Raw genomic sequence first — 57,671 nt, 5'->3', positions numbered from 1 at the left:
CGTATCCTCAATGAATGCTGGTCAAATTTCTGCTACTGATAAGAAAACGGAGCAAGGAAGCCCGGTTATTCAAATTAATGCAGCTGCTACACATGGGAATAGCGGTGGACCAGTAATCAATGAAAAAGGAGAAATCATTGGCTTACTAACCTTTAGAGGCGATACCGTAAATGGTCAAGAGGTTCAAGGCTTCAACTTTTCAGTGCCAGTTAATACTGTAAAAGAATTTACAAACCAAGCAGGAGCAAAGAATACATCAAGCAGCACAGATAAACTTTATAAGGAAGGGCTGGAGCTTTATTGGGGTGGCTATTATGATAATGCTCTAGAAAAATTTGAAGCAGTCCAAAGACTCTATCCAAACCATTCCGAAATCAAAAAGTTCATCACGAATTCCGAACAACGAGCTGGTGACAGCAAAACTTTATGGTCAGATTATAAAACCATCTTCTATATCGCAGATGGTGTTGCCGCCTTACTAATAATTCTGCTCTTAGTATTCACCTTTGCCTTTAAACCGAAAAATAGACCTGCACCTGCTGCAGCAACGCAGATACCACCAGCAGCACCACCGCCACAGGTACCGGAAAACACCATTCAGGACCTAAACAACGATGGAATAATTGACGTCCAAGATATCATACTTGCACTCCAAGAACAGCAAAAGAAACAGCAGAAAAAAGATGAAGAAAATGATAGTTAAAAGTCATCTAAAAAAATGTATGTATAAATGTATGTATAAATGAAGGAAAATGAATAAATGGTGACAGGCACCAAGGGAATCCCTTGGTGTTTTATTTTAGTTACAAATATGGATTAAACGTATAAAAAGTAATAGGAGTTAATATCTATTAATAAATGTTAACTTTAGGGGAGGAATGTCTTCTGAGAGGGATATTACGATTGGTTGGTTTCCTCATTTTTATTTTTGGGGTATTTTTAATTTTTACTGATCAAGTATTTTTTGGGGTTTTATCGATTATATTAGCTTTTTTAGTTTTCCCTAACCGAAGTAATAGCAAAAGCCACCACTATCATCATTACGACAACGACTATAGCAACGATCATGCCTACAGCTCAGACAGCGACTCCGGGGGCGGAGACTCGGGCGGTGGCGGCGGCGGTGACTAATAGAAAAACATCCTCAACTGGAGGATGTTTTTAATTTAACTCATAGGTAGAACTCCCTCTTAATGCTTGGTGTAGGTCATTCTTTTGCTTTTTAAAGGTTGTTTTCACAAAGTATATGTGAATAATGTAAGAATCATATTATAATGGTAATAAATTCATTTTTTCCTATAGCCAGAACCCACAAAGGTTGTGTTTCGAATGATTTGGTTATACCTTATTCTTTCCTATTTTATAGGTAGTATCATGTTTGGCTTTCTTATCACGAAAATCATTTATCGGAAGGATATTCGTGTTCAAGGGAGCGGTAATGTCGGTGCAAGAAACGCCGGCCGCCTTCATGGCAAAACGGCTTTTGTACTGATTTTTCTCGGGGATGCACTTAAAGGTGTCCTAGTTATCTTAGCTGCCCGTTATTTGCAATTCTCAGAAACTATTCAACTAGTAGGGCTTGCCCTGGCCATTTTGGGGCATATCAAGCCGGTTACCCTTAAATTTAAGGGTGGAAAAGGGATTTCTACCTTTATTGGTGGAATTATTACCTTTGAACCGCTACTTGTTCCAGTAATTATCCTAGGTTTTTGCGTCCTTTATCCTTTTTTTAAAAGCTTCACTTTAGCAGGATTAGCGACTTTTCTTTTTATCCCAGTGGTACTTTTTATAAAAAATAATGATTGGCTAAGTTGCCTGATAGCATTAGGTATTATCGCTATGCTTTACGCAGCACATGCAGAAAATCTCAAGGAAAGGCTGAAACCTAATGAGTAAGCACGAATTCTTTTTCAAAATTGCCACCACTCCTGATGAATTCGAACAAATTCATCGCTTAAACTATCAAACCTTTTCAGAGGAAATTCCACAGCACCAAAAAAATGAGGAACAAAAGTTAGTGGATGCATTCCATGCTGAAAATACATATATCATTTGTATTAAAGAAAACGAAGTGATTGGTATGGGTGCGATTCGCGATAATCGACCATTTTCACTTGATCGAAAAATCGGTCCCGTTGAGCAATCATTGTCATTTCCAGTTAACTCTCCGTGCGAAGTTAGACTATTATCTGTCAAAAAGGAATATCGAAATGGACGGGTATTTTTAGGGCTCGCGCAGTTTCTAATAAAATATTGCCTAAAAAAAGGGTACGATATTGCTTTTATCTCCGGAACAGTCCGCCAATTAAAGCTTTACGGTCAATTAGGATTCCAGCCTTTTGCTCAATTAACGGGGAGTGATGAAGCACTCTTTCAGCCTATGTACTTGACGAAGAAAACGTTTGATGAGTCGATAGCAGGCAGAATCTTACCACCGACCATTCCCTTTTTACCAGGACCGGTTCAAATCTCGAATAACGTAATGGCAGCATTAAGCAAAACCCCGATTTCTCATCGGTCGGACCTTTATAAAGAAAAGCTTGAAAAAGCAAAGAATATTCTTGGTCGTTTGGTTAATAGTAAATATGTTCATATTTTCCTAGGCTCTGGAACACTTGCCAATGATGTTGTGGCAGGACAGCTTTCCTTAGAAACTGGACGGGGGCTAATTTTAGCTAATGGAGAATTTGGCAGCCGTTTAGTAGAACAGGCTAGTAGATTGGGACTGAAGTTCGATGTACTTCAAAAGGATTGGGGACAGGCTTTCACGCGTGAGGAAATTATTGCTGAATTATCGGAGGATACGAGTTGGATTTGGGCGGTTCACAGTGAAACTTCCTCTGGGATGCTCAACGATTTGGGTTTGTTGAAGGAAATATCGAGACAATATGAACTCAAGCTTTGCCTGGATTGCATTAGCTCTTTAGGGGCAATGGAAGTAGACTTAGAGGGAGTATTTTTGGCAACAGGTGTTAGTGGAAAGGCCATCCGCGCTCTGACAGGCCTTTCGTTCGTTTTCCACCACCATGAGGTTCAGCCATCATTAACACTTCCGAAATATCTCGATTTAGGAACCTACATGGCAAAGAAAAGCATCCCGTTTTCGCAGTCATCTAACCTCCTAGAGGCACTACTGGCAGCATTAGAAGATATTAAGATCGAAACCTTTGAAAAAGTGGTGGCAACACATTCTTTCTTAAACAATCTGCTTAAACAATTTGGCTTTACCATCATCAGTGAAGAGGACAGCTCACCGATTATTCTCACGATTGAGATACCAAGTTCTATTTCTTCCGTTGTTGTTGGAGATATTCTATACAACCACGGCTACCAGCTGCACTACGAAAGTGATTATCTACAGCGAGGAAACTGGATTCAGATTGCCTGCATTGACCACTATGCAACCTCAGATTTGGAAAAAATGGCTCACCTTCTGAATAGAGTAATAACCTATGAACAAAGTGCCTTACAACAAGCATAAGGGAATGGTCAAGAGGACCAGATTGAGTCACTGCCAGAATGTAATCCTTGCAGTGACTTTTTTATTTTTGAGTGTCCGCACCAACAATTCGTATAGAATCATTTCCTACAAACGTTTTTACTTCAACATGTAAACGATAACCCTCCATCACTTTTAATCCAATACTCGTTACTTTTGCACACATGGATTTTCCTCCTTTCTAGAAATCATCAAAACTTTACCATTGTCGAGTAAAAATAAATCCGCTAGTGGGGTTTTTATGTATTCTTCATAATGCTTGGACGCAGGAGAAGGAAAATAGGAAAGCAGATGTTTGGTGTCAACAAGGGTGCTAATTTCGCCATACACATAAGCGTGGTAACTGCTCCATGGATAATCCTCTAACCCATCTACTAGACCGGCCTTTAGCGGATTCAGATGAATATATTTACTGACATCGAATTCATAATCAAGGGAATCTAATAATTCGGCTCCATATCGCTTTTCAAATACGTGGCCGCTGTAGTTGTACTTTTTATTGAAATATTTGGCGTATTTTGTATTGAGATGACTCATAAGAATGGTTGGAGAGGTGTCTGAAGTTTGAATCTGGAGGTGTGTGTGGTTGGTCATTAAACAGAAGCTGTGAAGCGTAAATGGAAAGCGCCCCATTGTTTCTTTTAAAAAGCTAAGGTATTTCATTCGATCTTCGTCATCGTAAAAAAGCGTAGATTTACGATTTCCTCTGCTTGTAATATGATACTTTGCACCTGGAAACCAAGAGCGGCGTTTTCGACCCATAGCGGTCACTCCTAATTAATTGGATTTTGATTGATGAAAAATTGGTGAGTTGAAAAGCGGAGAGAATAGATTACATTAAATTATACCATTCGACACCATCCTCCAAATTCCTCCCTCAAAACCACCCAAACAAAAACTTTATGACTGTCCGCTCCAGGTGGACAGTGTTCACGAGTGGTGACAGGCACCAGAAGGTTATGATATTCTTGAATAGAACTGAGTACTCCAGATTTGCCAAAAACAAAACGGAGGTTTTATTTTGAAGAAACTATTGATTGTATTGTCTGCGAGTATGTTATTTTTACTTGGGGGATGTTCTTTCCTTAATGATGCACAGGATACGATTACTTATATTAATGAAGCAACTGATTATTTGTCTGCAGCGACTGATTTTGCAAGTGATGCTCCTGCTCTTGCGCAGCAAGCGGTTAGTGACATTCAGGCAGCTGAGGATCTCCAGACCATGCTTCAACAAATGCAGGAAACCGCTCAAGCCTTTAGTGAAATTCAAGCACCCGATATTGCGGCTGAGCTTCATCAGCAAATCATCGAGCAAAACAGCCTCATTGTAGCTGAAATTGAAACATACTTGACCAATTTTAAAGATGGACTGCTTGATCCAGCTATTCTTGAAAATACGGAGCTGTTTCAATCTGTTCAAGATATAACCAGCATCATTGACCAAATTCAACAGCTTGGTGGTGAATAGTTCGACTCCACACTAAGGAGGTAGGGCTACATGAAAAAATATCTAATCTTTTCGTTCATTTTATTTTTCCTCTTACCAACAGGCTGCAGTGTTAAAGGTGAATATGATATTAAAGGAACGGTTATGGAAGTTGAGAGCAGCAGTATTTTAGTTGAAGATGAAAAATTGGGATTAATCTGGCTCTCACTGCCTGATGGAACCGATGGCCGGGACTTCGAAAAAGGTCAAAGTGTTACGGTTTGGACAGATGGAAAAGTTCGAGAGTCCTATCCCTTACAAGGCACGGCTTTAAATATTGAGATCATCAAATAGAAAACAGGCTGACTCTTTCAGCCTGTTTTCTTTTGCAATCATAATGCCTCGTATTTACAGTTCACCATTATAAAACTGTAAATATCCTAGTTTCCAAGAAATAAAAGCACTGAGACAGACGGCACCAATCATGAGAATGAAAAAGAGCCAATCGATACGCGATACCGTAATTTCACGGTAGAATATTCGATTTTTTTCTCCAGTGAAGCCTTTTGATTCCATCGCGAGTGCGGTTCTCTCTGCTTTACGTATTGCACCGGCAAGAAGTGGAATAACGTATCGTTTCAACTGCTTTACTTTTTCAGGTAGGGTTCGTGCCCGCGCTACGCCCCTGACTCGATGCGCATTTTGCAGGGTCTGAAACTCCTCCTTGATTAACGGCAGGAAGCGGTATCCGGCCATGATTCCGTAGGCGAGCTTTGGCGGAAGTTTACACTGCTGCATTAGGCTAAGCAGAAAGTCGGTTGGCTTTGTCGTTAACGTAAACATAATGGATAACGTGGCAAAGCTTAACACTCGTAAACCAAGTGAAGCTCCTCTCTGAAAGCCTTCTGCTGTCAACGTCAAGAACCCCCATTGCCAAATCACCGAATCGCCTGCCTGCAGCCGTGGGAACAGCATAGTTGTCCATACATATATGAACGCGATAAATAAAAACGGAGCGAATAACAACAGCCATTTTTTAAAAGAAACGCGGCCGAATATGAAGGTGACCGTTATTGACCAGAGGATAGTCACCAGCGGTGTAATCGGATCGAAAAACACTGATAATATCAAGATAGAAATGACGATAGCAAATGCTTTTATACTGGGATTCACCTCATGTAGCAACATGAATCTCTCTCCTTACGATTTCATTTTGCAGCTGTTTCCTAAAAGGCAGCTTTAGCCTTGCTCTGCCTACGACTTCTTGGTTTTCCCACAAGCTCTCAGGTTTCCCTGAGAAAATCAACTCTCCATCATCTAATACATGTACGGTATCAGCATATTGGTCAACCAGCTCCATATCATGGGTGATCATAAAAACGGCACCATTCTTTTCATCAAGGACCCTCATGATTTCATATGCGGTGTTGGCATCCTGCCCAAATGTCGGTTCATCCAGGATAAGCAGCTCTTGTTCATGAACGAGCATGGTTGCCACACTCAGTCGCCTCTTCTGCCCCTGACTAAGGGAAAAAGGATGGGCATTTGCATGTTTTTCCAGTCCTATTTTTTCAAGGATGGCAAGAGCAGATGCCCGATGCTCCAACCCGAAGGCAATTTCCTCATAAACACTGTCAGTGATAAACTGATGCTCAGGATTTTGAAAAACGTATCCCAGAAGCTGAAATAAATCCTTCTCCTTCCACTTGGAGAGCGGAACATCGAGAAAATGAATCTCACCTTGAGAAAGTGGAACCAGTCCGGCCAAACATTTTGATAACGTCGTTTTCCCCGACCCATTGGCGCCAACCAGTACTGTCAGTTCTCCTTTATGAATCGTCAGACTAACATTTTTCAAATGTCCCCGAGCATACAGACCATTGACTTCGAGGATGGGTTCGCTATTGGGCATGATTTTGATTTCTTTTTTTAAAAAAGCAGCCGGATCCTGCAGCCCTGACAGTAGTTCATGATTTCGGAGCGGAAGTCGCTCCCCTTTATACACGCCAGATTTCTTTGCTGTTAATGCTGCCTCGACTACCTTTGGCAGCCAAATGCCTTCCTTTTTTAAAAAAGGAGCAAATTCTCCAAAACATTGTTCAGGCGTGCCATCGAAAAGGATCGTCGCGCTAGAATCTAGGACAAGGCAGCGGTCAATCAGCTCCACCCAATCGTCAAGCTTATGTTCAACGACGATCAGCGTAAACGGGCGCTCTTTCTTTAAACGAGCGATGGTATCTACCAGGTCTGAGCTTGACAGCGGGTCTAGGTTAGCCGTCGGTTCATCAAGAATGATAACCTCAGGCTGGAGAACCAAGACACAAGCAATCGCCAGCTTCTGCTTTTGCCCTCCAGATAGAGTATGAATGGTAGTCTTTTTTTCAGCCTGCAGGCCCACCAATTCTAATGCACGATCAATCTTTGCTTCCATTTCAGCACGTGGGACATGGAAATTCTCCAAGCCAAACGCTACTTCCTCTTCAACCGTCAGCATACAGAATTGGCTTTCTGGATCTTGAAAGACAATCCCTATTTTTTGGTTGAGCTCACCGGGTTTAAAATCATCAAGCTTTTTTCCCTCAAACGAGAGGTCCCCCTTCAATACCCCGTCCACCGCTTCTGGATATAACTTGTTGAGACAGAAAGCAAGCGTACTTTTCCCCGAACCGCTTGGGCCTAGAAGTAACAGTGATTGATTTCTTTCAATCGAAAAGGTTAAGTCTGTAAAAATATCGACCTCTTCATAGCTGAATCCCAGCCCGTCCGCCTTAATCTGAGGTTCAAACGGTGACATTGCGCTTGTGTTCCTTTCCTAATGGAAAACTGTTTAAGGCTCCTGTTTTTGCAAGGCCTTCACTTAGATACTTACCAAGTAACCCTGCCAGCAATGCCCCGCTCACAAGGCGGACAAAGAACATTGCGGTCACATAACCTGGTGAAAGAGCAGCAAATCCGGAGACATAAAAGCCCCAAGCAAAGCTAAATACGGATGAACCCATCCCTGCTGCCATCAATACCCAGGTCGAATAATTTTTCCATTTCGTTGCGGCAAAGACTGCTTCCGCACCTAAACCTTGGATCATCCCAGAGACAATCAACTGTGGTCCAACAGCGTTTCCAAGCATAACCTCCACCGTCGCAGCCACAGTTTCTGAAAGAAAAGCAGCACCCGGCTTGCGGATAATATAAGCTGCAATAATCGAAACAATAAACCAAATTCCAAAAATAATATCATAGCCAATCAAACCAAATAGACCGAATAGAACATTCCCGAGTTGAAGAAACAAAAGATAGACGACAGCAAAAACAACGGCTAGCACGGATAAAACAATAACCTCACGGAGTTTCCATTTTGCGAGCATTTATTTATCCCCCTTTTTTGAAGGGCTGTTCGCAGACATCGCAACAGTCATTACAATATGTGTGGAATCGCTGTCGTGCGCACCTTGGAAGGCATCCTCTAACGTTTTAAACACCTTGTTCGCATCGCCATCAAGTCTTGAGGCATAGTGAACACCTTTTGTAAAAATTCCCTGTTCTTGAGCAAGTTTACACTGGTCAACAATTACATTCATATAGGTTGGAATACCCATTGGGTATAGCGCAAATTGAACAGCAACCTCTTGCTGGATCTGCAGCGATTTTTCCTCATTTAGCCGATCCGAGTTCTCGGAAAGATAAACATCGCCTGCAGAATCTCCCGGACAGCCATTTGAATAGGTAGCTTGCAGCACAACATGATCACCGTTTTTTGATGATTCTAGGAAAATAGCTTTCACAACATCAAAAACATGCTCGGACCTGCCTCTTACACATGTACTTACATCGTCCGACTCCATCCAAACCTTTGAAGTATCCACCTCTTCTAATGCTGATAGAATAATATCTACAAACCTATCAGACATTGGATAAATCGAAAAACGTGCCCCTGTAATTTCACTCGTACCACAAAAATTAGACATCCAAAATTCCCCCTATCGTTATTTGGCAACAAAAAAACTGCATCCCATGGGAATGCAGTCGAATCATATCAAGGTTCACGTAACGATAATCTTCTCCTGCACTTCCCCACGCTAGTATTATCTAGATCGGGTCATAAGGGTCGGAACAAAGTCCTCTCAGCCATAAAGCTCCCCTAGTGCAAAAACCGTATGCAATTTTTATTGTTGGCTTAATACTAAGATAAATTTTCCATCTTGTAAAGGGCGTTGTTTTTTGGTGCCTGTCACCATAGCCTTTGGCTATGGTGACAGGCACCGCTCGTGGACAGTGTCCACCTCAGGCGGACAATTTATATCAAAAAAAGTGGAAAGAGTATTCCTACTCTTTCCACTTTTTTACTTATTTGTTTTTTCCTTTACTTGGATCAACTGTAAAGGTCATTTCAGTTTCGGCCTCGTGATAGAATGCGGAGAAACCATTGTTGAATTGGTCTTTCGCTAGAACAATTACTTTGTAGGTTCCAGGCATTTTAGGCGTCCATGATACTGTGCTGTTTACTCCATAATCTTGTAATAGGGTAATGTCTCCCTTTGCATCTTGGAGTAAGAAACGATATACTGCATTTCTGCTTCCTTCTGAGGCAGCAGTGAATTGATGTACATTCCTAAAGGCATGGTTACCATTTACAACGTAGGATACGCTGACTTTTGTCACTACTTCATCTGTAACCTTCACTTGAGCCTGTATGCTTTCGTTGCCGGAAACGTCTGTTGCAGTCACTAAAATCACTGCACCAGCTAATTGCTTTGATATCTCAATTTTGAAGTCGCCTTCTGCATTGGCTTTAGTATTGCCAATTTCTTCATCATCAACTTTTGCTGTTACAATTGAGCCTGGTTCTGCTTCTCCACTAATAAATAGGTCATTATCGTTAACTCCATTTACAACAGGGACTCCTGGTGGAGTAACGTCAATAACAGTTACTTCAGCAGCTTCACTAACATTTCCTGCAGCATCTGATGCAGTAACAAGAATCTTCGCACCTGCTTTTTGCAAGGCTATTTCAATTGTAAAATTGCCTTCTGCATTTGTAGTAGTTGAGCCAATTTCTTGACCATCAACTTTCGCAGTTACCGTAGCATTTGCTTCTGCTGTTCCGCTAATCACTGTGTCTTTGTCTTTTACCGTATTTAAAACTGGGACTTCTGGTTTACTAGTATCCGTACCAATTAATTCTTTCGTATCTCTTACACGAATACGTGTACCATCAGCAAAAGTACCAGAAAGACCGACTGCTTCAAGTGTATCGCCAACTTTAAGAACAGGGACTGGACCGCTTTGGTTTACAATATAACCATCTGTGAAGACTAAAATGTCGCCAGATCCATCATTGATTACATAAGAATTAACGTCAAAAATGGATACCACTTTACCTTTTACCTTAACAAGCAGACCTTGGTTATCATCGGATGTTGCTTCACCTGTAGGTACTAATTTAGGCTGTAAAGGTTCACCTGTACCAATTTTTATAACATCCTGATTAAAGCTAGTAAACTCAATTTCTTTGTTTCCGTCAAAAGTAATAATGTGTCCGTAGATTCGAACTTTATCACCTGGTTTAATGCTACCTGCCGGCACCTCTTGGAATGCCATAATTCCGCCAGTTTCATCTTGTACATAGAATGCATCGAAGAATACACCGGCACCTGTTGTTACCGTTCCTTCAATAACAGTTTGAGAATCTTCTGCTAACTCACGTGCGTCGCCAATTTTCGTTACTTGTGTTCCGCGTCCTGCTAGCCAGTTAATGGCATTTAGAGAGAACTCGTCATTTCCTTTTGGCTCGTATGATTCATCAATTTGCTTATCATTGAAAATGTTCATACCAGAAACGATAATACGTCCATTTTCTCCAATTTCTTCTGATGCAATTAATGGAATTGCTGAACCGCCAGAAGCATCAGATACAGCGTCATACGTGTAGCCGCTCTTAATATTACCTTGATAAGTGGTTTCATTTCCTTTTGCTAAAATCGTTACCTTACCGCCGTCTGTTAACGGTTGGTTATTAGCTGCGGATAAACTTGTTCCACTATAGTAATCTAAGAATGATACGCGGTCCGTAATATAATTAGAAACTAAGCCTGGGGATACACGGACAGCAAATGGGCTTACCTTTGGATCACTCCAGAAGTTACCTTCCTTACTATCATCAAATACTCCATCATTACCCATTCGAATCGCTGAACCAATTTCCCCTAATAAAGAGTTATTGATTGTAGGGTCCGTGCTATTATTGCTCTTACCTGCAAACAAGACGGAGCCGCCATTTTTTACAAACTTGGCAATGGCTGCACTTTCCTCTGCTGTAAACGCCGTACGATTGTGTGTAATGACTAAAACTTTTACAGTGCTTAATACTGCATCTGTAATGGTTTCTTTGTTTTCAACAACCGTATATCCTTCTTTTTGTAAAAGAATGGTAAAGGCTTTAAGGTTGTCTTTATACGTTCCACCGTCTGAACTTGTGTTTTCATTGTTGTGTTTTGCGTCAATTATTACTTTTATTCCCAGTGGCTCTTTTACATTAACATCCAGGGTAAATTGGTGATTCCCATAATCAGATGAAGCCACAGCGATTAATTTGTGATCGCCTTTTATTGTGTTGTTCCACGTAAAGCTTGCAATTCCAACGCCCTTCGATACGATAGATGAAAGAGTTTGCGTCCCAATAAGGTTCGCATCTTTTACCTCATCGTAGTAAAGGACAACTTTTACATTTTGTACATCCTGTGTACCGTTATTGCTTACACTTGCTTTTAAAGTAGCCGGATTGCCTTCAAAAATGACTTCGCCTTCAACGTCGATTCCGTTAACACGAACGTCAACTGCTTCTTCTTTTGACCAGATTGGAGCAGAATACATTCTTTCACCATCCGCTTGTGTTACACGAACTACAAACCATTGCTGTCCGCCAGCCACATTGTATGATGGTTCCCATGTGAAATCTTTGGTCATTGGAGAATAAGAATCAACAACCACGCCGCCATTAGTGATTAATTCTACTTTTTCAACTCTATCATCTGATTTATAATCAGCTGCTAAGTAGTCATACTCACTCATAGAGCGATTTTCAGCAACTAAGTCGCTTCCTGAAATCTTGAAATTCAAGTTCTTGCTATCAACGGTAGATCCCATATAATAACCATTTGCTAGTACATCTAGCGTAAAGTTTGGATCTTCTACCATGTACACACGCATATTACGCATAGAGTGTAATAGAGATGCTTGTGAAAGATCGTCAGCTACGATTACTGTACGAGCTCTTGTTTGTCCCCATGTTCCTTCATGGTTATCTTCACCATAAGTTGGAGCTACGTGCCAGCCTAAGTCTAGTACAGAGAAGAACTTCTTCTCAGCATTTGCATAAGCATAGTGTCCTGAACCATTACCAACCTCAAGCATGGTGAAAAGCTTGTCCACTTCTTTGTTATAAGGTTTGAAGTTGTTGAAAGCAGCATTTGACATATCAGGGTGGTTAAATTGTCCGACGATATCATCGTAAGTCATAACCCATGCATAGTATTGGTTTAGATCTTGGTATTGCTTGCCGTTAATATTACGATCGATAAAATTCTCTGATCCAAAGATATTTGAATGTCCCCATGTTGTAGAAGTCATTTCAAATGCTGGGAAAACTACATATTCACCATTTTTAGTGTTCTGATCAGCTAGATCCTTCGTTAACTGCCAATCTGAACCACCTGTACGTTCTTGCATGCCATCACGAACAACAGTGTCCTGACCAAGTAAAGTTGGATCGATATCGTGTGAGTGGTCAGAAAAAGCAAACCAGTCATAACCGTATTTTTTACCAGCAGCAACCGCAGCTTCTGGACTACCAGCACCATCATGTGAAATATTCGTATGGTTGTGAGTGGTTCCGCGGAAATGCTGCCCGCCAGTAAAACGAGGAACAGATTCAAAAGTCCATTCTTTCGTACCTTTATTACCTTTAGAGTCAGTTGCTTCTACTTTTACGGTATGATCACCGTTTTTAAGGTCTTGCTCAGGTGTGAATTTCACCTGCTTTTTGCTGATTGTTGCATTTGTTACTTCATTTCCATCGAACCAAACTTTTACAGTTGTTGTGTCTACTTCACTTGGATCTTCCATTACAACTGAAATTTCTGGTCGCGGGCTTTCTACTCTAGTACCATTTGCAGGAGTTTCACTTAAGAATTCTGGTGAAAATGTGTCTGCAATCAAGGTTACTTGATGCGGTGCTTCACTAGTTCCAGATGTCTGTGTCTTATCTCCATTCTTTGCTTCAATATAATATTCGAAGCCATTTGCCGGTACGTTTGCTGCATTAAGAGTAGCCGTATAACGACCTTCAGTTGTTGAAGCCATCGGAAGTGCCGTAAATTCTGTAGCATCTTTTGCACGGTAGTATGCCGTAACAGACTCTGCACCGCTTGCGATTGCAACAAATTCGATGTTTGTAGCTTGGAAAACTTCTATTAATGCCGTGTGGCTCAAGTTTAACATTGGCGTGATGTCTTTAACGTCACGTGGGAAAACTTGATAACCATTCACATGTGATGCATTTGTTGTATATTGTCCAACTATTCCAGTTACAGAATAGCTGTTGCCAATGATGAAATCTGTGTCAGGCTTGATACCAGTAGATCCCATTACGCGGATAGTAGTTGCTTTATTATTTTCGTCTACCATTGTTACGTTGTAATTTGCACCGGTAGCTGCTACTGTTGTTACTTTACCACTTACTTTTACTAAGCTTCCTTCTAGAGGTTCAGCCACTGTAAACGTGTTTAACTCAAGTATCGTAATATATTTCACAGCTGGAATTGAATTTCCTTCGCTGACTTTAACAATTGCGGTGGGCTCAAATTCAGTTAATCCGTTATAAACAATTACTTTACCAGTTACTTTAAGGGCGTCTCCACGCTGAATCGTCAGCTTAGAATCTAAGCTTCCGAAGATATTAATCCCGCCAGTTTCATCCTGGATGTAGTAGTTGTTTTTCTGTGTACCAAGGACACCATTATCAACTGTCACAACACCTTCAATTGTGTAAAAATTGTTTAAGTTTTGCAGAATCCCCTTAGAATCTGTTACTTTTACTTCATTAATAGGTGTAACAACATCTAAAACAGCCTTTTGAATTCCGACAGGAACACTTTCTAACATAATCCCTTTGTCGCTTTTTGTTTTCTGGGTGACGTAAACTTTATCCGGAGCATTGTTAATCGTAATGTTGAAATCTCCCGTTGTACCTGCATTCACTTCAGCTGCATTTAATTTTTGTGTAGCGGCTTCATCGGCATATACATTAATAATGGCTTCCTTAGCAGCGGCACCCGCGCCACCAATTAACGTCCCCTTACCAGCGTTTACCATATAGCTCAGCTTATCAAATACAACATCGGCACTTGCTCCTGCTTTATTAACTTGGATAGCAGCACTTTCATCTAAGTCAGTCTGTGTGGCAGAAATAAATACTGCTGTCAGCACTTTTTCAGACGTGAAGGTAATATCAAAAGAACCATTGTCATCTGCCGTTGCCGTTGCAAGTGCCGTTCCTTTGTTCGCGCTTTCATATACCTTAATAGTGGACTTGCCTTCAACTGCTTCAGGTCCCCCTGTTACCTTTATTGAAGTACCAGTTTGTAGAAATTGAATAGTAAAACCTTTAGGTTGCAAGCTGATTTGTGGAACCATTGGTTTTTCAGGAGTGCTTGAAGTGTTTTTTGGTACTGGTGTTACTGCAACAAAGTCCGTTTTGTTGTCATTGGAATCCCAAGCATTTCCTTTACCTGGTGCAGGTTCTGTGTTGGCGTATGGTCTACGTTGGACACTCTTTGAAGCAGAAGGTGCTGGAGTTGGACCAGTTCCCTCAAATGCGCTAGCAGTAGAACCAAAACCTACATAATCTACATCTATAGATTCATTATTTACTAATTTTATTTTACCTGCACTAGCAGACATAGCAGTTGAGCCTGATGCATCTGGAGCAGGAAGATCAACACCGTTTGCTCCTCCACCTTGTGAAATTAAATAATATCCATAAGCCGGAATCGTACCGGATAGAGATAAACTAGCCCAGTTAGTACCTGCTGCAGAGGCATACTCAACCTTCCAGCCATCTAATGAAATGTCTTGGTCAGTTGGGTTATATAACTCAATAAAGTCCTTATTAAAAGGTGCTCCAACATTACCCCCACCGCCATAAACTTGAGAGATTACTATATGATTTGCCTGTTCGGCATAGGCTTTCCCCATTAAGCCGCTAGGTAAAAAGGTGCTAACTAATAAGAGAAACGCCATGAATGTGCTTATCCAGCGTTTTAAAACTTTCCCCTTGCTATAACTCATCTCTGTTCCACCCTTTTGTTAGTTTTGCTATCTATTTCTACTTTTTAGAAAAATAGTCCCCTCTCTTTCCATAATATGTAGCTCTATTATTCTACAAAATTTTTACTAATATAGGAATAACCAAAATCATAGAATTATACTGATAATTTTCGACTTATGTATACAAAATCAGGAGAAATGTGATTATATATAGGAGGATTTCTTTTTTTACGTTTAAAATTATTTTATAAAAGTATTACTAGGGAGGTTGAAAGGTGATTTCTTTTTTCTACCAAAGTAGACAAGTTTTGAAATTTCATTTTAAATCAAATAGATTACTTAATTATCTTGCTATTTTAGCTATGATGGGTATGTTATTTCCCTCTTTAGCACATGCCCATGCCTATAGCGCAAGTTATACAAGTATAATAATGAATCCTGATAAAACCGAGTTTGTTTTTGCTATTGATACCCTGTCAATTATCGAATTAATAGAGGATATTGATAAAAATAAAAACAAGGAACTCGAGAAGTCGGAAATGAAAGAGAAAAACCATGATTTAGAGGAACTCGTTCACCACCATCTAACTCTAGATTTAAACAATCGGCAGCAAGAACCTATCTTGGAAAAAATGGTCTTGGAAAAAAAGGAAGATAAGATTTTTTTAACCTACTATTTAACTTTTCCCGCTTTCACTGCCGGGGACACCCTTAGCTTTAATGATGGATTGTATGTAAATGACCCTGCTACCAATTACGTTAACTTAATTTCCTTTGAGTTTGCTGGTACGACGGGCCAAGCAATTTTACAAGGAAAAGAGCGGACTTGGACGATTCTTTTGGCTGAAGCTCAAGAAGAGCAATCCCAAGAAGGACAAACCTCACAACCTGAGGAAAATCAGACACAACCTGATTCAACTCAAGAGGTTGACCCTAATGTAAATGCCTCCACTTCATCTTGGTTCTCCTTTTTAAAGCTCGGAATGCTCCATATCTTGACGGGTTACGATCATCTATTATTTCTATTAGCCTTACTTCTTAGAAAGCAGACGTTCAAGCAATATGCAGCGATTATTACGTCCTTTACGATTGCCCATAGTATTACGATAAGTCTCGCTGTTTTAGGCGTGATTACATTGCCGTCGCGCTTCGTTGAGTCTGTAATTGCTTTTAGCATCGTGTATGTGGCACTCGAAAATATTTTCAGAAAAGAAATCCGGCACCGCTGGGGCCTAACCTTCCTATTTGGTTTAATCCATGGTCTTGGATTTGCAAATATCCTAAAAGAAATGAACATCCCAAAAGCTGACTTAGCTCTTGCTTTAGTGAATTTCAATATTGGGATTGAGGTTGTTCAGTTAGCATTGGTATTACTTGTTCTTCCACTACTAACCTATATGTTCAGGCTCAAATCATCAGGATTGATTATTAAAGCGGGGTCAATTATAGTAGCAGCATTAGGGGCCTTCTGGCTCATAGAAAGAATTTCCCCCTAAATAAACACCAAGGATTACCATATGGTAGTCCTTTTTCCTTTATTGAAAATTTTATGCACTTGCTCTACCCTGAAAGCTGTCATATCATGATATAAAATATACAATGATGTATATATGGTGACAGGCACCGCGAAAGTGGCACTGAAAGGGGTCTACCTATGATGGAACAAAATGGGGTTTTTAAGTCTGTTTGCCCATTAGATTGCCCAGACCAATGTGGTTTGCTTTTACATAAAGCAGAGGGAAGGGTTGCAAAGGTGGAGGGTGATCCGGAGCATCCGGTGACGAAGGGGAATATTTGCAATAAGGTTCGGAATATGACTAGCAGGATATATGATGATAATCGCCTAAAATATCCGATGAAGCGGGTAGGCGCAAAGGGCGAAGGAAGATTCGAACGAATCAGCTGGGATGAAGCCATTGAGACCATCACTTCCCGATGGAAAAAACTTATTGAAACAGAGGGTCCAGAAAGTATCCTGCCTTATAGTTTTTATGGGAACATGGGGCTGTTGAATGCAGAGGGAATGGATCGTCGTTTCTTTCACCGCTTGGGAGCATCTCAGCTTGATCGAAGTATTTGTTCCTCTGCAGGATCTGCTGGCTACAGATATACGATGGGTGGCAGTTTCGGGATTGATCCTGAAGATACGATTCATTCCAAGCTCATTATTTTTTGGGGGATTAACGCAGCTAGTACCAACATGCACCAGGTAGCACTGGCTCAAAAAGCCCGAAAACAAAATGGCGCAAAAATTGTAGTGATTGACGTTCATAAAAATCAAACTGGCAGATTAGCAGATTGGTTTATTCCTATTTTACCAGGTACTGATAGTGCGCTTGCTCTTGGAATCATGCATATTTTATTTGCTGAAAATTTGGTCGACTCCTCCTTCTTACAACAATATACCGTTGGTTATGAAGAGTTGCAAGAGCATGTGATTCAATATGACCCCACAACTGTATCAGGAATAACAGGGGTTCCTGTTGAGGATATTTACAAGCTTGCTAGAATGTATGGAAATACCACACCTGCTTTTATTCGCATTGGTAACGGACCACAGCATCATGATAATGGCGGTATGTTTGTCCGCACCGTTTCATGTCTTCCAGCCTTGACTGGTCAATGGCTCATCAAAGGTGGAGGTGCTATAAAGGGGAATTCAGGGTATTTAACGGTTAACACCGTAAAATTGCAGCGTCCTCGGCTATTAAAGAACAAACAGACGAGGGTAATTAACATGAATCAGCTTGGAGATGCTTTGCTCGAGAAAGACCTTCCTGTAAAATCACTATATGTTTATAGCTGTAACCCTGCAGTTGTGGCTCCAGAAGGGGTTAAAGTTAGGAAAGGTCTTGAGCGGGAGGATTTATTCATTGTTGTCCATGATTTATTTTTAACCGAGACCGCCAAATATGCCGATATTGTATTGCCGGCAACATCTTCCTTTGAGAATACAGATGTTTACACCTCTTACTGGCACCATTACATTCAGGTTCAGCAGCCAGTCATCGAGGCCTATGAAGAGTCAAAATCCAATGTCGATGTTTTCCGTTTGCTTGCGAAAGGGATGGGTTTTGAAGAATCAGCATTTGAGGAAACAGAGGAAGAAATGATAGCGGAAGCACTCGATTTTAGGGCTAATCCCTATTTGGATGGACTAGATTATGAAACTTTGGCAGCAAAGCAATATGTTAAAGCAAAGGTTAAACCATTGTTTCCGGGCAAATTGCGGACACCAAGCGGGAAAATTGAGCTATTTTCAAAGCGGATGAAAGCAAATGGATATCCTCCACTGCCGACATATACCCCAATCGTAGTAGACGGGGATCATCCATATCACTTTATCCCAGCACCCAATCATAATTTCTTAAACTCTACCTTTTCAAATAATCAAAAACACATCAGCCTGGAAAAAGAACCACGATTGCACATGAATCGTAAGGATGCCGAGACTTCGGGGATTGTTGACGGGGAGCATGTCCGGGTTTGGAACCAACGCGGAGAATGTATTTTAAAAGTGACAGTAGGCGAAAACGTCCTCCCAGGAGTGGTCGCCACCCAAGGACTCTGGGCAGATTTAGAAGGAACCAAACAACTCGTCAACACCCTAACACCAGACCGCATCGCCGACATGGGCGGCGGGGCAACCTTCTTCTCTGGTCGAGTCAGCGTTGAAAAAATATACAGTGATGTATAAATGGTGACAGGCACCGCCCCTTGGGCGGTGCCTTCTTATTATAGTGAGAGTTCGCCGACGTTTTGTAGTGTGGCTTCTGCTTCTCCTTTGCCTTTTTCCTCTTCTACTGTACCTGTATTTAGTCGGATGATATTTTGAAGGGTTCCTTTTAATTTTCTTTCTCGTACAATTACTTCACCTAGGACATCTAATGTTGCTACCTTAGAGCGTAGCACCTCTTCGTTTACATCACGATCAAGGGTAAGCTGACCATTTACAATAATGGAAACTGGCTGGTTTAGAGCGAGGAATTGATCGTTGGACCATACTTCTTCCCCGTCAATGACGATAAAACTATTTTCGTAGGACAATACTTCTGTCTCCATCAGGCTCAAACGCTCATAGACGAGGTCTTCAACTTCCTCATGGCAAATGATGACGGAAGTAGAGTGTATTTTTTCAATTGCCTTCGCTAGCATATCTCTGGAAACATCACTTTCTATGATTACCGGTTTATTCGTAAACCATTTTTTCTGTTGGAACCGCCGAATGGAACGGCCATTTAAACGCAGCGGCTTTGCCAAGACTTCATACCCAGCAGGAATCACTTCTACGACACAGGTTGTTAATGAAGCTACTTTTTTATATAAATAGGTTTCTTGATTCTCAAATAGCGAGATTTTCCCATTTACTTCTAACTTACTGATTTTTTCATAAAAGAGATCTAGATTTAGGTCCTGCGTAAAGGAAAGCATTCCATTCACCACTAAATATAAAGAATCATCTATCGATTGTAAGAAGGAATTCGTCAATGTGAATTTACCATTTTCAAACCGAGGTGCTGTTCCATCATATGTTTCTACAGCCCCATTGCCTTTTGAAAGCATTTTGCCTGCAATACCAGTGAGATGAGTTGGGCTATATACCTTACCATTCACCATCAAACTTAATTGCCCCGCCTGAACTTGATCTGCCTGAACATTTTTATCAATAATAACGATGCCGTTTACGAGGAGAAAAACTGGCTCGATGATTGATGAAAGATAGTTTTGATCCAGGTGAAAAGTTCCATTAACCAGGTGGTAGCCTGCTGGTATTTCTAAGCTCGACCCGATATTTCCGATATTTAACTTCGTTAACAGATGTGCATTTTCTTTTCCATAAAGCACTAGCCCTACATTTTCAATCCGTTCTACGCCTTTAATACTCTCTTCTGTTGCATTTACCAAGTTTAATAATCCAACATTTCCAATTCGTTGACTCATTACTTTTCCTCCTCCAAAATCTTTCTTAATCGCTTGATCGCAAGATGGAGCTTGTAGCGCACTGTTGACGCGGGAATCTTCAGCTGCTCACCAATCTCCTGACTTGAAAGTCCTAACCAATATCTTTTAAAAATAAGATCACTTAATTCCTGTGGCAAATGAGTGAGTAAGTCAGTAATTTCCAAGTGACTGCTACCGGCCTCCTGAATTGAAAAATCAAAGTCATCCTCCCATTGTGTTAAACGCTGCTCTTTTCTCCGGTCATCAATCAGCCTGTTTTTCATGACCCGAAAGAACCATGCACGCTGCTTATATACTGGTAAACTGAGAAGCTGTGGTTCGTTAAGCGACTTTACCATTGCATCCTGAATCAGATCATGGGCCTCCTGCTCATGCCTTGCAATGGATTTTGCGAAGCGAAACAAATCATCCTTTACCTTTTCATATAAATCACTCACTCCCACATTCACATGGATCACTCGCTTTTACTTTTTTATTTTTAAAATAAAAATCTTTAGTGCTTGAGAATTTCGGTTGTTTTTTGCCGCTTTCAGTAAGATAACGATTTAGGAAAGAAAAGTGTTGGAGAAATTTTAATAAATTTTTTAAATTATTTAAAAAGAGGGTTTTTCTATAGATTAATATAGAAGAAAGATTGTGCCAAGAAAAAAGACAAGTTCCAGATTGGTCCTTGTCTCAAATCGATTACTTACTCTCTAAATCTAAAGGTCGTAACTTTGCTTCAATATCTGCGCGGCGAGGTTCTAGGAATGGCGGGAGTGCAAGCCTTTCCCCTAATGTTTCAACCGGTTCATCCACGTCGAAACCCGGTGTATCCGTCGATAATTCGAAAAGGATATGGTTGGGTTCACGGAAATAAAGGGCCTTGAAGTAATATCGTTCAACCTTCCCTGAATTTATTAGTCCAGATGCCGCAATCCTCTTTACCCAATACTCATATTCCTCCTCATTTGGAACACGAAAGGCGACGTGGTGAACACTGCCTCTTCCAGCACGTTCTCTTGGCAAATCAGGTCTTGTTTCAAGGTGTACCTCCGCACCAGAGCCTCCCTCACCTGTTGCAAAAACTTGAATAGCCGGGAAATCTCCAGCGGGTGATGTATAGGTTCCTACTTGGTTAAAGCCCATAATATCGGTTAACACTTGGACCGTTTTGTCGGGATTGGCAACCGTCAAGGTAACAGGGCCCAAACCGATAATGGCATTTTCAATAGGAACATCACTTTTATCCCAAGGAACGCCCGGACTAACTCCATCTTCTCCATTATCGGCTACCAGAATTAACCGTGTCCCCTCGAAATCCTGAAATGCTAGGGAATCGCGATGGTTTCGTTTCTCTATCTTTCCATGCTGAATACCAAACCTTTTGAATCGTTCCTCCCAATAGTGGAGTGAAGCGGTATCCTTGACTCGAAGTGAGGTTGATGAAATGCTCCCTACACCTGGATAGGTATGCCCCAGCCCAGGTATATCGAAGAAGGTAATTTCGGTGCCAGGACTTCCTTTCGCATCACCATAGAATAAATGATAAGACTCTGTATTATCCTGATTCACCGTTTTCTTGACCAATCTCAGGCCTAAAATCTTTGTATAAAATTGAAAGTTCCTCTCCGCCTTACCGGTTAAGATCGAAACATGATGTAAACCTAACAGCTTCATTTATTGGCCCTCCTACGTGAACTTTACTTTTAATTATCTCGAATTCAAGATAATTATAATCAAACCAGACTCTCCCGTCAACATTCCCGACCCTGCAAACCCTACTGTCCACCCCACGTGGACAAAATGGTTGATTTGTCCACGGGCGGTGCCTGTCACCATTACAGTTTTTCCATTACTGTTTTACCATTACTGGTTATAGTCCCAAACGATTTCCCATTCTTCCTTTTCTTTGACTACGATGACTTCTTGTTCGATGTCAAAGTTTCCGTATTTTCCTTTGTAGGTTTGGGTGACGAGGATTTTGTATACATTTTTCATAGCTGGTCCAGTTTTGGACATTTTCCATTCATCGATTTCTTCAGGTTCACTAACTGTAAAGTCGAACGTTTCAACGCCAAAGTGGTTCATAAATACATGTGCTCGATCTTGGATGTAAGATCCTTTGCTGAATTTTTCCTTCATGGTTGAATGAAACAGGTTCCAGGAAGAGGAAAACTCTCCCTCCTGTTCAAACCGATAAAACTCCTCCACCACAGCAACTGCCTCTTTATCCGGTGAAAACCAAGCACCCTTAATTAACATAAAAACAGACAGGATACAGACAAGCAGTACCATTCCCATCACAAGGCCCGTAACCGGCATAGGTTTTCTAGACATATGTCTCTCCTTCAGAACAGACTCTCCCATACTAAAGACTATGTCCAGCTACGCCCAAATATTAACCAAGTTAACCCTTCAAACAACATTTATGTAGCTTATTGATTACCATTGTCCGCCTGAGGTGGACAGTGTCCACGAGCGGTGACAGGCACCGTCATCGACACCGTCATCAGCACCGCTATCTTCTATCATCTTTCCATTATCTAAATTCGTCCTCTATGTATTCTAGTTCTTCTTGCGGGGTGAGGAGACGGGTGGCTTTGCCGATGTTTCCTTTTTGGTAGGCCCAAATTTGGTTGTGAGCGCTTACTGCGTTGCTAAAGTCTTGCCTTGTCCAGGGTTCTAGGATGTCAAGGAGCATTTGTTTGTGACTACTTTTTTTAAAGTTTTTGGTTTGTATCACTTCATATAGTTTCTGGACTTTATCGGCGGTGATTTCTGAGGCTCCCCATTTTTTGTCTGCTTCTACTTTTTGATGTGTCATGTTGTGAACCTCTTGGATTAGTTCCTCTTCCCTCATGGTTTCATACTCTGCCGTTACTTTGCTTGATACAGGTGCCTCAAAGCCTTTTTCGATTTTTGCTTGTGCCTCTTTCGTTGTAACGGGATCATTTTTCTTTAAGTTGATTTTCAGTCCACTATCATTACTAAAATAAAAATAGACTCCCACCATACAGGCTAGTATCCCAATGATAGAACCTGCCATAGTTAATTTCTTCATGCAGCACTCTCCCGAAACTAAATTTACAAATCTATCTAACTATTTTTACAAAATTCTAATTTCTTTTCATTATACAAAATTTCGCCAATTACATGTACTTTATTGTTTCTGCAAGGCTTATTAAAAAATTGAATTACTACTAGGAGGAGGGATGCGGATGTCAATCATATCAGTAGTTTGTGTTCCAAAAGGGATTGCAATGACCGCAGATAGTAGATTAATAGGCACCTATACACGGGATAATGGAGTGGTTGAGCGCTTTACTTTTTCTGATAATGCCCAAAAGATTTTCCTTATAAGGAATTCAACCGTAGGTGTTTCATTCTGCGGAGATGCCCTAATGGAGGGAAGGACTGTTGCAGATTTTCTGCACGAATTAATGTGTCCCAGTGGAATGTTGGGGCATCTTTTTTTGAAAAAAACAATTTCGTAAATTAACTGATAATATGCAAAAAAAAGCGAAATTCCCCTGCTAAATTTAACTAATCGCGTAAAACGTGATTGTTCTGACAATTTCCTCGGAGTTTTTGATTTAAGCTTGTTCGCTCCGTCCTACATATCCCTATAAGGTAGAGGTACCCGGGAATAAAAGGAAAAGCGCGCTTTTTGAAAGGGACTATCCTTGGAAAGCTTCGAACAGTTAGTCAGTCAATATAAACCAACGATTAAACAAATCATCCATTCCCTTCACATTTACAAAAATAAAGAAGAATTTCACCAGCATGCCCTTATCGCACTATGGGAAGCAAGTAAGCGGTTTGACCCAGCAAAAGGGAACTTTTCCACCAACGCCTATCACTATATAAAGGGCTAATTATTAATGGAATTGACGAAGGCAACCGTGGAATCTGAAAGGACAATTTTACTAAAAGAAGAATTTTGGGATAATGCAGCAACCGATTATACAGACGGTCCGCTGGAAGAAAACATTCTATTATCCTATTGCCAAGACCAAGCACTGACAACCAACCAAAGAAAATGGCTAATGCTAACAGTGCTTGGGAGCTTAAGTATTAAAGAAATTGCCGATAAGGAAAATGTATCTATTTCTGCTGTTAAACTATGGCGTAAAGGAGCGCGCGACAGATTGAAGGGTGTCATAGAGACTCATCGTTAGAAAACACCATAGTTAAAAGGTGCCTTCCATTTTAATAGGAAAGGCACCTTTAAATGAGGGCGACGAACCAGTAGCAATGCAGGAAAAATATCAAGGTATAGAAGCTAGAGGCAAATACAGTGAGTCCCTTTGTAAGGGAGGTGCTTGGTACTTTCTTAAAAAGAATAAACATGTAAAGGCACAGCGAAAATGTCAGTTTAGTGATCAAAAACAATGCCGGATTGGCTTCATATATTCTACTCATTAATGGGTTCATTTCTTGTATAAATGAATTTTCCAATCCAAAGAATGTAATGAAGGCATCAAAAATATTTAAGAGCGATAAATAATGAAAGAGGAAAACCACTAGACTAACACCTCACAATGTTCCTAATAACGAACATATTACTAATTCCTTCTTGAGGATTTGTTTTCCTTCATTATAGAGCGGTAATCGATAGACAATTTCCCCTATAATTCCCTTAATATCCACTTACAAACAGTAAATACTCCTTGTATGTTGCAGTATTGCCTTTGCAATTAGCGTTAACAGCCGAATGAAGTCGAGGAAGATAAAAAAAGCTCGAAAAACGCACATAAAGTTTTTTTGTCGGGAGTGTCGGCCTTAGGTGGAAAGTGTCCACGATCGGTGAACACCTTTTTGGTGTCACTTTGGTGAACACCTTTTTGGTGTCACTTTGGTGACAGGCACCATTTCCCAACATCCCTCACTTATTTCCCACGATCAATAATGCTATACATGACAGGGATGACGAACAGGGTTAATAGTGTGCTGCTTATCATTCCTCCTATGACAGTTATTCCCATCGGCTGGTTGATTTCGGTTCCTTCGCCGATTCCGAGGGCGAGTGGGATGAGTCCTAGGATAGTGGTGAGGGATGTCATAAAGATTGGTCTTGCCCGGTCTTTTACGGATTCTACAATGGCGTCATAAGAGACCATTCCGCCTTCTCTTTTCTGATTGATAAAGTCGACGATGACAATCGCATTATTGACGACAATACCGGCAAGGACAATGACGCCAATAATGACGGTCAGACTAATAGGACTCATTGTGCTAGTCAAGGCGAGTGCTACTCCAATCACCATTAATGGCACGCTAAACATAATTACAAACGGATATTTTAGGGATTCAAATTGTGCAGCCATTACGAGATAGATAAACACCACCGCAAGAATAAGCGCAAGGATCAACTCATCAATGGACGAATCATGCAATTCTTTCTCACCACTAAAAACAATCTCTGACTCCTCAGGAACTTGAAGGGAGTCAATCTCCTGCTCGACCTTCTTTGATATTGCCCCTAAATTAGTGGTTGTTTTGTATTTCAAGGTAAACTGCACCGCACCCTGCTGGTTGATTCTTTGAATATCAACAGGCCCGCTTTTCACTTCAATCTTTGAAACCTCCCCCAAAGTCACATGTCCTCCATTTGGCTTTTTCACAAGGAGACCTTTGAGGTGTTCTAGATTACTTGTAATCTTTCGGTCGTACTGAACAACTATATTGTGAATTTCACCGGCCTGCGAAACCATCTGCGCTGCCCTTGAACCACGGGTCACATCATTCACAATCATCGCAATCTGGGCAGGAACTAACCCATGTCTCAATGCTGCTTCGCGGTCAACACTTATCTGAATTTCATCCACTCTTTCCATCAAATCCGTGGTTAATTCATTCACTTCTTTTAAATTTTTCAACCGATTAAAAATTGTATCGACAGACTGGTTTAGCCTTTCTGGATTCGTATCTCTGACACTAAAAGAAAGGGTGTGCGGACTAGATCCCGTTAAGGACTGCATAATAAAGGATAACTCCGCAGTCGGATTGGCTTCCACGGCCACCTTCACTAACTTATCCATTACATCATCAACAAATTTGAAGGTCGTCCGTTCACGCTTCTCCAATTCCTCCATTTTAATATAAAGCTCACCCTCATTGGCATTTGTTGTTCCTCTGAAGGTCCCTTCTTGAGTGGTGCCAATTAAACTTACAAAGGTATCGACCTCTTGTTCCTTTTTCAATTGGTCCTCAAGGGCAGCAACAACCTTTTCGGTTTCTGTTAATGCGGCTCCATTTTCCAGTTTAATCCGAACACTAAAGAATCCCTCATCTGTGCTCGGCAAAAATTGTGTTCCTACTGTCGTCAAGCCAAAAATGCTAATACCCAGACAGACGGTGGTGATGATGACCACGGCGCCACGGTGCTGAAGCGACCAGCGAACAGCTTTATCTAGTCTTTTTATCCAGCTATTTTTATGCCTCCTGTTCAGAGAACTCCTTTTTGGTGCTTTTAACAACCTGCTCGCAAGCATCGGCACCACTGTCAATGCCACCACCAGTGACGCAAATAAACTAAAGGAAATTGTCAATGCGAATTCGGAAAACATCTCTCCAATCAATCCGGTAATAAAGACCACAGGAATAAAAACGGATACTGTGGTTAAAGTCGAAGCGATGATGGCCGTTCCCACTTCTTTCGTTCCGTCCTTTGCTGCCTCTTTCGGTTCTTTTCCCATCGAGAGATGCCGGTAAATATTTTCAATAACTACAATCGAATTATCGACGAGCATTCCGATTCCGAGGGCTAGCCCGCCCAGTGTCATAATGTTTAAGGTGAACTCTGCAAAATACATAAGAACAAAGGTAACAATAACCGAGTACGGAATCGCAATCCCGATAATAAGCGGGCTTTTTATATTTTTTAAAAATAAGAACAACACCGCCATCGCCAATACCCCGCCAACAAGCAGAGAAGTAGATATATTTCCGATGGCCATCTGGATAAACTCCCCTTGGTCAAAAAGTATTTCAGATTCAATCCCTTTATACTTTTCTTTTTCCAAGAGCTTGTCCAGCTGTTTAAGAAACTCCTTTGATACCGCAGCAGTATTGGAATCAGATTGTTGCAGCACACTGATTAGCACCGATGGTTTTTGATTCATCCTCGTAATCGTATGGTCATCCAGTTTCGTTAATTCTACAGTGCTGATATCTTGAAGCTTTATTTTTTCACCCGTTAATGGATTAACGCTTACGGTAAGGCCCTTAAGGGTTTCAAGAGAATGAATGGAGCTGAGGATTCTGGTAGTAAGCTCCTTCCCTTCTGTTAAAATCGTATCACCCGGCATTGAAATATGATTGGCTTTGATGAGGTCAACCATATCAGATTGACTTAGTTGAAGTCTCTTCAGCTTTTCTTGATCCAGTTCAACTCTTACCTCTTGGGCGGAGGTACCTGAAAGGTTAACACTCGCCACACCAACAACCTTGGTTAGCTCAATTTTCAATTGTTCCGCTAGCTCCCTTAAAGACGTCTCATCCTTTTCGGAATGCAGTGAAAGCTGGATAATCGGAAACATGGCAGGGTCAAACTTAAGGAAACGCGGTTTGCCAACATCATCAGAAAGCGGAGTCATATCAAGGCGCTGAAGAACCTCATTTTGAATTTCATCGATATCCGTCGCCCAGGAAAATTGCATTAAAATAAAATTCGCACCTTCCTGGGAGGTGGAGGTCATGGTTTTAATCCCAGGCAGCGTGGCAAGATTCTCTTCTAAAGGCTTCGTTACCTTCTCAACAACCTCCTCAGGACTAGCACCAGGATATGTCGTAACGACCACTCCTACCGGTGGATTAATCTCCGGAATCAGCTTCATCGGTATATTAAAAAGGGAAACACCTCCCATAATCAAAACAAAAAACATCGTAACAAGAGTAAAAATCGGCCGCCTAATCGAAAAATCACTAATCCACATCCAAACGCCCCCTTACAGCAAGAAAAAAATCATCTACACCTATCATTATTTTCCAACCTTACTAAAATAAACATTTTTCGATGCCCTTTTCGGTGCCTGTCACCACTAATGTACAAATGTCCTCCTGGGGTGGACATTTGGGGGCTGGAGTAGTTTTCGGCACAAAAATATAGAGAAGTGCAGTTTGCACTTCTCTTTGGCTGTGCCTGCTTCAACAGGCAGTTTACAGTTTCCATTTTGGAAAGTCTTTTACTTTTTGTTTTTCATACTCTGTCATTCTAGAATACGAGTGTGACAATTTTGAAAGGATGTACCCCTGAGGGCTAGCGGTTTCGTCCTGATCATTAACCTCTTGCAGTTTAATATTCGTAAACATAATGGCTATTTGAGCTAAACTCTCGATTGTGTCCATCAATTCAGGGTTGTCATTGTAATTTTTCTTGGCAATTGCATAAACAGTATCCAGTCGGCTCCTAATGTGCTTTAGTGTTTCTGCATCAAATTGGTCTTTTTTCATTACATTTCACCCCTTATTAATAAAGCATATGGAACTTTAGCTTATATGGAACTTTATAAAATAAATAAATAAAAATAGGAATAAATTGGATTTACTAGAAAAATGATACTTAGAACAAAAATAGGCATTTTTCTAACTATTTCATTAGAAAAAACCCCTATTTCGCACATTGGTGATTTATAAAAAATATTGGTAACAGACAACGGCCTCCACCTGTTTAAAGCCTTCTTGAATATATAATGCCTGTGCCCGCTCATTCTCCCCGTTCACACTAAGGATCGTTCGTTTATACCCTTTTTCTTTGGCAAACTGTAAAGCAGCCCTCAGCAGAATTCTTCCTATACCCTTCCCCTGGTACTCAGGGATGACTGCAACCGGTCCTATATTCATGATAGGGTCATTTTCATACTCATCATCTGCTCCTCTAATCACTCCTACAGGTTTCCCCTGATGGAAAAGGAGGATCATACCGCCTTCAAGGTAATCATCATCGTTTAACAGCTTTGTCACACCCTCCGTTGTAATTGGAGTTTCACTGCCTTTAAGCGTTGCAAATGCTGCATTTCGTACCTTTGACCAATTCCCCTCATCCTGTCCCCGCTGAAAAGATCTTAGTTCATAACCCTCTGGTAGCTTGAGTTCAGGTACATTTAGGTCCTCCCTCACAAGGAGAAACGCATATCTTTCCAAAGTAAATTTCAATCCCTCAATTATTTCTATCAATAGTCTATTAGTAACTGGAATAAACAGAAAAACCTTATCTAGGTCTGTCGTATGTTTTAAAACTGCCTGTAGCAGCTGCTGATAGCATTGAATGTCATTGATTTCTGAATGAAAGATCCGAAAACGTGCTCTTTTACCACGTTTATGATATTCATCCATAACCAGCGATACAGCTCCTATGATATCCCCCTGTTGATTTGTAAGAATATATGTAGGGGCTTCCTCACTAACCTGAAAATCTCTTAATTCAAAATCATACAAATAAGAGTCATCCAACTCCATCCGATGCTTCTGACAATAAGCAACAAAGTCATGAACCCTCTCTTGTTCTAACGCTACAACATTCATTTTTGGTCCCCCTAGTGGTGCAGCAGTGGTGCCTGTCACCATTTATGCAAATTATACCATTTATACATTCATTTATGTATGAATCCTCCTGTTACCGCCAAAACTGAGGTTAAAAGGGGATTGAATAATATGCGAAGTTTGGTTATTTTCGTTTGGTGTGTGGTCATTTTGATCTTTACTTGTACCGCCAGCTTTCATGATTTAATCCACTTTGGTGTGCTGAGCTTTCGTTTGAATGGACAGCCGGTGTTTTCTGAATTCCTTTCCCCTTTCCCTTCTAACATTAGTAAAAGCTTGCTATTTCAAAAACTTGGGCATATAGCCGCTTTTCAAATTCTTACTGTGCTAGTGTTGATGAAATTTAGATCTATACCAATCATCCTGATTATGACTGCCTCGTTTGCCGCTTTAACCGAATTTCTTCAATTATATTTTAGTCGAGGCGGCAGATTGTTTGATATAGGAATTGATCTTATCGGTATCTTGGCTGCTTTAGGAATGGCAACCATTATCAGAGCAAAACAATCCAAACAAATCAATTTTGATAATTAGGCAGACAGATTGATAGACAAAAGGAATTTTGGCTCAGCACATGTATATGCCAAAAACCTTTTAGTAATTAAGAATAATTCACATTACTGTCCACCTCACATGGACAAAAGCGGCGATTTGTCCACGCATGGTGACAGGCACCATCTTCGTCAGCGCCATCTACTCTACGACGTCAACGATTAAATCATGAATCAGCCATACGGAGGCATCAAACCGTACCACGGTGTAGGTGTTCCTGAAGTTCTTGATTTCTTCTCTTCCTTCTCTTCCATAGTGGATGGAATAAGTCTCTTGGACGGTGACTTCGTAGGTATCTTCTCCTGATTTAACCGGGGTTCCAATTTGGTAATGGATGATTTGCTCTGTGATTTGCCTTTCATACATGTCTATCACATAATCGACTTGCTCCTCGTACAACTGACTTTCAGGATCAAGTAAATGTGAAATATAGACGAATGCTCCATCATTAACTGCCTTTTCAAAGTTCACAAGATACTCTTCCATCAGAAAGATTACAGTATTCTGATCAGCAGCCTCATCTAAACCACTTGAATTGTCCCCTTGAGAAAATGGCCCCCCTTATCCGGTCCCTTCACCCCTAGGAACTTCAATCACAGGAATCTTTGTAGGATCTTCCACCTTTGGTTGATCATTAGAATTGTTAACCGCAGACAAAGGAGGTCCACTGCTACCCTCTGATCCAATCTCATCTTCATTCTTACTGCATCCAGCTAAGAGTAGGAATATTATTATGAGAAAAATGATATGGAAGTAATTTTTCATCGAATCCACCCCAATTTTATCAATAAAAAACCACTCACGGAGGTGTAACGCTCCACCATCATTTATTCTATTCAGTGGACAAAACCAACTATTCTGCATTTTGGAAGAAACAAACATGACCATTACTGTATGCCTCAGGTGGACAGTGTCCACGAGCGGTGACAGGCACCGTAACACAGAAAATATTTTATTTATTCTAACTATGCTGTATTATAGTAATATTAAATTTGAACGTTTTGAGGAGGATATTGTATGAGGTTGTCTGGTGAGGAGTTAGAGGTACTATCGATTCTCGAGGAGAATCATAGGATTTCTGTAAATGATATTGCGTTGATGGTGAATTCGAGTGTGGAGGATGTTACGGCGGTCATTAAGAAGTTAGAGGATGAGAAGATCATTGTGAGTTATCCGGCTTTGATTGATTGGAGTAAGGTGGCTGGCAAGGAAAACATTGTTGCGATGATTGATGTTAAGGTGACACCTAAACGAGGGGTTGGTTTCGATGAAGTAGCGGAAAGAATTTACCGCTTTCCTGAGGTGACCTCTCTCTATCTTATGTCCGGAGCCTATGATTTATCGATTACCATTGAAGGAAAAACAATGGGTGAAATCGCTAGCTTTGTATCCGAAAAGCTGTCAACGATCGATAATGTTATTTCTACCACCACGCATTTCATGTTGAAAAAATACAAACATGATGGCGTCATCTTTGGCGAAAGCAATGACAAAGACCACCGGATGGTGGTTTCACCATGATGAAAGAACATCAACACTATTTATCGGAAATGGTGAAAGAACTCAAACCATCTGGAATACGGAAGTTTTTTGACCTGGCAGCTTCCATTAAGGGAGTCGTATCTTTGGGTGTCGGCGAGCCGGACTTTATTACCCCGTGGAGCATTCGGGAAGCAGCCATCCTCTCTTTAGAAGAAGGCTATACTTCCTATACGGCCAATCCCGGTTTACTAGAACTAAGACAGGAAATATCAGCCTACTTATATAGGCGATTTGGTGTGCAGTACAATCCTGTCGACCAAGTAATCGTGACCGCGGGTGCAAGCCAGGCGATTGACCTAACCTTCCGTGCGATATTAAACCCAGGAGACGAAGTATTAATTATTGAACCTGCTTTCGTTTCTTATGCACCTTTAGTCACCTTGGCAGGTGGAAAACCGATTCCGGTTTCAACACACCACAGCAATGGTTTTAAGCTGACACCGGAGCAAATCGAAAACGCAATTACCAGTCGAACGAAAGCAATCCTGTTGTGTTCTCCAAATAATCCGACTGGTACCTATTTGAACAAGGAAGAACTTACAAAAATTGCTGCTGTTATCGAAAAGCATGACCTGCTAGTCGTTTCTGATGAAATCTATGCAGAATTAACCTATGATGAAGAATATACTAGCTTCGCCTCCATTGAAGGTATGTACGAACGAACCATTTTAATCAACGGCTTCTCGAAAGGATTTGCGATGACCGGCTGGCGGCTGGGTTTCTTAGCTGCCCCATCATCATTTACAGAACAAATGGTAAAAATTTTACAATATACAACCATGTGCGCACCACATATGCTTCAGCATGGTGCCATTGAGGCGTTACGAAATACGTATCACGAAGTAGAAAGTATGAGAAGAAGCTACCGCAGAAGACGGAATTACATTGTCCAATCATTAAACAACATCGGGTTGGAATGCCATACTCCAGGCGGTGCATTCTATGTCTTTCCTTCTATTAAAGGTACCGGCATGACCTCAGAACAATTTGCAGAAGAGCTTTTACTAGCTGAAAAGGTAGCCGTCGTGCCAGGAAGCGCCTTTGGCGAGAGCGGCGAAGGCTATGTAAGATGCTCCTATGCCACTTCTTTGGAACAGCTTCAAGAAGCGGTAAAACGCATCGAACGGTTCATGAACTCATTGGAACTGAAGAAAAATCGTGCCGAAGAGCTATATTCTAATAACTAAACATATGAAAAAACGTCAACCCTTATTCAATAAAAGGGCTTGACGTTTTTTGTATGAAACTGGAGAGTTTTGTTAGTGTCTGGGAAACTACATTTATGATAAGATTATTTAGATTTATTTCACTAAAAAAAGCATCACCCATATATGGTAGAAAAGAGGAAAGAAATGAACCAGCAAGATAATTCCCGCTCTATTGTCTTACCGCTCACCATTTCGATTATTGCGATATCATTTTCTGCAATCTTTGTAAAATGGTCAGATGCACCTGCTTCGATTTTAAGTATGTACCGTATGATGTTTGCAAGTCTTTTAATGCTTCCAATCGTTTGGAAGAACCGTGAAGAATTTAAAAAAATAACAAGGACAGATTGGATCTTTTTATTTTTTTCAGGTCTCTTTTTAGCATTACATTTTGTCCTTTGGTTCGGTTCGTTAAAATTAACAACCGTTGCAAGCTCAACGATTATCCTCGCGCTTCAGCCAATTGTCTCCCTGGTCGGCGGTTACTTCCTATTTAAGGAACGTACCACTCCTTCCGCACTGATGACAATGGGAATTGCGATTATTGGGGCGATGATGATTGGCTGGGGTGATTTTGCTTTAAGTCAGGACGCCATCCTCGGGGATATCCTTTCCTTTTTAAGTGTCATCGCGGTAGTTGGCTACTTAATGATTGGCCAAAGCATTGTGAAAAAAGTATCCCACTGGATTTATAGCTTTTGTGTGTTTTTCATTGCAACGATTATTCTATCAATCTATAACCTAAGTTCAAGTGTTGATTTTGGCGGTTATCCAGCCAAGGAATGGGGAATATTCCTTTTACTTGCTACCGTTCCAACAATCAGCCATATTATCAATAACTGGCTCTTAAACTATGTCAATGCGACCACCATTTCAATGAGTATTTTAGGCGAACCTGTAGGTGCAACGATATTAGCAGTTTTGATGCTCGGTGAACAACTTGCCAACTGGCAAATAGCCGGCGGAATGCTCGTTCTCCTCGGTGTCTTCTTCTTCTTAATGCAGCAGCAAAAAAAGTTTCAAATAAAAGGGACCGTAAAAAGCGGGACTTAAAGGGAACCTCCATCCGGGGGTTTTCTGCTTATACAGGCTGATGTCCGTCGACATCCCCCTTTTCTCCTCATAATATAGGGAGAAACGTAATAATGGAGGAGATGAAATGTACAAAGTATTTGCCGGATCTTTCAAATTAAGAGAAAATGCACAAGAGCGCGTAGCCTTCCTGCGTTCAAAAGATATTCAATCCTTTATCGTACCAACAACCATCTCTGGTGAAACCTGGTACCGGGTACAGGCAGGTTCCTTTTCCAGCAGGGTAAATGCTGATAATCGAGTAACTGAAATTAATAAATTGACTGGAATTACTGCCTTCATTGCAGCGGAAAACCAAAGCTCAAGTCCAAATTCTGATGTCAGATCAACGCCTGGTCCAACTGCAACACCAACAGATACAAACCCTAGCCAGCCCCCTAATCCCTTCCCAATTCAACAAAATCCAGCCACTATACTAGGTCCAACCTTGCTCACCGCAGAACAAATGAATCAATATGTGAGAAAGATAAATCCCAAAGCGCCACTGCTCGGAAGTTTTTATAAAACACTTGGCGAGTATTATGGAATTAGAGGGGACGTTGCTTTTGCACAAGCCATGCTCGAAACAGACTTTTTTCGGTTTACAGGGGATGTAAGGAATGGGCAAAATAACTTCGCTGGAATCGGAGCTGTCGGCGGCGGTGCTCGAGGCACTTCCTTTAAGACACCTCAAGATGGTGTTCTTGCACAATTCCAGCATTTATATTCGTATGCAACAACTGCCCCGTTACCCAATCGATACCCGTTGGTAGATCCACGTTTTCATCTTGTAAATAGAGGGTCTGCCACAACATGGACCGCTTTAAACGGAAAATGGGCTGTACCAGGTACCACATATGGACAATCAATCTTAAACTTGTATCAAAAAATGGCACAAGCGTAATGCTCGAGCTCCAGTAAATTTTGTCACATAGAAAAACAAAAGCCAGCAAAAGCTAGGCTTTTTCCTATTACAGACTTGTAAATATCCTATAGTAAAATTTCCCTATTATCATTCTACCAATCCATGATATGATAATAGCAAATTCAGATAATTAGAGGAAACGGTATGAATAAATTAGGTCAAATTACGTTAGTGTTAATATCGGTACTTTTTTCTGGCTTCCAAACCATCATGGAGCATGAACGTTTTTTTACAATAGACTTTCTTATTTTTACAGTGATTGCCTGGCTGGTTGGGTGTCAATATGACCGGGCACGTTTCTTTGGAAAAAAAGCTCGGGCTAGTGAAGAAAGCTATAAACAATTAATAGATTCTTTGCCAAGAGCCGTTATCATTCACCAAGATAATAAGGTTATCTATGTCAATAAGGAAGCCGTAACGACGATTGGAGCGAAGAGTAAGGAAGATATAATTGGAACCTCTATTAAAAATTATCTTTTTCCAGAATATACAGAACGCCTGAACGAACGGATGAAACAAGTAAAAAAGGAAACCCATCCTTTAAACACGATTGAATACAAATTCAAACGGTTGGATGGTTCTGTATTTGTCTTTGAAGGCTCCTCCATGCTCATAACGTTTGAAGGAAAAGAAGCTGTTCTATCAATTGGAAAAGATGTCACGGAAAGAAAAGAACAAACGGAACAACTCCTGCAAAAATCTGAAAAATTGGCACTTCTCGGTCAAATGGCTGCTGGCATTGCCCATGAAATCCGCAACCCTCTTACCTCAATTAAAGGGTTCATACAGCTATTTAAAACCGAACAGCATCGAAAAGAATATTATGATATTGTGTTATCAGAGCTTGATCGAATTAATGACATAGTTGGCGAATTTCTCGTGCTCGCAAAACCCACGGCTGCTGTTTTTGCGGAAAAAGATGTAAAGGAACTAATTAAAGATGTTGTCACCTTAATTAATACACAATCTATTCTAAACAACGTTCAAATTTTCGTTGAATTTGAATCTGAATTGCCTAGGATCAGCTGTGAGGAAAACCAATTAAAGCAGGTATTGTTAAATCTTCTAAAAAATGCTATAGAAGCCATGCCTAGCGGCGGAAACATTGATGTGAAGGTAAAGGTAAAGGAAGAAGGAAAAATTTCTATCCTGATAACCGATCAGGGCATCGGCATTCCAAAAGAACGGATTCCGACACTCGGTGAACCTTTTTATACAACAAAGGAAAAAGGAACGGGCCTCGGCCTGATGACGTGTTATAAAATAATTGAAAGCCATAACGGAGAATTAACGATTGAAAGTGAAATAAATGAAGGTACCACCATCGAAATTATTTTGCCAACCATCACGCAGCGGGTCTTTAGCCTATCTTAAAATAGAAGAAATCCTCAGCCGAGGGTTTCTTCTATTTTTTTGTTTGGCTGTTAAAGCTTATAATAGATTTTGGCACTCTGTTGATTTGTGCGGAAAGCGGAGCGCCTCGTGACAGGCAAAAACCGCCTGTCACTGCGGTGACTATTCTAGGAAGCTTTCCTTAGTGGAGCGCAAATCAACAGCCAAGTTTAACAGAGCCTTTCGCTTAAATCTTGTAGTAAAATAAATACCAAGGAGGCGAAGAGAGCATTGCATAATAGAGAGATTATTTTTTTAAGCAAGGGTTTGCCTAAAGATAGTATCTATAAGGATGAAGCCTATGTGTCCGGAATTTGGAAGGAACAAAGTGATGAGCTTTTGGTGGGCTTTAATCAGATAGATGGCGATCAGGTGGCGAACCCTGAGTACCATGGCGGATCAGATCGGGTCGTCTGTGTTTATCCCTTCGAACATTATGCTCATTGGGAAAGTGTTTTTGACGGCAAATTAACCCCTTCTGCTTTTGGAGAAAATCTGACTGTTTTAGGCATGAAGGAAGATCAAGTTTGTATTGGCGATGTCTTTCAGATTGGGAATGCTGTCCTGCAGGTATCTCAAGGGCGCTATCCCTGCTCCACCATCAATAAGCGCAATAACAACCACCTACTTTTAAAAAGAATTATTGAAACAGGATATACTGGGTATTTTTTCAGAGTGCTGGAGGAAGGGAAAATCACAGCGGATTCTCATATAAAAAAGCTGTTTTCACATCCTGAGCAAATCACACTTTCCTCCGTCCATCATCTCTACTTCCATGACCCATCTCCGTCTGTTGAAGTGCTAGATAAGATATTAGGTGTGAAGGAGCTTGCGGGGCAATGGCGGAAGTATCTCCTTGATTTAAAAGAGAAAATTCAGAGCTGACAAAACACCCAGGGGTACCTGGGTGTTTTTAGGCGCTTCTTCTTGCTATCCGCCAGTATTTCCTGCCATCCGCCAGTGTTTTCATCCTTTTCTGAACCTAGTCTTGAAAACCATTTACGAAGTCTTCTATGACTTCGAGCTCGTCTTCATTAAGGTCCCTTTTAACTTGTTTTTGATATGCTTCCGTTATTCGGAGTTTATCACCATTATTTTTAACAGTGTAATTTGCAATCGCTCTTAACAAACCAACTTCTTGCATATACTCCTCTTTCGAGATTGCCCGCCCATGGGAAAGCACATAGGTATCTGCGTCAAAAGCTTCTAATTTTTCCAGCAAGGCAAGTGTTCCTTGGACGGTAAGGTTCTTTTTCTTTGCAAAGATGTCAGAATAGATGCAATCACCTAAAAATAGTATCTTTTCCTCAACTATATAAACGACTACTGAGTCAGCAGCATGGTCCCCGCCTACATGCTGAACCACACATGTTAAACCACCAAGGTCTATAACCACCCGTTTTTCAAAGGTAATAGCAGGTAAAACAATCTTAATATCTCGTCTCCCCACATACTCCTTCTTAATCGCAGTCGCACAAAATTCAATCTCAGTACCCGCTTTTACTCTTTCCTCTAACGCCTCATCAGACCAGGAAAGAGGAATTAACTTTTTCATTTCAGATTTCGTTAAGTCTGAAGAAATAGAAAGAAGCCCATCTAACGCTGAAAGTCCAAAGATATGATCCCAATGCCAATGTGTTAACACAACCATATCTGCTTTAGCTACCTGTCTTTTTGAAAGCTCGCTAAGAAAGGTCAAGGCGTGATCTTCTGAGTTACCTGCGTCAATCATTAACGTTTTCGCCTCTCCCACAACCATTCCGAGAATTGGACGATCAGTCTCGGAAACGGGAGTCATATACCAGAATCTCTCACCAATTTTTTTAATATCCTGCAAAACCATCCCGCCTTCCTGATAACATATCATTCATTCTACATAACCATCTCCATTTAAGAAAATTTCAATCTTTCGTTTAGAAAATTTTTAGTTTTATCCAGTATTCTTTCATTAATGATTCGATTATATAGGAGGAACAAATATGATGCGCCTTTGGATTGTTATCTCCTTAGCATTACTCGTACTAGCAGGCTGCTCATCCAATACTGCTAATGCAAAGAAACCCACAGATGGTGAGGGTATATATAAATTCAGCTGATTATCCTGCCATGGAGAAAATTTGGAAGGTGCTGCCGGACCTCCAGTTATAAACATGGGAAGTAAGTATTCGGAAGAAGAAATACTGAAGTTACTAAACGATGGTGTCGGCATGATGCCAGGCGGGCAATTATCTGAAGTGGAAGCAAAAACCGTCACGAAATGGCTATTAGAAAAATAATAGTAAAAGGTTAGGAGAATCCTAACCTTTTTTAACTATTTTCATGGTGTCCTGCTTAATAGGTTAATTTACTAAGTTTTTCGGGGTATTCCCCTGTAATCCTTGAATTAAATTTTCTGCAGCGAGTAACGCCATTTTCAATCTGGTATTATAACTCGCACTTCCAATATGCGGCAGTGCCACAACATTTGGAAGACTAAGCAATGGGTGGTCTGTACCTACCGGCTCTTCTTCAAATACATCTAAGCCGGCACCCCAAATCTGTCCCCTCTTTAAAGCATGATAGAGGGCTTCTTCATTCACAATCCCGCCGCGAGCGGTATTAATCAAGATCGCATTTGGTTTCATGATTGATAACTCTTTAACACCAATATAATTTACCGTTTCTTGCGTATAAGGGGTCAACACACAAACAAAATCGGATTTCCGAAGTAAGGCCTCTTTACTTACGTACTGTATACCAAGCTGCTCCTCGACATCAGGCTTTCGTGAACGGCTATGATAGAGAATATTCATGTCAAATCCGCGCGCTCTTTTCACTAAAGCCTCACCAATTCTGCCTAACCCGAAGATTCCCATGGTGGCTCCATAAATATCCTGACCGGTTAATTGCATCGGTGACCATGTTTTCCAGCTTCCCGCGCGTAAGTAATCAGAAGCTTCGACCAACCTTCTAGCACTCGCCATTATCAGCGCAAAAGTTAGATCCGCCGTTGTCTCCGTTAATACTCCAGGTGTGTTAGTGACCATAATTCCTTTTTCTGTTGCAGCAGCTACGTCGATATTGTTATAGCCAACGGCCATATTACTTACAATTTTCAAACTATGTGCAAGATTGAGAAGGTCTCTGTCAATGGATTCGGTTAACAAACAGTAGAGCCCCTCTATTTCTTGTATTTCTTTTTCTAAAATTTCTCTAGGTACCTGTTCCTCTTCTTTTTCCCACATTCTCACTTCAAATTCATTTTTCAGTTTACCCACGACGAGATCCGGCAGCTTCCGTGTTATGTAAATTTTTGGTTTCATGTTTGGTCTCACACTCCCTTATTTTAGTAAGCTTATATCAAGAATACATTGTAAAGCTTTTTCCTAGCAAAAAAATGAAATTGACTATTCCGGTAAACCTATATATATAGCTCCTCTTATATAAGAGGAGCCTGCTTGTTTCATAATTCCCATTTTCTTATGACGCCTTATATCCCTTCCCCATCATTTCGTGCACATTATGCAGTGTCACGTAAGCATTTTTATCAATGCTGTTGATAACGCTTTTTAACTGAACGATTTCTTGTTTGTTGATGACGAGATAAAACACATCTTTATTCTGGCCTGAAAAACCGCCGCGCCCTTCTAGAACCGTAATCCCTCTAGACATTTTACTCATAATGTTATCTAGTACTATTTCGGGTGAATGAGAGATAATCAAGACCGCAACTTTTTCATCTAATCCTTCTACGATGAAATCAATCGCCTTTGCTCCAATGAAAACGACCAATAAGGTATACATGGTTTTTTCCACGCCAATGATAAATACGGATCCAACCACGACCACAATATCAAATATAAGCATGCCTTTCCCAATACTCCAGCCTAACCATTGGTTGGTGAGCCTAGCTAAGATCGTTGAACCACCTGACGTACCACCCGTTCGAAAAATCAAGCCCAGCCCCACACCCACCAATAATCCAGCAAAGATGGCCGCTAAAAAGGTGTCCTCTGTTAACTGTTTACTAATATCTTCTGTTAAAAAAAGAAAACCGGAGCTAGCAACAATCGAAATAATCGTGTAAACCATTGTTCTTTTTTCAAAATACTTGTACCCTATTACTAATAGTGCAGCATTTAATACAAAGTTTACCACCCCAGGAGACCAGTGGAACAGGTAATGGGTAATGATGGTAATCCCCAAAATCCCGCCCTCAGAAAGGGAATTGGGAATCGTAAAATAATTAACACCGACTGCAAATAGAAAGGCACCAATCAAAATTAGTCCGATATCTTTCAATGAATTTTTCATATCATAACCACTTTCATATTTTTCTACCATAATAATATACCATTTTACTTGTAACTTGAGTTGAGTTTTCATGACTGATTGTGATTCCTATCACCTCTCGCCTTCGTTCTTCATACTAAAATAAGGATAAGAGGTGATTGGGTTGGATAAGAATTGGTCAATATCACTTGAGCATGAGGAATATGTTGGGGACATAGAGCTGGTAATTACGGATGCCATTGAGGCAGTCGATAATACAAATGAGGGGTTCTATGTAAACCTAGTGACTCCCGCTTCTTTCGGAAATCCTGATGACTATTTAGCAGAAGCATTATTATCTTACTTCGGGAGCAGAATTGAAATGAGATTTATCGACCAATGCGGTTGTGGAGGGTATGTGCTACGGGTATGGAAAAACAACTAAACGATTTGTCCGTTCTGTCAAACTATGAAAATCGCCAAGTAATCCTAAACTATTATCAGGACGAAGATATGATGGTAAAGCGTGATGGTTTTCATTTTCAAAGTATCCAAGTAACAGAGTCTGCCCTAATCTTTACAAAAATAGATGGAACGCTCGTTAAGATTGATATAAAAGACTACCCACATCACAGCATAAACACAGACTTTCAAAATTATTACACATTAAGAAACCATGAAATCCACCTGGACATTTACTTCCCGTAAAAGTGTATAAACAATTCCTTTTAGTAAACTCTATTTTTATAGAATGTAAAAGGAGATTTTATTGTGAATACATATGAAATAACCAACATGATTATTGATGATGATTTTGATAGTGAGGAATATGTGACGGCAGAGTTTACCCATGATCAAATGAATTACAGCATTACTTTTAAGAAAGCAGATCTGGAAATCATGAATGCCTGGATTTTCAAAGATGGTACCTCGCTGCCAGCTGATTTATCGGACACTCTTATCGAATCCATTAGGGAAGATGTAAAAAAGAGAATGTAACGTAATGCTGATTGGCGACTCCAATCAGTTTTTTTGTGGATTTTTGGCGTTTGCTGATATATTTCATTTTTCGCTGATATAATTGATTTAACGCTGAAAAAGCCACGAAAATGAAGCATATCTGCTCCAGTTTGCGTCATTTATCTTGAATAACTATTAATGGAGGAAACGAAACTGAAAAGAATACTAAAAAGAATATTCATATTTCTACTCTTACTGTCTTTATTTATTTTTCTCAACAATAGTTCCATTTTTGCGAAGAATCGTGAGGATGAACCCTTCCTTCTCGCTCACCGCGGGCTTGGCCAAACTTTTAGCATGGTAGGAATTCAGGGTGACACGTGTACAGCTGAGCGTATTTACCCGCCTGAGCACCCCTATCTAGAAAACACGATCCCTTCTATGGAAGCAGCATTTGAAAACGGAGCAGATATTGTTGAATTAGATATTAAGCCAACAAAAGATGGTCAATTTGCTGTTTTTCATGACTGGACGCTGGAATGCCGGACGAATGCAGAAGGAACGACGAAGGAATTTACGATGGCCGAATTAAAGCAGCTGGATATTGGCTATGGGTATACAGCAGATAACGGGAAAACATACCCGTTTCGAGGAAAAGGGATTGGACTTATACCTTCTCTCGATGAAGTATTCAACCATTTTCCAAACCGTTCCTTCTTGATTCATATTAAAAGTGATGAACCCGAAGAAGGAAAACAGCTGGCCGAAGTGCTGAAAGAACTGCCTGAAAAACGCTTTAGTCAATTAACGGTTTACGGCGGAGACCAGCCCATTGCTACACTAAAAGAGGAAATTCCTAATCTTCGTGTGATGTCAAAGGCCACATTAAAAAGCTGTCTTCTTCCTTATATTGCTGTTGGGTGGACAGGTTATATCCCTTCTGCATGCGAGAAAACACAATTGCATCTACCAGAAAAAATCGCCCCATGGATTTGGGGATGGTCAGATAAATTTTTAAATCGGATGGACAGTGTTGATACAAGGGTCATTGTTGTCGCAGGTGATGGCGGCTGGTCGGAAGGCTTTGATACGCAAGATGACTTAACAAGACTTCCTGACAACTATAGCGGCGGAATTTGGACCAATCGAATTGATAAAATCGCTCCAAGTTATAAAAAAATAGAGTGAAGGCAGCCTTCACTCTATTTTCCTACCAATTGCTTCACTAATTCCTTATTACGCTTTTTAAACAGTTCATTATGGGAAGAAACCATGGCAGCTTTCGCTGCGTCAGGCTGAATATATTGTTTGGCTTTGTTTACAGCGTTCGCCGCATCCTGGAACGCACCGGCAATCAGGTTGATTTTCCCTTCATACATAAGAATATCTCCAGCAGCATAAAGACCTTCAATCGAGGATTCGCTAGTAGAGTTTCCGGCAATATAATAGTTATCTGCTCGATCAATACTCAATTCACTATTTTCCAATAGTGTTGCATCCTGTTCATAGCCATGACTAATCACCACATCATCAACTTCCAAGTAGGAAACCTCACCTGTTTCGTGATTCGTTAATTCAACGGTGGCGATCTCATCACGTTCGCCATTAGCGATTAATTTAGTGATTGAAGATTGAAAGAAGCATTCCACAGAGCTTTCAAGAAGCTTTGTTGCTTGTGCTTCTTGTCCATGCCCGCCTAATTCCTCTTTTCTATAGGTTAAATAGACTTTTTTTGCAATCGGCTCTAGCTCATTGGCCCAGTCTACGGCGGAATTCCCGCCGCCAGAAATGATGATTGTTTTGTCTTTGAACTGCTTAAAGGATTTTACCGTGTAATGTAAATTCGTGACTTCAAATCTCTCTGCGCCTTCTATTTCCAGCTTTTGCGGATTCAAAATCCCGCTGCCAATGGCAACAATTACGGATTTTGAGTAATGAAGTTCTCCGGATGATCCTTTTAAGACAAAAATTCCTTCTTCATTGCGTGTGATTGACTCCACTTTTTCATTCAAGACAACGGTTGGGCTAAACGTTAATGCCTGCTCAACGAGCTGTTCCATTAATCTTGCTCCCGTTATTGGTGTTAAGCCGCCGACATCCCAGATCATTTTTTCCGGATAAACATGAATTTTACCGCCTAACTCCGGTTGATACTCAATCACCTTTGTTTTCATTTCTCTTAAACCACTATAAAAAGTAGAGTAAAGCCCTGCTGGACCGCCTCCAATAACCGTCACATCAAACATTTCGTGTTGTTCCATCTCCGTCCACTCCTAACCAACTGTAATTGATTATCATTATCAATAAGATTAATGGATTTTCTCTGATTTTACAATATATATTTTTTTGAAAATTCTGTGGCACCCTTATTTGTCGATTTTTTGTCAGATGAAAAATGTATGACAAACCTCTAAAAATAAGTAAATGAGTTAAATGTAAAAAAAACACCATCAAATATTTAAAAACTTTTCACAAAATTGTAATTGACAATCATTATCACCGACCTTTATAGTAGGGTCATAACGATACTGATAATCATTATCAATTAATTCTCAATTACATAAAGGAGGGTTACCATGGTTCGCCTATCTACAGATGAATTAAGCATTGGTTATGGTGAACGATTAATTGTTAAAAACCTAAGTATCGAGATTCCAGATAAGAAGATTACAACGATTATCGGACCAAATGGCTGCGGAAAATCGACTTTACTTAAAGCAATTACCCGGATCATCTCCCACCAATCTGGAAACATCCTTTTGGACGGTAAAGATATTTCAAAGGTAAACACAAAGATTCTCGCTAAACAAATGGCAATCCTTCCGCAAACACCAGAAAGTGCAAGTGGATTGACCGTTGGCGAGCTTGTATCCTATGGGCGATTCCCTTATCAAAAGGGCTTTGGCCGCTTAACCAAGAAGGATTATGAGGTGATTGACTGGGCTCTTGAAGTCACAGGAACGATAGACTTTAAGTTTCGTCCAGTAGACGCACTATCAGGCGGACAGCGCCAGCGCGTTTGGATTGCGATGGCACTTGCTCAAGAAACAGAAATTATCTTCCTGGATGAGCCAACCACCTACCTGGATATGGCCCATCAACTAGAAGTTTTAGAACTTCTTCAAAAATTAAATTATGAACAGGAACGGACGATTGTCATGGTCCTTCATGATTTAAACCAAGCCGCCCGCTTTGCGGATCATATCATCGCCTTAAAAGACGGTGAAATTGTAAAAGCAGGAAATTGTGAGGAAGTCATTAGCCATAAGGTGTTAAAAAAGGTATTCAATATTGACGCCGTCATCGGACACGACCCTCGTACAGGAAAACCAATGTGCATAACATACAATCTACTAAAAGGAGAAACAAACCATGAAAAAACTACTACTGCCCTTTATCCTGCTCGCAGCGTTAATTATTAGTGCTTGCGGTACCGATACTTCCAAAGAAAAGGACACTGCAGCACCAGAGGATAAGAAATCTGAAACAATAACCTATCAATCTGAAAACGGACCAATTGAAGTACCTGCCGATCCACAGCGAGTTATTCTTCTTTCAGGCTTTACGGGTAATGTTATCGATTTGGGAGTAAATGTCGTCGGTGTTGACGTTTGGTCAAAGAATAACCCGACATTCGAAAAAGAAATGAAAGATGTTGCAGAAGTTTCCGATGAAGACCTAGAAAAAATTATTGAATTAGAACCAGATTTAATCATTGGTCTTTCCAATATTAAGAACATAGATAAGTTAAGTGAAATTGCTCCTACTGTTACATACACATGGGGAAAAGTAGATTATCTTACGCAGCACTTAGAAATTGGTAAACTCTTAAATAAAGAAAAAGAAGCACAGGCATGGATTGACGAATTCAAAAAAGAAGCGGAAACAGCAGGAGAAGAAATCCGTGCTAAAATTGGTGAGGATGCAACCGTTTCCGTTATGGAAAGCTACGGAAAAGACCTTTACGTATTCGGCAGCAACTGGGCACGCGGAACGGAAATTCTTTATCAAGCTATGAAACTGAAAATGCCTGAAAAAGTAAAAGAAGTCGCAGAGGGAGCCGGGTATTTTGCCTTATCCTCCGAAGTGATTCCTGAGTATGCAGGAGATTATGTAGTCTTAAGCAAATACTCAGACGCTGACACCTCCTTCCAAGAAACAGAAACGTACAAAAACATTCCTGCGGTAAAAAACAACCGCGTTTTTGAAATGAATGGTCAAGGTGCTTCCTTCAGTGACCCAGTTACACTAGAAAAGCAGCTAGAATTCATTAAGAAATCATTTTTAGGAAACTAATAGAAAGAGGGATTCTTTCCTAGAATTCCTCTTTCCCCTATTCTATGAAAGAAAAGATGAGAGACTTATGACAAATGAAAAACAACGTTCTATTCCTTTTCTCTATAAACTAATCATCGCTATTCTTGTATTTTCCGCTATGTTTGTCTTTTCCATGATTATGGGAGCAGCAGATATTAGCCTGAGAGATGTATTGCAGGCCCTTTTTTCAGATGCAAAAGGTGAAAAGATTTCGATTATCCGTGAAATACGCTTGCCGCGTGAGGTTGCCGCCATCGTGGTCGGGGCCGCTCTTTCGGTTTCAGGAGCAATTATGCAAGGTATCACCAGAAATCCCCTTGCAGATCCTGGTTTATTAGGGTTAACTGCGGGGGCAAATGCCGCACTAGCCATCGTCATTGCCTTCGTCCCTTCCGCCAACTATTTCGGCATTACCATTGCCTGTTTTATTGGAGCAGCTGTCGGAACCTTGATGGTATTCGGGATTGGTATGATGAAAAAAGGCGGCTTTTCTCCGCTCCGAATTGTATTAGCAGGGGCGGCTATTTCTGCTTTTCTTTTTGGTATTGCAGAAGGAATTGGGATTACATTTAAAATTTCAAAGAATGTCTCGATGTGGACGGCAGGTGGAATGGTTGGAACCAGCTGGGGACAGCTCAAAATCATTGTTCCCTTCATCCTTATTGGGTTACTAGTCTCTCTATTTCTTTCACGACAGCTCACGATTCTTAGCTTAAACGAAGAAGTCGCCGTTGGATTGGGGCAAAAGACGAGTCAAATAAAGGGAATCCTCTTTATTGCGATTATTTTATTAGCGGGAGCTTCTGTTGCCCTTATCGGGAATATGGCTTTTATCGGATTAATGGTTCCCCATGTTGTACGGGCAATCGTGGGCACGGACTACCGTTATATTATTCCCATGTCTGCCATTTCAGGGGCCACGTTTATGCTTTTTGCCGATACACTCGGCCGGACCATGAATGCACCATTTGAAACCCCTGTCGCTGCCATTGTCGCAACACTGGGGTTACCATTTTTCCTTGTGATTGTTCGTAGAGGAGGGAAAGCATTCTCATGATCCAACCCTCTTTAATTAGAAAGCAGCGTATCATTTTATTTATTTTTTTCGCTTTAATCCTGGTTACAATCGTCGTTGGCTTGGGTTTGGGTTTCTCCTCTCTATCGTATGATAGGCTGATTCCAACCCTTCTCGGACAAGGGACGTTTAAAGAGGAATTCGTGTTATTCTCCATTCGATTACCTCGAATCATCATTACCCTATTAGCTGGAATGGCCTTGGCATTATCAGGGGCTATTTTACAAGGCATCACCCGTAATGATTTAGCTGACCCTGGGATTATCGGGATTAATTCTGGTGCCGGTGTCGCGGTTACCGTATTCTTTTTATTTTTTCCGATTGATTCAGGTTCGTTTACGTACATGATTCCAGTTGTAGCTTTTATCGGTGCCATGCTGACGGCTGTCCTTCTCTATCTATTTGCGTATAGCAAAACCGAGGGACTGCAGCCTGTTCGATTAGTATTAATTGGAGTCGGGTTTTCGATGGCACTATCCGGAGCGATGATTGTCCTCATCTCATCCGCCGAGAGGGCAAAAGTCGATTTTATTGCGAAATGGATAGCGGGGAATATTTGGGGGACAGATTGGCCCTTTATATGGGCACTCCTCCCTTGGCTGTTTGCACTGCTTCCTTTTACCTTATATAAAGCCAATCGGTTAAACCTGCTTGGATTAAGTGAACCAGTAGCGATCGGCGTGGGAGTTTCAATTGAAAAGGAACGAATTGTATTACTGATTACAGCCGTTGCCCTTGCCGCATCTGCTGTATCCGTTACAGGTGGTATTTCCTTTATCGGATTAATGGCTCCACATATGGCTAAGGCGCTAGTCGGACCAAGAAATCAATTATTTATCCCTGTTGCCATATTAATTGGAGGGTGGCTGTTAATGTTTGCTGACACGGTGGGACGTAATATCATGGACTCCGCCGGAATCCCAGCAGGAATTATGGTCGCACTCATTGGTGCACCGTATTTTATGTACCTTTTATTAAAAAAATAGAAAAGTTACCTAAAAAGTAAAACGCCCAGAAATCTGAGCGTTTTTTTACTAGTTCATCCGCTATAAACACTCGGACATGTTCCAGGTTTTGGTTCATAAAAACAATGTTCTTTAAATTGACCAGTAAAAGGCTGGTCGTACCATGTTGGAGGACACGGGCCAAATGGATTAAAGTACCAAAGAGAATATTTCGCTGGGTGTTCTCTCCAATTTTGCACATTCTGTCTTGCTAATCTTCTTTCAGCTTCTCTTGCTCTTTGATAAAATACATTGCCTTTTTGAACAGCTTCAAAAGAGTAATTTCCTCCTTGTACTTGAAAAATGACTTGTTCAATAGTTGTCAATGCTCTAAAGTCTGGACAATCTGCTACTACACGGTTAACAATTACATTTCCAACATACAGCATTCCTTGCTTTCCTTCACCTTCAGCTTCTGCTCTCATCATCCTTGCCATTAAGTCAATGTCTGAACTTCGATGAGCTACTCTTGCCATTTTTCCACCTCCAAATACATAGTATGAAAAAAAGCCTACATTGATGTCCTTATTTATTAAATAAGAATGCTCAAATTTAATAGGAGCGCATTAATTTTTATTTCAGATGTTCATTAAGTATGTTCTTTTTTAAGACATCCAAACTGCCATACACTTTGGAAATATGTTTTTCTCCCCATGCGCAAAGGGAATCCAAGATACCCTTTAAACTCCATCCATACTCACTTAACTCATACTCTACTTTAGGCGGAACTTGATTATAAACGATTCGGTTAATGACTCCGTCTTCCTCTAATTCACGCAATTGCTGCGTTAACATTTTCTGTGTAATATCCGGCATCAAGCGTTTCAATTCACTCGTTCGTTTCTTTCCATATGTTAAGTGGCAGAGAATCACACACTTCCACTTTCCTCCAATCACTTCCAGCGTCGCTTCAACAGATATATTGTATTTCTTTTCTTTCAAAGTAAAATCCTCCTCACGAATAGGCACTAAAAAGTACCTATATTACTTATAAGTATCTATATCACTTAAAAGTGCGTACTTCACTAATGTTCTACTATATCCCATAATAACATTTATCGATTGAGCTGCAACCAGCAAATCGAAATCAAATACTTTTTCATTTTTAAGGAGGAGACAACATGTCTTTCAATCATAAACAAAGTACGTTTGCACTGCTGGCATTAGCCATTAGTGCCTTTGCAATTGGCACCACTGAATTTATCAGTGTCGGTCTTTTACCGTTAATTGCAAATGATTTAGAAATTCCAGTTACAACTGCCGGATTAACTGTATCCTTATATGCTTTAGGAATAACCTTAGGTGCACCGATTTTGACATCTCTTACTTCTAGTATGTCACGTAAATCTTTATTACTATGGATCATGGTTATTTTTATCATCGGAAATGGGCTGGCTGCAAGTGCAACGAGCATTGGTGTACTACTTGTAGCCCGCGTTATATCTTCCCTTTCACATGGTATTTTCATGTCAATCGGCTCCACCATTGCAGCTGATTTAGTACCAGAAAATAAGAGAGCCAGCGCCATATCGATTATGTTTACTGGATTAACCGTGGCCACTGTAACGGGTGTTCCGTTTGGTACCTTTATAGGCCAGCAATTTGGCTGGCGGATAGCATTTATCCTTATCATTGTAGTCGGTGTCATTGCCATGATTGCTAATAGTATCCTAGTACCAGCTGCTTTACGAAAAGGGACAAAAACATCTTTTACTGATCAAATTAAAATAGTAACAAATAGTCGCTTATTTCTTGTATTTATCATCACTGCCTTAGGGTATGGGGGAACGTTTGTTGTCTTTACTTATTTAACGCCTATCCTTCAGGAAATCACTGGTTTTAAGGAAGGTACCGTTGCTGTCATTCTTCTTGGATACGGAATCGCGATTGCAATCGGCAATATGATTGGTGGAAAAGCTGCGAATAAAAATCCGATTCAGGCGCTATTTTATATGTTTGTCGCTCAAGCATTGGTCCTTTTTATCTTACTGTTTACAGCACCTTTTAAAATAGCCGGATTAATTACGATTTTCTTAATGGGGCTTTTTGCTTTTATGAATGTTCCCGGCTTACAAGTGTATGTGGTCATGCTGGCTGAGCGGTATGTGCCAACTGCCGTAGATGTTGCTTCTGCCCTTAATATCGCTGCTTTCAATGCAGGAATTGCAATGGGTTCCTTTTTAGGGGGCTTCATCACGGATTCAATTGGACTGATTCATACCACTTGGATAGGAGCTTTAATGGTTCTTGGGGCTGTCTTCCTAACTGGATGGAGTCGAAGGCTTGAACAAAAAGACGCTACCCTTATCGATAAAAAGTGTTCATTTTCAAATCAAAAATTGGAGGTTCAATAAAATGACAAACAACTTACAAGCAACAACTACTTTATATAATGGGGTAAACATGCCTTGGATTGGTCTTGGGGTATTTAAAGTCGAAGAAGGTCCCGAATTAGTGAATGCTGTTAAATTTGCGATTAAACATGGATATCGCAGTATTGATACTGCGGCTATTTATGGAAATGAAGAAGGTGTTGGACAAGCGATTCGAGAAGCTATCAATGAATACGGTATAGACAGAGAAGACATATTTATTACCTCAAAAGTTTGGAATGCTGATTTAGGATACAAATCGACGATTGAAGCATACGAAACTAGCATAAGAAAACTAGGTCTTGATTATCTTGATCTGTACCTCATTCATTGGCCAGTAGAGGATAAATATGTAGAAGCTTGGAGGGCATTAGAAATGATCTATAAAGAAGGAAAAGTAAAAGCAATTGGAGTAAGTAACTTCCAAGTTCACCATCTACAAGACTTGATGAAGGATGCTGAAATAAAACCGATGGTTAACCAAGTTGAATACCATCCAAGGTTAACTCAGCAAGAAGTCAAAACCTTTTGCGATAACAACGGCATTCAATTTGAAGCTTGGTCCCCTTTAATGCAAGGGCAATTATTTGATAACCCTTTACTAAAGGAAATCGCCAATAAATTTAACAAAACCGTAGCTCAAGTCATTTTACGCTGGGATATACAAAATGGCGTTATAACGATACCAAAATCAACGAAAGAACTCAGAATTATAGAAAACTCAACTATATTTGATTTTGAACTAACGAAAGAAGACATGGAGCAAATTAACAACCTAAATCAAAATCATCGTGTCGGTCCAAATCCAGATAACATTGATTTCTAGAAAAAATAGCAGGCGCTCCAATAAAAGGAGCGCCTCATTTTTTTATATTTTTTTCACATATTCAGATTTCAAGCTCATTGCGCCAAAACCATCGATTTTACAGTCGATATTATGGTCTCCATCCACTAACCGAATGTTTTTTACTTTTGTTCCTTGCTTTAGCGTTGAGGAACTTCCTTTTACTTTAAGGTCTTTAATAACGGTTACCGAATCACCGTCACTTAAAACATTTCCATTTGCATCTTTAATAACTCTTTCTTCTTCCACAGCTGCAGCATCTAAACTCCACTCATGCCCACACTCAGGGCAGATCAATAGGCTTCCATCTTCATATGTATATTCTGAATGACATTTTGGGCAATTTGGCAAACTCGACATAATTGGTAGCTCCCTTCTCCGATAAATATTAATCCAAGTATATTGGATTTTTCATAAAGATTCCACTCTATTAGAATCCTTTCAAAAATGGATATATACCTTAGTGTTCATGCCTTGTCCGAAATACGACTCGACCATATGATGAAGTATTGCGTGACAAGGAGGTGATTTATTTGGGCCTACAACTATGTAATTGCGGTGCAACCGCTATTGGCAGCGGCACAACAACGATTCAAGCGGGACTTTTTCCTCTCCCGATTACCCTAAACTTTGATGTTAACATTCGTATTTGTCGAAACTGTATGTTAGCAGACAGTTCTGTCATTGCTTCCTTCTCTGCAATCATTCCTTTTATAGGAACAGTAACAGCAAGCTTTTCAGGGGTACCTACCGGATTTCCAATCTGCACTGTAGAAAATGGAGTACAAATTCTTGAAGTTGAGGTAGCGGGCGACCTCATCCTTAATGGCGGGGAGCCAGACAATGTAACCTTTACGTTGACACTAAATTCAAATAATCAGGTTTGTATTGATTTAACTTTCGGTTTCATCACTTTACCATGCTTAACAGTACCCGTCGAATTTACTTGCTAATAACATCACAATCAAGAAATGGGGAGTCAATTTACATTTATTGAGTAATTGGCTTCTTTTTTTATTTTCGAAAATTAGGGGTAATGATTAATATACAGTTAACGACTATAGTCCTATATTTTTAGTGATAACAGGTTAAAAAAAAGTTTTTATTAACCTATAAACATGAAATGGAAGCAATCTAGGAATATACGACTGCTTTGATTACCCCAATTTACACTATGCCTCCCTCCCCTTACGATAGACATAGGAAATATTCCTATTAAAAAAATAATTGGAAGTATTGAAAGCGGAAGAATTTCTCTCCCGCTTTCCTTTTTTACATGGAGAATAATCTAGTATAATAGTAGAAAAATAGAGCAGTGTAGAGGTGTAAGATGATCGAGGGGAAAATTATTAAATTTTATCGAGAAAAAGCTGGGTTAACACAAGGGCAGCTTGTAAAAGGGATCTGTTCTGTGACGCACTTAAGTAAAATTGAACGCGGTATCACAGAGTACTCAGAAGAAATTACACAATTACTAGCCAATAAGTTGAACATCGACCCTCAGGTAGAACTTTCCCGTTACCACAATCTTTCGAAGAAGCTCGAACAATGGCATGATGCAATCGTTATGCAAAATTTCCGAGAATCTAAGGCTCTTAAGAACGAACTTGAACAAGACGAACTGATTCAGCTGCAGGAATTTAATGTTTATTATCTGTTACTTTCCGCAAGATATCACTTATCTAATAACCAATTAGCTGAAGCAAAACGGATTATTGATTTTTTACAAAAAGGTGAAGCCGCGTATTCTCCACATGACAGTAATATGTTAAAGCACATACGGGGAATCTACTATTTTCAATCCGGTCAATTTCAGGAATGTGTGGATGTGTTAACTTCAATTGATCAACTGCAATATAATCGTTTGGAATATTATTACCATTTGGCTATTGCCTACCACTCGATTAATTCACCAGTAAGGGCCTATTATTATGCAGACAAAGCGCTCCGCTATTTCCGTAAAACATTGAACATACTTCGAATTATTGATACAGAGATGGTGATGCTCATTCAGCTAAATTCCAACGAGCCGCATGATTTTAATGAAACATTTGAAACCTATGAAAAGCTGTTGAAAATGTGTGATACCTGTAATGCGGTTGAAAGGAAAGCAAAGCTCTATCATAACCTGGCATTTGAATACTCACGGCGAAAACAATACCAAAAAGCTGTAGAGTTTTATACGGAAGCACTGAAACTTATAGATGAACATTCTCCACAGTATTTAACAACATTAGACCGGTATATTTTTAGCTGCCACGCAGGAAAACTAGTATCAAAAGAGATATTAAAAGAACAAGCGCAAAAAGGTTTAAAATTAGCCCAAGCAGCTAAGTCTAATGACTGGATTAATTTCCAACTTCATCTTTATTTACTGAATGATGAAGAGGAAAACTATTATCAGTGCATCGAGACTTCCGCCCTTCCCTATTTTAAAAAGATGGGCTATAGAATCTTAATTGATTATTTTGAGAAAAAACTTTTTCAATACCTTTATGAAAAGGGCGAGGTAGAAAGAGCATTAGAATTGGCAAATTCCCTTATTCAAGGCAAACATAACCAATATGAACAGAATTAATCAACAAAGGACTGGCGAAAAAGATCGTCAGTCCTTGTTGTTTCTATTTAATTGTTATTTTCATCCGTATCATCGTAATACGTGCCAGCGGTCTGTTCTGCATTAAAGGTCCAATCAACCTTCAGTTTATCACCTTGGAATTGATTTTGATCTTGTCCATTGTCTACAAATTCAAATAACACGAAGATTTTTTCCTTTTCACCAGCAGGGATACCGTCAGGTCTTGTACCTGAAAGAATGTCAATCTGTGTTAAGTCTGGATTCTGAGTTTGGAGGTCAAACAGTGTTGTTTCAACGATTGGATTACTTGCGCTGCTTGTATTGTACATAATCGTTACTTTGATATGCTTAGCTAAATCATCACTGTTATCAGATTTCGCATCTTCAACACTGTAATTGGTCGATAATAATACACTGCTAATATCCAACGTACCGTTATTCTCAAGCGTAAATTCACGATAGATTTCATCACCAGGCTTGATATTGTCAATATTTACAACGGTGCTTGGATTCAATGCTAAGTCTAGTACCCCTGCTGCAAATGTGTTCTGTGTTTCAACAGAATCGCTAAAATAGGCAAATGTTCCTCCACCCATTAATGACAGCCCTAAAGCAGCACTCATAACCCCTTGACTTACCTTTTTTGTAAAACTCATCCTCAATTCCTCCTCTTTTAAAATAGTAAAATATATTAAACTCTTATGTACTTTTGTAGATACATAGGAGAGCTAACCAACCTTGCCTGCTTCCAGCTCTTGTTTTGCCCCGTTAATCGAACGAATGGCAGAAATCAGTAATAGTAACCCAGGGATAAACAACAATAGAGCAGACCCTACCTTTGAACTTGAATAGTTTAGTGCATATCCAACGTAAGGAATGGTGAAGCCTTTATACATCCCGATTATATTTTGCTGCGTAACCGTCCACCTATCCACACCATCATTGTTATCCCCTTTTGTTTTATAGACAGTTTGTCCATTTTGCTTTTTCACATCTGTGATTCTATGAGTAATCAATTTTCCTTCCATTTGAAACGTAATCACATCCCCTTTTTCATAGGAGGAATGTTTGTCTTTTAATTGAATGGCAATAATGGATCCCGTTTGAAAGGCTGGCTCCATCGAGCCTGATAATACTGCTTTCACCTGATAGCCTGCTATCGTTGGTGTTCCTCCTGATATCCTAGATGAAAGAACAACAAGTGCTGCCAAACATACCACTACGATGAACATACCACTTCCAATCCTACTCACTGCCTTCAAGAGTTTCTTCGCCATTTTCAATCACCTGCTTATTTTTTATTTCTACCTCTTCAATCTTTAATAGAAAAATAGTACGAATAGCTTCTAACTTTGAAAAATCAATGGAGGCTTGTACTTCATTCCTCAGATCTTCTACTGTTTGAAATCCCTTATGGACATATTCAAATTGATCTTTATCTTGAATTTTGTTTTTATAGGCTGACATTTCCTGATAAACTCGATGCAGATTGTCCAATTGAATGTATAGTTCCTGTCCACTAGCCGTAATTTGGGACAGTTGAACCTGTAATTCATCTAATGTTTCACCTGGTACAGCTGATAGTGTGGTTTGATAGGTTTCTTTCATGCTCTTCGCAATCTCCTCCGCTGAATCTTCTAATTGCTTGATCGTCGATGGAAAAACAATCGCAGCTGAGATTTCAAATGGTTCCTCATTAACTTGACTTGAAAATTTAGCCTCTGTTTCTCCTACTAGCAGATTCCCAAAGTAAAAGAAAAGGCAGCATAAACATAGAAAGATAATGTTTTGTTGAAAAATTCTTCTCATTTCCGATTCTCCCCGTAAACAACTCTATTTGTCCCTATTATCACAGAGTTATCAGAATATTGTTATCGGGTTAATTCCTTGGAAAATGCCTAAGGAACGATGTCGAAATGACCCGGTGGAAGGAAAAAAACCAGAAAAATCGCAAAAAAAATAACCCAATTGATTATAGTCCGAATATTCATAATAATTTGAACTGTACCAACACTACATGTCTTCAGAAAGGGTGGATTTTATTGAAAAAGAAAATCAGGAAAAATATGAGGAAAAAAGCTGCTGCTCTTTTGGCGCTATCGATTGCATTAGGAGGCATTGTTCCAGCCAGTTCATTTGCCGCTGAAACGACCACTCCAGCTCCCATACTATTTAATGCGGAAGGATTAAGTAAGCAAGATGTGGTGAAAGCATTCCTTCAATCCAAGGTACAAGCCACTACAACGAAATTAGTAGATCCGGGTGAACAATTCAAAATTGTCTCAGAGCAAACTGATAGCACAACAGGTACATACCATGTACGTACTATCGAGCAATACAAAGGAATTTCAATATACGGATCTGGACAAACTGTTGCACTCGATGCTAACAACAACGTCTATGCATCGATCGGAAAAGTTACACAAAAGCTAGCGCGTACCCTTATTCCAACGGAAGCCTCTCTTACCCAAGAGGAAGCCATTGCGATTGCCAAGCAAGGTGTTGACTCCCAAATTGGCGAAGTGAAAAACTATGATGGCATCGATTCTAAATTAATGATTTATCCATATAAAGGAAAGTACCATTTAACTTACCTAGTAAAAGCATCTACTTCTCATCCTGCTCCTGGGTATTTCCATTACTTTATCGATGCAAACAGCGGAGAAATTGTGAATAGCTTTAATAAAATCCATGAGGTAGATACGTCTTCACTATCTCCAGTGACAGGAAGAGGCTTAGACTTACATGGCACAATGCAGTCCTTTCCAGTAGGTAAAGATTTAACAACGGGGACAAGTTATTTATATGGTGCTTCCGTTGCTGCTGGAAAAACAGTGCCGATGGCCACTTTCACTGCTAAACGCATGGAAGAATTCGTCTATTTGCTGGGTGCCGCTTTCGGATTCACTGGATATGAAGTATCGACAACTAATTCCACCAACTTTTTCTATGATCCTGCAGCTATTTCAGCGCATTATAACTCAGATAAAGTAAACAAATACTATCAAGTTATACACAAGATAAACAGCTTAGATAATCAGGGAATGCCCATAATAAGCACGGCTCATATTGGAGTCAAGTGGAATAACGCTGCCTGGAACGGAAGACAAATGATGTATGGGGATGGGGATGGAATTAGATTTAACTCCCTTGCCGGCGGGTTAGATGTTGCCGGCCACGAAATGACGCATGGTGTCATTGAACACTCTGCAGACTTAGTTTATCAGGATGAATCTGGTGCCATTAATGAATCACTAGCGGATATCTTAGGAAACTTTGCGGAAATGTATACGACATCAGAAGTAGAATGGGAACTGGGTGAAGATATTACGACTCCTAATATTCCTGGCGACGGCGGACTACGTTCCATGAGTAACCCTGCATCTAAGAAGACATCCATTACAGAGTCCGGATACTATCCAGATCATTACGCTGATCGCTACCTTGGAACAGAAGACAAGGGCGGCGTTCACATTAACAGCGGAATCAACAATAAAGCGGCCTACTTAATTTCTCAAGGCGGTACTAATAATGGTATCACCCTCAAAGGAATTGGTAAGTCAAAAACAGAAAAAATCTATTACCGTGCTCTAACTCTTTACTTGACTTCTTCTTCCGGTTTCCATGACATGCGAGAAGCGGCCATACATGCAGCACGTGACCTGCATCCTGATAAAAATGGTGCCCCATCTCCTGAAACACAAGCAGTTATGGATGCCTATTCTTCTGTAGGCGTGAATTAAACTAGTACTAAAATATCAAAAGCCATGAACGAAGGACAAATCCTCGTTCATGGCTTTTTCTTTTTTCTTTGGCTGTGCTAAAGGATACTGTTGATTTTAGAA

At 40.3% G+C, this 57,671-nt stretch carries 59 protein-coding genes, 1 pseudogene and 1 riboswitch (1 of these 61 running past the window's edge); of the genes and pseudogenes, 32 read left to right on the top strand and 28 right to left on the bottom strand.

What is annotated here, in order from left to right; translation table 11 throughout:
* The 4 genes from CHI06_RS01115 to CHI06_RS01100 form a co-directional block, all read left to right on the top strand.
* A protein-coding gene (locus CHI06_RS01115; protein ID WP_095246587.1) for a S1C family serine protease crosses the window boundary here: on the top strand, positions 1-703 show its 3' portion. Its footprint begins 683 nt before the window's first position; the window shows 703 of its 1,386 coding nt (coding positions 684-1,386); the start codon falls outside the window, past its left edge; the stop codon is at positions 701-703.
* Between the two features lie 200 nt (positions 704-903).
* Positions 904-1,131 carry a hypothetical protein gene (locus CHI06_RS01110; protein WP_095246572.1) on the top strand — a complete coding sequence of 76 codons (228 nt, stop codon included), beginning with the start codon at positions 904-906 and terminating at the stop codon, positions 1,129-1,131.
* A gap of 198 nt (positions 1,132-1,329) precedes the next feature.
* Complete coding sequence (locus CHI06_RS01105; RefSeq protein WP_095246571.1) at positions 1,330-1,896, top strand: glycerol-3-phosphate acyltransferase; 567 nt, start codon at positions 1,330-1,332, stop codon at positions 1,894-1,896.
* Positions 1,889-3,481 (top strand): aminotransferase class V-fold PLP-dependent enzyme, encoded by a 1,593-nt coding sequence (locus tag CHI06_RS01100; RefSeq protein WP_095246570.1) that lies wholly within the window; start codon positions 1,889-1,891, stop codon positions 3,479-3,481. Before CHI06_RS01105 ends, CHI06_RS01100 begins: the two co-directional genes overlap by 8 nt.
* A 61-nt stretch (positions 3,482-3,542) precedes the next feature.
* Here the strand turns inward: CHI06_RS01100 and CHI06_RS30335 are convergent, their stop codons facing one another.
* Both CHI06_RS30335 and CHI06_RS01095 read right to left on the bottom strand, forming a co-directional pair.
* On the bottom strand, positions 3,543-3,665 hold the full coding sequence (locus tag CHI06_RS30335) for a hypothetical protein (RefSeq protein ID WP_257009126.1): 123 nt from the start codon (positions 3,663-3,665) through the stop codon (positions 3,543-3,545).
* Positions 3,650-4,261, bottom strand: a complete 612-nt coding sequence (locus CHI06_RS01095; RefSeq protein WP_095246569.1) for a transposase — start codon at positions 4,259-4,261, stop codon at positions 3,650-3,652. Before CHI06_RS01095 ends, CHI06_RS30335 begins: the two co-directional genes overlap by 16 nt.
* A 259-nt stretch (positions 4,262-4,520) precedes the next feature.
* On the opposite strand from CHI06_RS01095, the gene CHI06_RS01090 reads away from it, so the two are divergent.
* Together CHI06_RS01090 and CHI06_RS01085 are read left to right on the top strand one after the other, a co-directional pair.
* Positions 4,521-4,970: a DUF6376 family protein gene (locus CHI06_RS01090; protein ID WP_095246568.1), complete on the top strand. Its 450-nt coding sequence runs from the start codon at positions 4,521-4,523 to the stop codon at positions 4,968-4,970.
* A 30-nt stretch (positions 4,971-5,000) separates the two neighbouring features.
* A complete protein-coding gene (locus tag CHI06_RS01085; protein WP_095246567.1) occupies positions 5,001-5,282 on the top strand; it encodes a DUF3221 domain-containing protein in 282 nt (93 codons plus the stop codon).
* A 54-nt stretch (positions 5,283-5,336) separates the two neighbouring features.
* Here CHI06_RS01085 and CHI06_RS01080 read toward each other — a convergent pair whose 3' ends face one another.
* The 5 genes from CHI06_RS01080 to CHI06_RS01060 form a co-directional block, all read right to left on the bottom strand.
* Entirely contained in the window at positions 5,337-6,116 is a 780-nt protein-coding gene (locus CHI06_RS01080) for an energy-coupling factor transporter transmembrane component T family protein (protein WP_095246566.1), read from the bottom strand.
* Positions 6,103-7,722 carry an ABC transporter ATP-binding protein gene (locus CHI06_RS01075; protein WP_095246565.1) on the bottom strand — a complete coding sequence of 540 codons (1,620 nt, stop codon included), beginning with the start codon at positions 7,720-7,722 and terminating at the stop codon, positions 6,103-6,105. Before CHI06_RS01075 ends, CHI06_RS01080 begins: the two co-directional genes overlap by 14 nt.
* Positions 7,709-8,290 carry an ECF transporter S component gene (locus tag CHI06_RS01070; protein ID WP_095246564.1) on the bottom strand — a complete coding sequence of 194 codons (582 nt, stop codon included), beginning with the start codon at positions 8,288-8,290 and terminating at the stop codon, positions 7,709-7,711. Before CHI06_RS01070 ends, CHI06_RS01075 begins: the two co-directional genes overlap by 14 nt.
* Positions 8,291-8,890 carry a YkoF family thiamine/hydroxymethylpyrimidine-binding protein gene (locus CHI06_RS01065; RefSeq protein ID WP_095246563.1) on the bottom strand — a complete coding sequence of 200 codons (600 nt, stop codon included), beginning with the start codon at positions 8,888-8,890 and terminating at the stop codon, positions 8,291-8,293.
* Positions 8,891-8,976: 86 nt separating this feature from the next.
* Positions 8,977-9,075: riboswitch (TPP riboswitch) on the bottom strand.
* Positions 9,076-9,269: 194 nt separating this feature from the next.
* Entirely contained in the window at positions 9,270-15,269 is a 6,000-nt protein-coding gene (locus CHI06_RS01060; RefSeq protein ID WP_095246562.1) for a DUF4350 domain-containing protein, read from the bottom strand.
* Between the two features lie 254 nt (positions 15,270-15,523).
* Between CHI06_RS01060 and CHI06_RS01055 the strand changes: the two genes are divergently transcribed.
* Complete coding sequence (locus CHI06_RS01055) at positions 15,524-16,744, top strand: HupE/UreJ family protein (protein WP_257009125.1); 1,221 nt, start codon at positions 15,524-15,526, stop codon at positions 16,742-16,744.
* Between the two features lie 158 nt (positions 16,745-16,902).
* On the top strand, positions 16,903-18,945 hold the full coding sequence (locus CHI06_RS01050; RefSeq protein ID WP_095246561.1) for a molybdopterin oxidoreductase family protein: 2,043 nt from the start codon (positions 16,903-16,905) through the stop codon (positions 18,943-18,945).
* A gap of 38 nt (positions 18,946-18,983) precedes the next feature.
* Here CHI06_RS01050 and CHI06_RS01045 read toward each other — a convergent pair whose 3' ends face one another.
* The 5 genes from CHI06_RS01045 to CHI06_RS01025 all read right to left on the bottom strand — a co-directional run bounded on the left by CHI06_RS01045 (position 18,984) and on the right by CHI06_RS01025 (position 23,253).
* Positions 18,984-20,189 (bottom strand): hypothetical protein, encoded by a 1,206-nt coding sequence (locus tag CHI06_RS01045; RefSeq protein ID WP_095246560.1) that lies wholly within the window; start codon positions 20,187-20,189, stop codon positions 18,984-18,986.
* Positions 20,189-20,659 carry an RNA polymerase sigma factor gene (locus CHI06_RS01040; protein ID WP_257009124.1) on the bottom strand — a complete coding sequence of 157 codons (471 nt, stop codon included), beginning with the start codon at positions 20,657-20,659 and terminating at the stop codon, positions 20,189-20,191. Before CHI06_RS01040 ends, CHI06_RS01045 begins: the two co-directional genes overlap by 1 nt.
* Before the next feature lie 235 nt (positions 20,660-20,894).
* Positions 20,895-21,869 (bottom strand): ring-cleaving dioxygenase, encoded by a 975-nt coding sequence (locus CHI06_RS01035; RefSeq protein WP_095246559.1) that lies wholly within the window; start codon positions 21,867-21,869, stop codon positions 20,895-20,897.
* Positions 21,870-22,058: 189 nt separating this feature from the next.
* Complete coding sequence (locus CHI06_RS01030) at positions 22,059-22,529, bottom strand: hypothetical protein (RefSeq protein WP_095246558.1); 471 nt, start codon at positions 22,527-22,529, stop codon at positions 22,059-22,061.
* A 202-nt stretch (positions 22,530-22,731) separates the two neighbouring features.
* The gene (locus CHI06_RS01025) at positions 22,732-23,253 is read right to left on the bottom strand and encodes a DUF6241 domain-containing protein (RefSeq protein ID WP_095246557.1); all 522 of its coding nucleotides are present in this window, start codon (positions 23,251-23,253) and stop codon (positions 22,732-22,734) included.
* Between the two features lie 157 nt (positions 23,254-23,410).
* Here CHI06_RS01025 and CHI06_RS01020 point away from each other — a divergent pair, with 157 nt between their 5' ends.
* The 3 genes from CHI06_RS01020 to CHI06_RS30325 all read left to right on the top strand — a co-directional run bounded on the left by CHI06_RS01020 (position 23,411) and on the right by CHI06_RS30325 (position 24,370).
* On the top strand, positions 23,411-23,686 hold the full coding sequence (locus CHI06_RS01020) for a hypothetical protein (protein ID WP_095246556.1): 276 nt from the start codon (positions 23,411-23,413) through the stop codon (positions 23,684-23,686).
* Positions 23,687-23,875: 189 nt separating this feature from the next.
* Complete coding sequence (locus tag CHI06_RS30330) at positions 23,876-24,067, top strand: sigma factor (RefSeq protein WP_257009123.1); 192 nt, start codon at positions 23,876-23,878, stop codon at positions 24,065-24,067.
* Positions 24,068-24,073: 6 nt separating this feature from the next.
* Complete coding sequence (locus tag CHI06_RS30325) at positions 24,074-24,370, top strand: sigma factor-like helix-turn-helix DNA-binding protein (RefSeq protein ID WP_257009122.1); 297 nt, start codon at positions 24,074-24,076, stop codon at positions 24,368-24,370.
* Between the two features lie 49 nt (positions 24,371-24,419).
* On the opposite strand, the gene CHI06_RS31035 is transcribed toward CHI06_RS30325, so the two are convergent.
* The 4 genes from CHI06_RS31035 to CHI06_RS30320 form a co-directional block, all read right to left on the bottom strand.
* A complete protein-coding gene (locus CHI06_RS31035; RefSeq protein WP_373558123.1) occupies positions 24,420-24,716 on the bottom strand; it encodes a DUF5658 family protein in 297 nt (98 codons plus the stop codon).
* Positions 24,717-25,081: 365 nt separating this feature from the next.
* A complete protein-coding gene (locus CHI06_RS01005) occupies positions 25,082-28,129 on the bottom strand; it encodes an efflux RND transporter permease subunit (protein ID WP_095246554.1) in 3,048 nt (1,015 codons plus the stop codon).
* 223 nt (positions 28,130-28,352) lie between these two features.
* On the bottom strand, positions 28,353-28,646 hold the full coding sequence (locus CHI06_RS01000; protein WP_095246553.1) for a hypothetical protein: 294 nt from the start codon (positions 28,644-28,646) through the stop codon (positions 28,353-28,355).
* A 177-nt stretch (positions 28,647-28,823) separates the two neighbouring features.
* A complete protein-coding gene (locus tag CHI06_RS30320) occupies positions 28,824-29,717 on the bottom strand; it encodes a GNAT family N-acetyltransferase (protein WP_179292500.1) in 894 nt (297 codons plus the stop codon).
* Positions 29,718-29,846: 129 nt separating this feature from the next.
* On the opposite strand from CHI06_RS30320, the gene CHI06_RS00990 reads away from it, so the two are divergent.
* Positions 29,847-30,269 carry a VanZ family protein gene (locus CHI06_RS00990; RefSeq protein WP_095246551.1) on the top strand — a complete coding sequence of 141 codons (423 nt, stop codon included), beginning with the start codon at positions 29,847-29,849 and terminating at the stop codon, positions 30,267-30,269.
* Between the two features lie 159 nt (positions 30,270-30,428).
* Here the strand turns inward: CHI06_RS00990 and CHI06_RS00985 are convergent, their stop codons facing one another.
* Entirely contained in the window at positions 30,429-30,776 is a 348-nt protein-coding gene (locus CHI06_RS00985; RefSeq protein ID WP_441296720.1) for a TcaA NTF2-like domain-containing protein, read from the bottom strand.
* 72 nt (positions 30,777-30,848) lie between these two features.
* Positions 30,849-31,052, bottom strand: a complete 204-nt coding sequence (locus CHI06_RS29320) for a hypothetical protein (protein ID WP_142300912.1) — start codon at positions 31,050-31,052, stop codon at positions 30,849-30,851.
* A 252-nt stretch (positions 31,053-31,304) separates the two neighbouring features.
* Here CHI06_RS29320 and CHI06_RS00975 point away from each other — a divergent pair, with 252 nt between their 5' ends.
* From CHI06_RS00975 to CHI06_RS00950, 6 genes are all read left to right on the top strand, one after another.
* Complete coding sequence (locus CHI06_RS00975; RefSeq protein WP_095246548.1) at positions 31,305-31,808, top strand: Lrp/AsnC family transcriptional regulator; 504 nt, start codon at positions 31,305-31,307, stop codon at positions 31,806-31,808.
* Entirely contained in the window at positions 31,808-33,016 is a 1,209-nt protein-coding gene (locus tag CHI06_RS00970; RefSeq protein WP_095246584.1) for an aminotransferase, read from the top strand. The genes CHI06_RS00975 and CHI06_RS00970 overlap by 1 nt, the downstream gene beginning before the upstream one ends.
* A gap of 165 nt (positions 33,017-33,181) precedes the next feature.
* Positions 33,182-34,090, top strand: coding sequence for a DMT family transporter (locus CHI06_RS00965; protein WP_095246547.1), 909 nt, complete (start codon positions 33,182-33,184; stop codon positions 34,088-34,090).
* A 106-nt stretch (positions 34,091-34,196) separates the two neighbouring features.
* Positions 34,197-35,012 (top strand): SPOR domain-containing protein, encoded by an 816-nt coding sequence (locus CHI06_RS00960; protein WP_095246546.1) that lies wholly within the window; start codon positions 34,197-34,199, stop codon positions 35,010-35,012.
* A gap of 165 nt (positions 35,013-35,177) precedes the next feature.
* Complete coding sequence (locus CHI06_RS00955; RefSeq protein ID WP_095246545.1) at positions 35,178-36,407, top strand: ATP-binding protein; 1,230 nt, start codon at positions 35,178-35,180, stop codon at positions 36,405-36,407.
* A gap of 249 nt (positions 36,408-36,656) precedes the next feature.
* Positions 36,657-37,310 (top strand): MOSC domain-containing protein, encoded by a 654-nt coding sequence (locus CHI06_RS00950; protein WP_095246544.1) that lies wholly within the window; start codon positions 36,657-36,659, stop codon positions 37,308-37,310.
* A gap of 97 nt (positions 37,311-37,407) precedes the next feature.
* On the opposite strand, the gene CHI06_RS00945 is transcribed toward CHI06_RS00950, so the two are convergent.
* Positions 37,408-38,262 carry an MBL fold metallo-hydrolase gene (locus tag CHI06_RS00945; RefSeq protein ID WP_142300911.1) on the bottom strand — a complete coding sequence of 285 codons (855 nt, stop codon included), beginning with the start codon at positions 38,260-38,262 and terminating at the stop codon, positions 37,408-37,410.
* Positions 38,263-38,536: 274 nt separating this feature from the next.
* On the opposite strand from CHI06_RS00945, the pseudogene CHI06_RS29315 reads away from it, so the two are divergent.
* Positions 38,537-38,701: pseudogene (locus tag CHI06_RS29315) on the top strand (cytochrome c551); the annotation flags it as partial.
* Positions 38,702-38,764: 63 nt separating this feature from the next.
* On the opposite strand, the gene CHI06_RS00940 reads toward CHI06_RS29315, so the two are convergent.
* Both CHI06_RS00940 and CHI06_RS00935 read right to left on the bottom strand, forming a co-directional pair.
* The gene (locus CHI06_RS00940; protein WP_095246542.1) at positions 38,765-39,727 is read right to left on the bottom strand and encodes a 2-hydroxyacid dehydrogenase; all 963 of its coding nucleotides are present in this window, start codon (positions 39,725-39,727) and stop codon (positions 38,765-38,767) included.
* Between the two features lie 157 nt (positions 39,728-39,884).
* A complete protein-coding gene (locus CHI06_RS00935) occupies positions 39,885-40,718 on the bottom strand; it encodes a YitT family protein (protein ID WP_095246583.1) in 834 nt (277 codons plus the stop codon).
* Positions 40,719-40,860: 142 nt separating this feature from the next.
* Between CHI06_RS00935 and CHI06_RS00930 the strand changes: the two genes are divergently transcribed.
* The 4 genes from CHI06_RS00930 (at position 40,861) to CHI06_RS00915 (ending at position 42,824) form a co-directional block, all read left to right on the top strand.
* Entirely contained in the window at positions 40,861-41,121 is a 261-nt protein-coding gene (locus tag CHI06_RS00930; protein ID WP_095246541.1) for a CGCGG family putative rSAM-modified RiPP protein, read from the top strand.
* Positions 41,106-41,384, top strand: a complete 279-nt coding sequence (locus CHI06_RS00925) for a hypothetical protein (protein WP_095246540.1) — start codon at positions 41,106-41,108, stop codon at positions 41,382-41,384. The genes CHI06_RS00930 and CHI06_RS00925 overlap by 16 nt, the downstream gene beginning before the upstream one ends.
* A gap of 63 nt (positions 41,385-41,447) precedes the next feature.
* Entirely contained in the window at positions 41,448-41,675 is a 228-nt protein-coding gene (locus CHI06_RS00920) for a hypothetical protein (protein WP_095246539.1), read from the top strand.
* A 159-nt stretch (positions 41,676-41,834) separates the two neighbouring features.
* Positions 41,835-42,824, top strand: a complete 990-nt coding sequence (locus CHI06_RS00915; RefSeq protein WP_095246538.1) for a glycerophosphodiester phosphodiesterase family protein — start codon at positions 41,835-41,837, stop codon at positions 42,822-42,824.
* A 14-nt stretch (positions 42,825-42,838) separates the two neighbouring features.
* Here CHI06_RS00915 and CHI06_RS00910 read toward each other — a convergent pair whose 3' ends face one another.
* The gene (locus CHI06_RS00910) at positions 42,839-43,897 is read right to left on the bottom strand and encodes an NAD(P)/FAD-dependent oxidoreductase (RefSeq protein ID WP_095246537.1); all 1,059 of its coding nucleotides are present in this window, start codon (positions 43,895-43,897) and stop codon (positions 42,839-42,841) included.
* A 315-nt stretch (positions 43,898-44,212) separates the two neighbouring features.
* Between CHI06_RS00910 and CHI06_RS00905 the strand changes: the two genes are divergently transcribed.
* The 4 genes from CHI06_RS00905 to CHI06_RS00890 all read left to right on the top strand — a co-directional run bounded on the left by CHI06_RS00905 (position 44,213) and on the right by CHI06_RS00890 (position 48,014).
* Positions 44,213-45,058 carry an ABC transporter ATP-binding protein gene (locus tag CHI06_RS00905; protein WP_095246536.1) on the top strand — a complete coding sequence of 282 codons (846 nt, stop codon included), beginning with the start codon at positions 44,213-44,215 and terminating at the stop codon, positions 45,056-45,058.
* Positions 45,009-45,932, top strand: coding sequence for an iron-hydroxamate ABC transporter substrate-binding protein (locus tag CHI06_RS00900; protein WP_095246535.1), 924 nt, complete (start codon positions 45,009-45,011; stop codon positions 45,930-45,932). The genes CHI06_RS00905 and CHI06_RS00900 overlap by 50 nt, the downstream gene beginning before the upstream one ends.
* 67 nt (positions 45,933-45,999) lie before the next feature.
* Positions 46,000-47,010, top strand: a complete 1,011-nt coding sequence (locus tag CHI06_RS00895) for a FecCD family ABC transporter permease (protein ID WP_095246534.1) — start codon at positions 46,000-46,002, stop codon at positions 47,008-47,010.
* Positions 47,007-48,014, top strand: coding sequence for a FecCD family ABC transporter permease (locus CHI06_RS00890; RefSeq protein WP_095246533.1), 1,008 nt, complete (start codon positions 47,007-47,009; stop codon positions 48,012-48,014). Before CHI06_RS00895 ends, CHI06_RS00890 begins: the two co-directional genes overlap by 4 nt.
* 53 nt (positions 48,015-48,067) lie before the next feature.
* Here CHI06_RS00890 and CHI06_RS00885 read toward each other — a convergent pair whose 3' ends face one another.
* Together CHI06_RS00885 and CHI06_RS00880 are read right to left on the bottom strand one after the other, a co-directional pair.
* On the bottom strand, positions 48,068-48,508 hold the full coding sequence (locus CHI06_RS00885) for a cell wall hydrolase (RefSeq protein ID WP_095246532.1): 441 nt from the start codon (positions 48,506-48,508) through the stop codon (positions 48,068-48,070).
* A gap of 97 nt (positions 48,509-48,605) precedes the next feature.
* Positions 48,606-48,974, bottom strand: a complete 369-nt coding sequence (locus CHI06_RS00880) for a winged helix-turn-helix transcriptional regulator (RefSeq protein WP_095246531.1) — start codon at positions 48,972-48,974, stop codon at positions 48,606-48,608.
* Positions 48,975-49,153: 179 nt separating this feature from the next.
* Between CHI06_RS00880 and CHI06_RS00875 the strand changes: the two genes are divergently transcribed.
* On the top strand, positions 49,154-50,386 hold the full coding sequence (locus tag CHI06_RS00875; RefSeq protein ID WP_095246530.1) for an MFS transporter: 1,233 nt from the start codon (positions 49,154-49,156) through the stop codon (positions 50,384-50,386).
* Position 50,387: 1 nt separating this feature from the next.
* Positions 50,388-51,230 (top strand): aldo/keto reductase, encoded by an 843-nt coding sequence (locus CHI06_RS00870; protein ID WP_095246529.1) that lies wholly within the window; start codon positions 50,388-50,390, stop codon positions 51,228-51,230.
* A gap of 42 nt (positions 51,231-51,272) precedes the next feature.
* Here the strand turns inward: CHI06_RS00870 and CHI06_RS00865 are convergent, their stop codons facing one another.
* Positions 51,273-51,608: a zinc ribbon domain-containing protein YjdM gene (locus CHI06_RS00865; RefSeq protein ID WP_095246528.1), complete on the bottom strand. Its 336-nt coding sequence runs from the start codon at positions 51,606-51,608 to the stop codon at positions 51,273-51,275.
* A 173-nt stretch (positions 51,609-51,781) separates the two neighbouring features.
* Between CHI06_RS00865 and CHI06_RS00860 the strand changes: the two genes are divergently transcribed.
* Both CHI06_RS00860 and CHI06_RS00855 read left to right on the top strand, forming a co-directional pair.
* Complete coding sequence (locus CHI06_RS00860; RefSeq protein WP_095246527.1) at positions 51,782-52,201, top strand: hypothetical protein; 420 nt, start codon at positions 51,782-51,784, stop codon at positions 52,199-52,201.
* Between the two features lie 377 nt (positions 52,202-52,578).
* Positions 52,579-53,826 (top strand): tetratricopeptide repeat protein, encoded by a 1,248-nt coding sequence (locus CHI06_RS00855; RefSeq protein WP_095246526.1) that lies wholly within the window; start codon positions 52,579-52,581, stop codon positions 53,824-53,826.
* Positions 53,827-53,873: 47 nt separating this feature from the next.
* Here the strand turns inward: CHI06_RS00855 and CHI06_RS00850 are convergent, their stop codons facing one another.
* The 3 genes from CHI06_RS00850 to CHI06_RS00840 all read right to left on the bottom strand — a co-directional run bounded on the left by CHI06_RS00850 (position 53,874) and on the right by CHI06_RS00840 (position 55,635).
* Positions 53,874-54,482 carry a TasA family protein gene (locus tag CHI06_RS00850; RefSeq protein WP_095246525.1) on the bottom strand — a complete coding sequence of 203 codons (609 nt, stop codon included), beginning with the start codon at positions 54,480-54,482 and terminating at the stop codon, positions 53,874-53,876.
* Positions 54,483-54,554: 72 nt separating this feature from the next.
* Positions 54,555-55,103, bottom strand: a complete 549-nt coding sequence (sipW, locus tag CHI06_RS00845; RefSeq protein ID WP_095246524.1) for a signal peptidase I SipW — start codon at positions 55,101-55,103, stop codon at positions 54,555-54,557.
* Positions 55,072-55,635: a DUF4047 domain-containing protein gene (locus CHI06_RS00840; protein WP_095246523.1), complete on the bottom strand. Its 564-nt coding sequence runs from the start codon at positions 55,633-55,635 to the stop codon at positions 55,072-55,074. Before CHI06_RS00840 ends, sipW begins: the two co-directional genes overlap by 32 nt.
* Positions 55,636-55,868: 233 nt before the next feature.
* Between CHI06_RS00840 and CHI06_RS00835 the strand changes: the two genes are divergently transcribed.
* Positions 55,869-57,569, top strand: coding sequence for a M4 family metallopeptidase (locus CHI06_RS00835; RefSeq protein ID WP_306453791.1), 1,701 nt, complete (start codon positions 55,869-55,871; stop codon positions 57,567-57,569).
* Positions 57,570-57,671: the final 102 nt, after the last annotated feature.

This window comes from Bacillus sp. 7884-1, from assembly GCF_002272245.1.
GTDB lineage: Bacteria > Bacillota > Bacilli > Bacillales > Cytobacillaceae > Neobacillus.
This window is presented reverse-complemented; position numbering and strand designations above follow the sequence as displayed.

Bases quoted from the DNA above. Each gene is read 5' to 3' on its own strand.
- CHI06_RS00870 (WP_095246529.1), top strand. From the start codon at position 50,388: ATGACAAACAACTTACAAGCAACAACTACTTTATATAATGGGGTAAAC.
- CHI06_RS00915 (WP_095246538.1), top strand. From the start codon at position 41,835: ATGGAGGAAACGAAACTGAAAAGAATACTAAAAAGAATATTCATATTT.
- CHI06_RS00925 (WP_095246540.1), top strand. From the start codon at position 41,106: ATGGAAAAACAACTAAACGATTTGTCCGTTCTGTCAAACTATGAAAAT.
- CHI06_RS00850 (WP_095246525.1), bottom strand. From the start codon at position 54,482: ATGAGTTTTACAAAAAAGGTAAGTCAAGGGGTTATGAGTGCTGCTTTA.
- CHI06_RS01045 (WP_095246560.1), bottom strand. From the start codon at position 20,189: ATGAGTCAACGAATTGGAAATGTTGGATTATTAAACTTGGTAAATGCA.
- CHI06_RS01025 (WP_095246557.1), bottom strand. From the start codon at position 23,253: ATGAAGAAATTAACTATGGCAGGTTCTATCATTGGGATACTAGCCTGT.
- CHI06_RS01105 (WP_095246571.1), top strand. From the start codon at position 1,330: ATGATTTGGTTATACCTTATTCTTTCCTATTTTATAGGTAGTATCATG.
- CHI06_RS00900 (WP_095246535.1), top strand. From the start codon at position 45,009: ATGAAAAAACTACTACTGCCCTTTATCCTGCTCGCAGCGTTAATTATT.
- CHI06_RS00840 (WP_095246523.1), bottom strand. From the start codon at position 55,635: ATGAGAAGAATTTTTCAACAAAACATTATCTTTCTATGTTTATGCTGC.
- CHI06_RS01050 (WP_095246561.1), top strand. From the start codon at position 16,903: ATGATGGAACAAAATGGGGTTTTTAAGTCTGTTTGCCCATTAGATTGC.
- CHI06_RS00940 (WP_095246542.1), bottom strand. From the start codon at position 39,727: ATGAAACCAAAAATTTACATAACACGGAAGCTGCCGGATCTCGTCGTG.
- CHI06_RS00960 (WP_095246546.1), top strand. From the start codon at position 34,197: ATGTACAAAGTATTTGCCGGATCTTTCAAATTAAGAGAAAATGCACAA.
- CHI06_RS01085 (WP_095246567.1), top strand. From the start codon at position 5,001: ATGAAAAAATATCTAATCTTTTCGTTCATTTTATTTTTCCTCTTACCA.
- CHI06_RS00965 (WP_095246547.1), top strand. From the start codon at position 33,182: ATGAACCAGCAAGATAATTCCCGCTCTATTGTCTTACCGCTCACCATT.
- CHI06_RS29320 (WP_142300912.1), bottom strand. From the start codon at position 31,052: ATGAAAAATTACTTCCATATCATTTTTCTCATAATAATATTCCTACTC.
- CHI06_RS30325 (WP_257009122.1), top strand. From the start codon at position 24,074: ATGGAATTGACGAAGGCAACCGTGGAATCTGAAAGGACAATTTTACTA.
- CHI06_RS00865 (WP_095246528.1), bottom strand. From the start codon at position 51,608: ATGTCGAGTTTGCCAAATTGCCCAAAATGTCATTCAGAATATACATAT.
- CHI06_RS00955 (WP_095246545.1), top strand. From the start codon at position 35,178: ATGAATAAATTAGGTCAAATTACGTTAGTGTTAATATCGGTACTTTTT.
- CHI06_RS01020 (WP_095246556.1), top strand. From the start codon at position 23,411: ATGTCAATCATATCAGTAGTTTGTGTTCCAAAAGGGATTGCAATGACC.
- CHI06_RS01070 (WP_095246564.1), bottom strand. From the start codon at position 8,290: ATGCTCGCAAAATGGAAACTCCGTGAGGTTATTGTTTTATCCGTGCTA.
- CHI06_RS01005 (WP_095246554.1), bottom strand. From the start codon at position 28,129: ATGTGGATTAGTGATTTTTCGATTAGGCGGCCGATTTTTACTCTTGTT.
- CHI06_RS00855 (WP_095246526.1), top strand. From the start codon at position 52,579: ATGATCGAGGGGAAAATTATTAAATTTTATCGAGAAAAAGCTGGGTTA.
- CHI06_RS01000 (WP_095246553.1), bottom strand. From the start codon at position 28,646: ATGAAAAAAGACCAATTTGATGCAGAAACACTAAAGCACATTAGGAGC.
- CHI06_RS30335 (WP_257009126.1), bottom strand. From the start codon at position 3,665: ATGTGTGCAAAAGTAACGAGTATTGGATTAAAAGTGATGGAGGGTTAT.
- CHI06_RS01075 (WP_095246565.1), bottom strand. From the start codon at position 7,722: ATGTCACCGTTTGAACCTCAGATTAAGGCGGACGGGCTGGGATTCAGC.
- CHI06_RS00990 (WP_095246551.1), top strand. From the start codon at position 29,847: ATGCGAAGTTTGGTTATTTTCGTTTGGTGTGTGGTCATTTTGATCTTT.
- CHI06_RS30320 (WP_179292500.1), bottom strand. From the start codon at position 29,717: ATGAATGTTGTAGCGTTAGAACAAGAGAGGGTTCATGACTTTGTTGCT.
- CHI06_RS01030 (WP_095246558.1), bottom strand. From the start codon at position 22,529: ATGTCTAGAAAACCTATGCCGGTTACGGGCCTTGTGATGGGAATGGTA.
- CHI06_RS00970 (WP_095246584.1), top strand. From the start codon at position 31,808: ATGAAAGAACATCAACACTATTTATCGGAAATGGTGAAAGAACTCAAA.
- CHI06_RS00910 (WP_095246537.1), bottom strand. From the start codon at position 43,897: ATGGAACAACACGAAATGTTTGATGTGACGGTTATTGGAGGCGGTCCA.
- CHI06_RS01060 (WP_095246562.1), bottom strand. From the start codon at position 15,269: ATGAGTTATAGCAAGGGGAAAGTTTTAAAACGCTGGATAAGCACATTC.
- CHI06_RS00975 (WP_095246548.1), top strand. From the start codon at position 31,305: ATGAGGTTGTCTGGTGAGGAGTTAGAGGTACTATCGATTCTCGAGGAG.
- CHI06_RS00890 (WP_095246533.1), top strand. From the start codon at position 47,007: ATGATCCAACCCTCTTTAATTAGAAAGCAGCGTATCATTTTATTTATT.
- CHI06_RS00875 (WP_095246530.1), top strand. From the start codon at position 49,154: ATGTCTTTCAATCATAAACAAAGTACGTTTGCACTGCTGGCATTAGCC.
- CHI06_RS00905 (WP_095246536.1), top strand. From the start codon at position 44,213: ATGGTTCGCCTATCTACAGATGAATTAAGCATTGGTTATGGTGAACGA.
- CHI06_RS00885 (WP_095246532.1), bottom strand. From the start codon at position 48,508: ATGGCAAGAGTAGCTCATCGAAGTTCAGACATTGACTTAATGGCAAGG.
- CHI06_RS01065 (WP_095246563.1), bottom strand. From the start codon at position 8,890: ATGTCTAATTTTTGTGGTACGAGTGAAATTACAGGGGCACGTTTTTCG.
- CHI06_RS01035 (WP_095246559.1), bottom strand. From the start codon at position 21,869: ATGAAGCTGTTAGGTTTACATCATGTTTCGATCTTAACCGGTAAGGCG.
- CHI06_RS00895 (WP_095246534.1), top strand. From the start codon at position 46,000: ATGACAAATGAAAAACAACGTTCTATTCCTTTTCTCTATAAACTAATC.
- CHI06_RS01100 (WP_095246570.1), top strand. From the start codon at position 1,889: ATGAGTAAGCACGAATTCTTTTTCAAAATTGCCACCACTCCTGATGAA.
- CHI06_RS00935 (WP_095246583.1), bottom strand. From the start codon at position 40,718: ATGAAAAATTCATTGAAAGATATCGGACTAATTTTGATTGGTGCCTTT.
- sipW (WP_095246524.1), bottom strand. From the start codon at position 55,103: ATGGCGAAGAAACTCTTGAAGGCAGTGAGTAGGATTGGAAGTGGTATG.
- CHI06_RS01080 (WP_095246566.1), bottom strand. From the start codon at position 6,116: ATGTTGCTACATGAGGTGAATCCCAGTATAAAAGCATTTGCTATCGTC.
- CHI06_RS01095 (WP_095246569.1), bottom strand. From the start codon at position 4,261: ATGGGTCGAAAACGCCGCTCTTGGTTTCCAGGTGCAAAGTATCATATT.